Raw genomic sequence first — 57,244 nt, 5'->3', positions numbered from 1 at the left:
CCTCGTCGGGAAGCTGCCAGTCGAGCGCCCGGTTCAGGTCACGGATCGGAACGCCGCCATCGACGACCACGGAACCGTCGGCCTCCTGACGGACACCCTGCATCTCGATGTCGTGTTCGTCGGAAATATCGCCGACGATCTCCTCCAGAATATCCTCAAGCGTGACGATACCCTGCACCTCGCCATACTCATCGACGACGACGGCGAAATGCTGCTTGCGGCGCAGGAAGGCGTTCAGCTGATCTTCGAGATTGGTGCTGTCAGGCACGAACCACGGCTTCTGCGCGATCCTGACGACATCGAGATTCTCGGGCTCGACATTCGGCTCGGCCAGCGCCCGCAGCAGGTCCTTTGCATGCACGACGCCGATGATGTTGTCGGTCGTGCCGCGCCACAGCGGCATGCGCGTATAGGGACTTTCGAGGATGGTGCGGACGATCGCTTCCGGCGCGTCGTCGGCATTGATGGCCCGCATGGCCATGCGATGCACCATGATATCAGACAATTCGAGCTGGCTGAGATCGAGCACGCCGCCGAGGCGGTCGCGATCTGCCTTGACGACCGAGCCTTCCCGGTGAAGCAGATCGACTGCACCGCGCAGCTCTTCATGCGCCGTCAGCATCGATGTTTCGCGCGACAGCGTTATGCCGAAGACACCGAGGATCTTGCGCACGATCGCGTTGATGAAAGACGAGATCGGCCCGACGATGGCAACGAAAAGCTTGACAGCAAAGGCAACCGTGAGGGCAAAACGGTCTGGTGTCGAGATCGCCCAGCTCTTCGGCAGAACTTCGGCGAAGATGACCAGGATGACGGTCATAGCCAGCGTTGCAAGCGCCACACCGGAATTACCGAACAATCCAAGAAACAGGCTGGTCGCCAGTGCCGACGACAGGATGTTGGCGAGATTGTTGCCGATCAGCAGCGCTCCGATCAGCCGGTCGCGCCGCTCGATCAGCTCACGCACCACGCCGGCGCGCTCGTCGCCATTGGCCTCGAGCGTGTGGATGCGGCTGCGCGAGACGGCGGTCAGCGCCGTTTCCGATCCGGAGAAGAAAGCGGACATGAGAACGAGGGCCACGATGGAGACAATTTCTGGCCAATAGACAGAAAGAAATGCCAGCGTGCCTTCGATGCTCATTGCGGGTGCTTTTCCTTGAGGAAGCTCAACACTTCGGATTGCGGCACGTCATCGGCGATGAAGGATTGCCCGATCCCGCGCGTCAGGATGAAGGTGAACTGGCCGTTCTTGACCTTCTTGTCCTGCGCCATCGCCTCCATCAGCCGTTCGGCCGGCGGCAGCTCGCCCGGGATATCCGACATGCGCGTCGGCAGGCCAACCGCTTTCAGATGCGTCTCGACGCGCTTGGCATCATCGGGGCTCGCAAGGTTCATGCGCGCCGAAAACTCATGCGCCAGCACCATGCCGATCGAAACGCCTTCGCCATGCACCAGGCGGGCACTGTCATAGGCCGTGGCCGCTTCCAGCGCGTGACCGAAAGTGTGGCCGAGGTTGAGCAAGGCGCGCGGGCCGTTTTCCCGCTCGTCGGCCACAACCACATCGGATTTCGCCTGGCAGCTCGTGGCGATCGCCTGAATGCGGGCATCGCCGCCGGCAAATACCGCCTGCCAGTTCGTCTCCAGCCAACCAAAGAAGTCAGGCTTGTCGATCAGGCCGTATTTGGCGACTTCGGCATAGCCGGCCCGGAATTCGCGCTCCGTCAGCGTGTTCAGCACATCGGTATCGGCAAGCACCAGGTCCGGCTGATGGAAGACGCCGATGAGATTCTTGCCATGGCGGCTGTTGATGCCGGTCTTGCCGCCGACGGATGAATCGACTTGCGACAGCAGAGAGGTCGGCACCTGCACGAAGCGCACGCCGCGGCGCACGATACCGGCAGCAAAGCCTGCGAGGTCACCGATCACACCGCCGCCGAGCGCCACGACATAATCGTTCCGCTCCACGCGCGCTTCCAGCACCTTGTCACAGACGGTCATCAGATGCTCGAAGCTTTTGGTCTTCTCGCCGGCCGGCAACACCAGCGTGCAGCATGCAATGCCGGATGCTTCCAGGCTCGCGACCAGTGCATCGAGATAGATGGGCGCCACATTCGCGTCGGTGACAATAGCCGCCTTGCGGCCCTTGAGGCGGGCGGTGATTTCGGCACCGGCGCGCGCAATCAGCCCCGGCCCGATCAGAATATCGTAGGCGCGGTCGCCAAGCGGCACATGCACCTTCTTTTCGGCGGCAACGGAAGCGATCGCATTCATGGCACTGCACTTTCACTTTGGTGTTCGACCACGGCCTTCAGCACTTCGTCGGCCATCAGTTCCTTGCGCACATCGCGCGACAAAACGGTCACGTCGGCCTGCGCATAGATCGGGTATCGGGCGTTCATCAGATTTTCGAGTGTCTGCATCGGGTTTTCGGTTTTCAGAAGCGGCCGCGTATCGCGCTTGTTGACGCGTTCCCAGAGCACATCCAGATCGGCCTTAAGCCACAGCGACAGGCCGCCCTTCTTGATATGCTTGCGGGTGCGGTCGTTGATGAAGGCACCGCCGCCGGTCGAGACCACGCGAGGCCCGTTCTTCAAAAGCCGCTTCATCACCCGCGTTTCCAGCGCCCTGAATTCTTCTTCACCATAGGATGCGAAGAGTTCGGTGATGGTCATGCGCGAAACGCGCTCGATCTCGACGTCGCTATCGATGAACGGAATTCCAAGCTGCTGGGCAACAAGCCGCCCGACGGAGGATTTTCCTGCACCCATGAGGCCGACGAGGATAAGATTGCGGGACCCGAGCGCGGCGCGAGCTCTGTCTTTCAGACTGTCTGCAACTGTCAGAACTGGGTCACTCATCGGTCCATTCACACTTTGTTTGCAAACGGTATCGACAAATGAAGGTGTAGCGTCAAGTCGCGGGCAAGGCAAACATGTTCCAAATGCGGCTTCTTACACGCAATCGCGCTTCTTCCTAAAAAGAGGCCAAGCTCATGGAGTTCAAGAAATGCCAACCCTCTTCCGTTTCCTCGCTGTCTTGGCGGTTATCGCCGGGGCGATCTACGGAGGCATGGTGGCCCTGGTGACCTTCGTCGAGCCGCAACCGCGCGACGTGACGATCCGCATTCCGTCGGAGCGGATCAATCCGCCGGCAACCGGCACCATCGCCCCGGCGAAGAAGTAGGCCGATGCGGGATCTCGGCCGCGTTCACGTGGAATCCTTTCTGGAGATGATGAGCGCCGAACGCGGCGCGGCCGAGAACACGCTGCAATCCTACGAGCGCGATCTCGACGATCTCCACTCCTTTCTGAACGGACGCAGCGTCCGCCTGACGGAAGCGGCCTCCGCCGACCTGACCGCCTACCTTGCCTCGCTTGCGGGCCAGGGCTTCAAGCCCTCTTCGCAGGCCCGAAGGCTGGCCTCGATGCGGCAATTCTACAAGTTTCTCTATGCAGAGGGCCTGAGGACGGACGACCCTACGGGTGTGCTCGACTCCCCGAAGAAGGGCCGGCCGCTGCCGAAAACTATGGGCGTCGAAGAGGTGACGCGGCTGCTGAAGCAGGCCGAGCGCGAGGCCGGCGATCCCGCCGCCGGTCAATTGAACCGCCGGCGCATGCTGGCGCTTCTTGAATTGTTATATGCCACCGGCATGCGCGTCAGCGAGCTTGTATCGCTGCCGGCCCGGGTCCTGGATCAGGAGGGACGTTTCCTGATCATCCGCGGCAAGGGAAACAAGGAACGTCTCGTTCCGCTTTCGCATTCGGCGATCGCTGCGCTGAAGGCTTACGGCAGCGCGATGGCTGTGGAAAACGCCAGCGCCAACGAGCCCACCGAGAGCCCCTGGCTATTCCCGGCAGCGTCGAAAGAGGGCCATCTGCCACGGCAGGTCTTCGCCCGCGACCTGAAGAACCTTGCGATCCGCGCCGGGCTGACCCCATCTATGATCTCGCCGCATGTCATGCGCCACGCCTTCGCCAGCCACCTGCTGGCCAACGGCGCGGACCTGCGTGTTGTCCAGGAACTTCTCGGACATTCGGACATTTCGACGACGCAGATCTACACCCACGTCTTGGAAGAACGCCTGCAACAACTGGTGCAAACGCATCACCCTCTTGCAAAACAGGCGAAAAAGCACGAATAGGACCGGCGACAAGGGGCAACGCCAGCAATTGCCCCGGGCACAAGGAACGGAAACGCACCTCATGCACAATTATCTCGACTTCGAAAAGCCGATCTCCGACCTCGAAGCTAAGATCATCGAACTGAAGAAGCTCGCGTCCGAGGACGAGAGCATCGACACGTCGGATGAAGTCGGCAGGCTCGAAGTTCGCGTTCGCGAAGCGATGGTCGATATCTATTCCAAGCTCAATGCCTGGCAGAAGACGCAGGTCGCGCGCCATCCGCAGCGTCCGCATTTCGTCGATTACGCCAAGGTCTTGTTCCAGGAATTCACGCCGCTCGCTGGCGACCGCAAGTTTTCCGAGGATGCCGCCATCCAGGCGGGCCTCGCCCGCTTCCGCGGCCAGCCTGTCGCCGTCATCGGCCAGGAAAAGGGCAACGACACCAAGAGCCGCCTGAAGCATAATTTCGGCAGCGCCCGCCCCGAAGGTTACCGCAAGGCGATCCGCGTGCTTGAAATGGCCGACCGTTTCGGCCTGCCTGTGATCACGCTGGTCGATACGGCAGGCGCCTATCCGGGCGTCGGCGCCGAAGAGCGCGGCCAGGCGGAAGCCATCGCCCGCTCCACCGAAATGTGCCTCGGCGTCAAGGTTCCGATCATCTCCGTTGTTATCGGCGAAGGCGGTTCGGGCGGCGCGATCGCCATTGCCACCGGCAACAAGGTCTTCATGCTCGAACATTCGATCTACAGCGTGATCTCGCCGGAAGGTGCGGCCTCGATCCTCTGGCGCGATTCCACCCGCGCCAAGGAAGCGGCGACCAACATGAAGATCACCGCCGAAGACCTGAAGTCGCTTGGCATCATCGACGGCATCATCCCGGAACCGCTAGGCGGCGCCCATCGCGATCCGGACCATGTCATTGCCGCCGCAGGCGACGTGATTGCCAATTCGCTTGCCGAGCTTTCGCCGCGTTCCGGCGAGCAGCTGCGTAACGACCGGCGTCAGAAGTTCCTGTCGATGGGCCGTAACCTCTAAGGCAGCCACAGAAAAATTGGCCCGATTAGGGCCAAATCTTGGCCACAATAATGTTATCTACCAGTTTTCGCGCTTGCGGGGGCGCCGCGGGCCGGTCATATCCTCGTAAGGATTTGTAAAGTATAAGCCGCCTATGATTCTCGGTATTGCCCGGATTCTGCGGTGTGGAGCGGGCTGAATCTGGTAGTTGGGCTAACTGAATGCGCATTCGTCATTTCGCCTACGTTTCCTTGATGGCACTCGCCTTGGCGGGCTGCAACGACACACTGGAATCGGCAAGCAAGATCGACCTCTCCACCGTCAAGAACAAGGTGGAGCAACCGCTGCCGCCGCGCATCTTGGCGCAGATGAGCGCCAAGAGCATGGATCGCAATTCGCCGATCCTGATCCGCATCTTCAAGGAAGAAGGCGCGCTCGAGATCTGGAAGGCGAAGACCGACAACCGTTTCGACAAGATCGCCGACTACAAGATCTGCGCCTGGTCCGGCCGTCTCGGCCCGAAGGTGAAGACCGGCGACCGGCAGGCTCCGGAAGGTTTCTACAACCTGACCCGCGCCAATCTGAACCCGAATTCGAAATATTATCTCGCGATCAATACCGGCTTTCCGAACAAGTATGACGCCGTCAATGGCCGCAGCGGTTCGGACTTGATGATCCATGGCGCCTGCTCGTCCTCGGGCTGCTACTCGATGACCGACGAACAGGTTCTCGAGATTTACGCCTTCGCACGCGACGCCTTCAAGGGCGGCCAGACCTCGGTTCAGCTGCAGGCCTTCCCGTTCCGCATGAGCGCGGAAAACATGTACAAGCACCGGCTCGACCCGAGCTACGACTTCTGGAAGATGCTGAAGGTCGGCTACGACAATTTCGAAGTCACCAAGCGCCCGCCGGAGGTCAATGTCTGCGAGAAGAAATACGTCTTCAACCAGCAGACGGCTGATGGCGGCGGCTTCAATCCGGCAGGCAAGTGCCCGGCCATGTCGACGCCTCCGGCGCTCGCATCGGCGCTGTCGTCCTACGACAAGACCTATGCCATGGATTATGCCAAGGCCGAGAAGAAGTTCGACGGCCTCGCCTGGTATGACCCGACCGAAGCCGAACGTAAGGCCGTCGTCGCCAAGACCCGCAAGGGCCGCGATCTCGCCTACGCGCCGACTGGCACTTCGCTGGAAGCCGGCCGCATGGTCAAGGTTGCCGAGCTCGAAGGCATGATGTCGAAGCCGGCAGTGCCTGTCACGGTTCCGGCAACGGCGATTGCCGCGGCCACCCCGGCGCCTGCTGCTGTAGCCGCACCGGCGACTGCGGCACCCGCTCAGCCCGCAGCCACGGCTGTTGCCGAGGCATCGCCTGCAAACGTTCCGGTTCCGCAGCAGAACCCGCTGGCCTTTGCGCCCGAGCCGCCACAGGAAACCGCCGACGCTTCCAAGAAGCCGTTCTGGAAATTCTGGTCCAAGAATTGAGCGGTTCCGACGCCGTTGCCTATGACCTTCGCGGTCTGAAGTGTCCTCTGCCAGTGCTGAAAACGCGCCGCAAGATGTCCTCTATGGCGAGCGGCGCGCTCATCAGCGTCGAAACCACGGACCCCCTGGCAGGCATCGATATCCCGCATTTCTGCAATGAAGACGGCCATGAGCTGCTGGAAACGGTGAAGACCGAGAGCGGCCACCGCTTCCTGATCCGCCGGAAATAGGTCTCAGATCTTCATGCCGGGAATGGCAAGCGGGTTGGATTCCAGCGCGGCGCGATCCGGCGTGTCGATACGCGGCTTGCCGAGGAAGGCATCGAACAGCGTCTTCACGAAGTCCTCGGACAGATCCTTGGTGATCAGCACCATGCGCGTGCGCCGGTCGTTTTCATCGGGCCAGGCCGGCAGGCGCACCGGCGGATGGAAGATATTCTGGACGCCATGCAGCACCAGCGGCTTGTCCGGCCGGTCCGAAACCGCAACGATCGCCTTCATCCTGAGCAGCTTCTCGCCATGCGCCGAGCGCAGGAGATCGATGAACATCTCGAGCGCCATCGGATCGATTGGCTTGTCTTCGATGATCGAGAAAGACCGGATCGAGGCATCGTGACGGTTCACATCATGCGGATCCTGGCCATCGTGGTGATGGTCATGATGGTGGTGGTGGTGGTGATGGTGGTGATGATCGTGGTGGTGGTGATCATGCGCGTTTTCATCGCGCAGCCACCGGCCGACATCGGCAATCTTCGTCTCCGGATCGTAGAGGCCATTGACGAGCACGCCGGCGTTGCCGGTCTCTTCGTCATCGGCATCCATCAGAGCCGCCCGCGGATTGAGATCGCGCAGCCGCGCTTCAAGCGCGCCAAGACCTTCGCCACCAGCCATTGGCCGCTTCGAGACGATCAGCCGGTCGGCCACAGCCACCTGCTTGCGGGCTTCCTCGTGATTGTCGAGCGTCTGCAATCCGTTGACAGCATCAACGACGGTCACGACGCCATCGAGCTGGAAATTCGTGGCGATAACGGGGTTGCCCATGATCGCCTGCATCACAGGCGCCGGATCGGCGAGCCCTGTCGTCTCGATGACGATGCGCTTCACTGCCTTCACCTTGCCGGTCTGGATCGCATCCATCAGATTGGCGAGCGTATCGACCAGCTCGCCGCGCACCGTGCAGCACAGGCAGCCGTCCGAAAGCTCGATGATCGCATCGCCGGAACTCTCGACAAGCAGATGGTCGATGCCGACATCGCCGAATTCATTGATGATGACGGCCGCATCCTTCATCGCGGGATCCTTGAGGATCCGGTTCAGGAGTGTCGATTTTCCCGCACCGAGAAAACCGGTCAGGATGGTGACCGGGATCCGGTCTGCATGCAGGCTCATGGGATCTTGCCTTTAGAACGACGTAGGACGCGGCAGCGGCACCGGGATATTGGCGGCATCACCCATTGCGTCCGCCTTGGTACCCTTGTCAGGCTGGGTATCCTGCCCGGGGATCAGGCCGGCGAAGACGAAATTCGGCTCGTGGTCCATCTCGTGAATATAAGGCGACTGCACCTTCATGCGGCCGACCTCATCGCGCGTTTCGCTGCGCACCTTGGCGCCCTTGGCGCTGCAGATTTCAGCGCTGATATCGCTGACGGCATCCTGCCCCGGCCCGTAGGGCTTCAGCGAGGCAAGCGTTGCACTTGATCCGGCGGGCGTTGCAAAGCCCTTCTCCAGCAGATTGGCGGTCGCATCGGCGCGCGCCGCAAGGCTGTCCGTACCGAGCACGACCGAAACCACAGTGCGTCCGTTGCGGGTGGCAGAGCCGATCTGGTTGAAACCAGAAGCGCAGATGAAGCCGGTCTTCATGCCATCCGCACCGGCAAAACGGCCGATCAGCAGATTGATGCTCGGCGTATTGGTCTTGCCGTTGGTAAAGCCTTCAAGCGCGAAATAGCCCGAATATTGCGGGAAATCGCGGCGCAGCGCGACGGTCAGGACCGCAAGATCGCGCGCCGTCGTGTACTGGCCCTTGCCCGGAAGTCCGTTCGGATTGACGAAATGCGAATCCGTCATGCCGAGCTTCAGGGCTTCCGCATTCATGCGCAGCACGAAGGCATCCTGCGTACCCGCCACCGCTTCGGCAACGGCAACGGCGATATCGTTGGCCGACTTGACCATCAGGATCTTCAGCGCACTGTCGAGCGTCAGCTTCTGGCCCGGCTTGTAATACATCTTGGCGGCAGGCTGTGCTGCGGCCTGCTTGCTCATCACGATCGGCGTATCGAGGCTGATCTGGCCGGAGCGGATCGCATCGAATGTCGTATAGACGGTCATCAGCTTGGTCAGCGAGGCCGGATACCATTTGCGGAAGGCCTCTTCGTGCTCGAGCACGCGGCCGCTCTGAACATCGACGAGAATATGCGGATTGGCTTGCGCAAGCGGAACCGAAGAAAGCAGTGCGGCAGTGGCACTGACGGCGAAAGAGACCGGCCGCAGGGCGGCAAACAAACGATTCTGGCGCGTCGACACGTCTAGTCCTTAAGATGTCCGGAAAATCTCGAAACCTTCACTATTTAACGTATATGGCCATGACATGGCAAAGGCCATTGAATAAGTTCTTTTCGCGGCAGCCGCTATCTCTGCCGCGGAATAGCCCGTTACCGGTACAGGAATTTGAGCATGCCGATTTTGAACAGAGCCGCTGAATTGCAGGACGAAGTGACCGAATGGCGCCGTCACATCCACGCCCGTCCGGAGCTTCTTTTCGCGGTGGAGAACACGGCAGCCTTTGTCTCCGAAAAGCTGAAGGAGTTCGGCGTCGACGAAATCGTCACCGGCATCGGCCGCACCGGCGTTGTCGGCCTGATCAAGGGAAATGGCGGCGGCAGCCGCACCATCGGCCTGCGCGCCGATATGGACGCCCTGCCGCTGACCGAAATTTCAGGCAAGCCCTGGGCCTCGACCACGCCGGGCAAGATGCATGCCTGCGGTCATGACGGCCACACCGCCATGCTGCTCGGCGCCGCCAAATATCTGGCCGAGACGCGTAATTTCAACGGCAACGTCGCCGTCATCTTCCAGCCCGCTGAAGAAGGCGGCGGCGGCGGCAACCTGATGGTCAAGGACGGCATGATGGAGCGGTTCTCCATCGAGGAAGTCTATGGCATGCACAATCTGCCGGGCTTGCCCGTCGGCCAGTTCGCCATCCGCAAGGGACCGATCATGGCGGCGACCGACGAGTTCACCGTCACCATCAAGGGCCGCGGCGGCCACGCGGCCCAACCGAACCGCACGATCGACCCGATCGCCATTGGCGCCCAGATCGTCGCCAACCTGCAAATGATCGCCGCACGCACCGTCGATCCGCTGCGTTCCGTCGTCGTCTCCGTCACCAAGTTCAACGCCGGCTTTGCCCATAACGTCATTCCCAACGACGCCCAGATCGCCGGTACGATCCGTACGCTAGACCCCGAAGTCCGCGACATCGCCGAAAGCCGCTTCAAGCAGGTCATCAACGGCCTTGCCGCAGCTCACGGCGCCGAAGCCGACATCGCCTTCCAGCGCAACTATCCCGTCACCGTCAACCACGCGGCCGAGACCGGCCACGCCATCGCGACGGCGACCGATATTGCCGGTGCGGCCAACGTCAACCCGGAAATCGACCCGATGATGGGAGGCGAGGATTTCTCCTACATGCTGAACGCCCGCCCGGGCGCCTTCATCTTCATCGGCAACGGTGACACCGCAGGCCTCCACAACCCGGCCTACGATTTCAACGACGAGGTCATCACCCACGGCATCTCCTACTGGGTGCGCCTTGCCGAACAGCGCCTCGGCGCCTGATCTATACTGAAAACCGGACTGAAAAAGGCTTGGCTTCGCGCCAAGCCTTTTGTATGCATGAGCCCCAAGTGGTTCCGTAGCTCAGCAGGATAGAGCATCAGATTCCTAATCTGAGGGTCACGCGTTCGAATCGCGTCGGAATCACCAATCACTTCAAAATCATAGCTGATCCGGCGGCGCGGAACGTTCCGACGGCGTTCCTGGTCATCACTTGGTCAGACGCTTGTTGCGCGTCCACCACTGAGGAACCCGTTGTTCGAAACGTAAATTGAGCATGCCCCTTCCACCAAAGCGGAAGGGGCGCGAATTGCCTGAAATTAGCCCGGCGTCAGCGTCATCGACGCGCTACCCGCCGCAACGTTCAGGCCGAGCTGGCCGGTGACGCTGAGCGCCTGCAGGTGGATCGATCCCGACGTGCCGCCAATCAGCACATTGGCGCCGACGCCGGCACCAACGGTGGCTTCAGCGGACGCGCCGACATAGAGGCCGCCGAGCGAGCCACGGTGATAGCCGGCTGTCGGGGCGAAGACGGCCCAGACGAGGCGGCTGCGGGTGGTGAAGCCGAGGTCGATGCCGAGCTTGCGGATATCGCCGGTATAATGATCGGTCACTTCATTGCCGATCGTCGAGCTGAACACGCAATCGGCTTCCTTCGCGGAGCCGAGCACATAGCCGAGGCCCCCGCCGATATCGCAGGTCAGCATGCCGATCTTGACGCCGCCGCGCGTATCCGGTTCCTCGTAGGTCCGGACCATATCGGCAGCGCTCGCCGCTGTGACGCAAGCCTGCGTAAGCGAAGCTGCTGCAATTACCATCGCAATGGTCTTTTTCATCATGGTCTCCTTCTCAAATGGCACCGGCAGCTTCTGATCGAAACCGCACCGGCAAGCAAACCCAGCCACAAATAACGTATGGGATCGCAGAACGATCCAAGCGGCCTTCATTGTTTCCATGCGCAATGAAGAACGTCCTTAACGTTCTGATCGCAAAGGGGACAATTCGAAGGCAGGACCGTTGCTTAATGGCCGCACTCGATGCCGTAATTGCTTTTCCGCACACCCCACGCAGAAATTGAGTAAGGCCGGCGAATAGCCGCTCCAGGGCGAAAACCTAAATATTTCGTAAGGTTGGAACCAGGCGTGCGATTGGCGAGTTGATCGTCCGGTTAATCGAAAGGCCAAAACCATGAAATCTCTTATTCTTGCATCCATGCTTGCAGCAGCCGCCATTGTTTCGACCACCGCACCGTCACAGGCGGCAAACGTAACCGTTACCACCACCGAGCGCGCGCCGACACACCGCTGGCACAAGCCGATGCACCACGTGGCGACGCATTGCTACGTGAAGACGGCCCGCTTCCACGAACACGGCCACTGGGTCGTCAAGAAGACCCGTGTCTGCCGCTAAGACTTATTTCTCAAGATTGGAGAACCGGCCGTCAGAGGCCGGTTTTTCTTTGCGCTTTGCCGGGCTGGAACTTTGCCGCTGGGGCGGCGTTAAGCTGGCAGAACAGGAGTTCCCGTCATGCGTCAAAAACTCACGCTACTTGCGATCGGCTATATCGCCATCAGTGCCGTCATCGTTGCCTTGGCCTACCAGCCGCACGGCACCACGACCACCCAGAAGACCGACCGCCTGGCCGGAGCGACCAGCAGTTCGCATTTCCTGGCAGAGCGCTTCGCCGGCTGATTAGCTGAGCGCCGGCTTGTAGGCAACGACGTGGAAATATTCCTCGTCCGGCAACGTCTCGCCGCGCAATAACTGCCCATCGACTGAAAACAGCATCGGATCGCTGTCAAAGCCGCTCTCGCCAAGTTGCGACCGAAGCTGCTCCGGCGTCGTTGCATAGACCATGATACCGAAATCGTGGGCGCGGTGCAGCAGAATGGCATGTTCGCCATCGCGCTGTTCCAGCGGCGCAAAGCGGCGCTCGCGCACCAGCCCGACGGCATGCTTCACAAGACGAAAGCCGAGCTTGAGCGGATCGTTAGACCAGACGATCGACGAGCGCGCCCGCTTTTCACCGAACCCATGCCAATTGCGGTTGAAGGTCGAGAACACGAAGGTGCCGCCAGCCTTCAGCACCCGGGACACTTCGCCAAGAATTGCCTTGCGCCCATCCGCATCGACGGAATCGATGCCGTTATAGCTGAAGACCACGATGTCGAAGCTGCTCTTCGCAAAGCGCGAGAGATCGCGCGCGTCCATGTGCTCCAGCTGGGCTGAAGGGTAGTTGCGCTGCGCTAGCGCCACCATCTCGGGCGTATAGTCGATACCGACATAATCAGCGGCCACGGGCTGAAACAATCCAGTGGTGCGGCCGCCGCCTATACCGATGTCGAGGATGCGCGCGCCCGCGCCACGGTTTCGAGCGATCTCGAAAACCACGCGTTCACCCTCATTGATGAAGCCAGTGCTTGACCGGTAGTCACGCCGGGAGAGCGGGTTGCTCCATGTTCTGCGGTTGATCTCTTCCATGCGATGCATAGGCACCTCCGGTAAAACCAGGAAATTTGGCTTTAACCTATGCCGCTGCCCGTGGAGCGTCCAATTACAGAACGTTAATCTTTTGTTAATGGTTAACGCAGGGCGTCAACCGAGCAGGATCTGGTTGCGGACACCGTGGACACCTTTGACCGAGCTGACCACCGCAGTCGCCCGCTCGATCTCTTCGACTGTGCCGACAGTGCCCGTCAGCACGATCTCTTCATTCTCGGCCGTTACCTGAACATCGGACGCATCGATGCTCCCGGCCACGGCGAGCGCCTCGGCTGCCGCAATCTCCAGCGTCGCATGATTGACGAACTCGGCTTCGATCTCCGGCTGCTTGCCGTGAAAAGTGGCTTCCTTGAAAACCATGACCCTTCCTCCTTTTGCAATGGCAGAGAAACGCCGGAGGCAGCGGTTGGTTCAGATCCTACCAGGTGATCCGGTAGTTGATGTTCACATTTGCCGAGCGGCTTGAGGACAGTGGATCGTTGACGGCAGCGTTCAGATTGAGATTCGGCAGGATATTCTGGCTGACGCCGACGGAGCTCGAAAAATCCTGACCGAGGCCGGTAACGCTGCCGTTGGCGGTCAGCGCTGTTCCCGTCCAGGGATAAATCAGCTTCATCGCCTGGCTGGCGGTGACCGAAGTCTGGCGCGCGGCCACCGGATCAAAGCCGACATTGACGAAGCGGCTGGTCTGGAGATCAAGCGAGTCGGAGAGAATGAAGCTTTTCGAGCGGCTGAGCATCAGCGCGCCACTGCCGCGCAGCGTATCGACGCGAATACCTGCAGATTGCTGCGCCGGTCCGGCCGGGGTCGCCCTCACCTTGCTGATCTTGCCCCAGAGTGTCGCCTGCCCCGATCCCTTGAGGATCGCATCGCCATCGGTTGCCGATAACCCGAAATCGGCACCGGCGCTGGTTTCCCACTCGAACGGCAGACGAAACCCCATCGTTGCCTTGTAGGCCTGATCGGACACCTGCACCGGGTTCCAGATCAACAGATTGTCGGCCCGCGCCGGCAACGTTTGGGCAAGCCAGGCGGCGCATAGAATTGTCAGTTTCAGCATCGTCATCAAAGTCGGCCTTTTCGAGCGCCGAAGCGCAGGAACCATGCGGAAGCATCGCGAAACGCGTCCGTTCATTCCTCCCGATTTTTGAAGTGGCAGGGCACCGCAGTGCCGTTTGCCGGGTGCGCCCAAGCGCTGGAATGCGGCTCTGGCCGTTCAGGCCGCCGCATCCGTCATCCTCCATGGATGTTACAAGAGTCACATCCCAACGCCGCTCTGTAAACCCCCGTTGCGAGAGAAAACTGCTGCGTTGCACACTTGCCGCACCACCCAAAGCCCTGTAGAGCCGAAGGCAAATGACGGCTCTGGATAAGACACGCGCATGAAGACCGGCCTCACCGCGCCGCGGCGCCTCAGCATCTTTGGTTCGACAGGCTCGATCGGCGTCAACACGCTCGACGTGGTCAAGCAGCTTGGCGGCCGCGATGCTTTCGAGGTGGTCGCAATCACCGGCAACGCCAATGTCGCGCTGCTCGCCGAGCAGGCGATTGCCTGCGGCGCCGAACTCGCCGTCACTGCCGACGAAACAAGCTACGGCGCCCTCAAGGACGCGCTTGCAGGCAGTGGTATCGAGGTCGCTGCAGGCCGCGATGCGCTGATCGAAGCGGGCACACGCAATGCCGGCCTGGTGATGGCGGCAATCGTCGGCACCGCGGGATTGGCGCCGACGCTGGAGGCCGCCAAGCGCGGCGCGGACATCGCCCTTGCCAACAAGGAATGCCTGGTGTCCGCAGGCGAGCTTTTCGTCAAGGCCGTTGCCGAAGGCGGCGGAAGACTGATCCCCGTCGATAGCGAACACAGCGCCATCTTCCAGTCGCTGGAGGATGATCAGCATCATGCCGTCGAGCGCATCGTTCTGACCGCTTCGGGCGGTCCGTTCCGCACCTGGACGCGCGAGCAGATGGCCGGCGTCACCGCCGATATCGCCCGCGCCCATCCGAACTGGTCGATGGGTCTGAAGATTTCGATCGGCAGCGCTTCGATGTTCAACAAGGCGCTGGAGATGATCGAGGCCAAGCACCTCTTCAACGTTCGTCCAGATCAGGTTGAGGTCATCGTCCATCCGCAGTCGGTCATCCATTCGATGGTCGGTTATATCGACGGATCGGTGCTGGCGCAGCTCGGCTGCCCGGATATGCGCACCGCGATCGGCTATGCGCTGACCTATCCGAACCGCTCGAAGCTCGATGTCGAGCGGCTGGACTTCGCCAAGCTGGCGCGTCTGGATTTCGAGGCCCCGGATGAAGTGCGCTTCCCGGCACTGAGGCTGGCCCGCACAGCACTGGAACGCGGCGGCCTGCAAGGCGCCGTCATGAATGCTGCGGAAGAGATTGCCTTCCACGCCTTCTGCGATGGCCGGATCGGCTTCCTTGAGATGGCCGATATTGCCGAGCGCGTGATGGATATGATGACCGGCCACGAGGCCGCCACGACGATGGAAGACGTCTTCGCAGCTGATGACGAGGCAAGACGGCGCGCCGGCGAAATCATTGTTCAAAAGGAAATGGCCGCTTAAGCGGCCATTTTTATTACGTTATTTCTGTTTTTCTTAGGCGACGTGCCTTGCCAGCGCACAACGCGACCACAGCGAATGCAGCGCGCCGACCAGATGCTCGATATCGGCATCGGAATGCTGCGGCGTCGGCGTGATGCGCAGGCGCTCGGTCTTCTTCGGCACCGTCGGATAGTTGATCGGTTGAACATAGACGCCGAAATTGTCGAGCAGCAGATCCGAGATCCACTTGCACTTCGCGGCATCGCCAACCATCACCGGCACGATATGGCTCGGGTTCGGCATATGCGGAATGCCCTGCTGGTCGAGCAGCTGGCGCAGCTTGCGCACCCGGTCCTGATGGCGGGCACGCTCGAAGGGGCTGGCCTTCAGATGCTGGATCGAGGCGACCGCACCGGCGGCGAGCGCCGGCGGCAGTGAAGTCGTGAAGATAAAGCCCGAGGCAAACGAGCGGATGAAGTCGCAAAGCGCCGTCGAGGCCGCGATGTAGCCGCCCATGACGCCGAAGGCCTTGGCAAGCGTACCCTCGATCACGGTGATCCGGTCCATCAGGCCTTCGCGCTCGGCAATGCCGCCGCCGCGCGGGCCGTACATGCCGACGGCATGGACTTCGTCGAGATAGGTCATCGCGCCATACTTGTCGGCGAGGTCGCAGATTTCCTTGATCGGCGCGATATCGCCATCCATCGAATAGACGCTTTCGAAAGCGATCAGCTTCGGCGCCTTTGGATCGGCGGCCGCCAGCTTGGCTTCGAGGTCATGGATGTCGTTGTGCTTCCAGATCACCTTCTCGCACTTGGCGTAGCGGATGCCCTCGATCATCGAGGCGTGATTCAGCGCATCGGAGAAAATGATCATGCCGGGGATTTTGCCGCCGAGCGTGCCAAGCGCCGCCCAGTTCGAGACATAGCCCGACGTAAAGGTCAGCGCTGCTTCCTTGCCGTGCAGATCGGCAAGTTCGCGCTCGAGCAGAACGTGGTGGTGGTTGGTGCCAGAGATATTCCGGGTGCCTCCCGCACCCGCGCCACAGTGGTCGATGGCGGCTTTCATCGCCTCGATCACCTTGGGATTCTGGCCCATGCCGAGATAGTCGTTGGAGCACCAGACCGTAACGTCTTTCGGGCCGTCGGCCGTGTGGCGCGTCGCACGCGGAAACTGTCCGCTGTGGCGCTCAAGGTCGGCAAAAACGCGATAGCGGCCTTCAGAATGAAGACCATCAAGCTCGCTTTTGAAAAACGCTTCGAAATCCATGCATATGCTCCAGTATCACGCGACCGTTTTGCTAAGCACACCGCCGCGCGTCAACCCATGGCGCCTCCTTTACCATCAACTGCGGCAAAAGGCGCATATTTTTGAATCATTCCAGACGAAAAAGCTTCAACCCAGCCGATAAAGCGGCTGGGTTGACATTTCCGGAAAGCCGCTCGTTGCGACTAACCTACAGCAGCAACGGCTCGCTTCGTCATGACTTTTATCAAATTGGCGCGATATTCGGCGCTGGCATGCAGATCGGACAGCAGGCCGTTGGCATCGACCTGAACGCCCATCGCGGCATCCGGCGACCAGTTGGCGCTGAGAGCCGCTTCCAGGCCACCATGCCGGAAGGCACCATTGCTGCCCGCCCCGGCGATGCCGACCCTGACAGTGCCGCCTGACCTGGTTACCAGGACGCTGGTGATCGCGTAGCGCGAAGCCGGATTGCGGAACTTGGCATAGCCGGCTTTCTCGGGCGCGTCGAAGCTGACACCGGTGACGATCTCACCGTCCTCAAGCGCCGTTTCGAACAGCCCGGTAAAGAACTGATCCGCTGGCAGCTGGCGCTTGCTTGTCACGATCGTCGCGTTGAGCGCCAGCATTGCCGCCGGATAGTCGGCAGCCGGGTCATTGTTGGCGATCGATCCGCCGATCGTGCCCATATGCCGGACATGCGGATCGCCGATCAGCCCCGCCAGTTCGCAAAAGGCCGGAAGCACGCTGCGAATCGCCGCGGATGAGGCGACTTCGGCATGCGTGGTCGCGCCGCCGATGGTGACTTTGCGCGCATCGACCTTGATGCCCTTCATGGCGTCGATATGCCGGAGATCGACAAGGTCGCTCGGCGCGGCCAGCCGCTGTTTCATCGTCGCAATCAGCGTCATGCCGCCGGAAACGAACTTGCCCTCGGGTTTGCCGGAGATCAGCTTGACCGCCTCATCGACCGAAGAGGCGCGGTGATAGTTCAACTCGTACATGGCCGTTCCTCCTCAATTGGTCGCACGTGACGCCATCCACACCTTCTGCGGTGTGGCAGGCATGGTCAGCATGTTGTTGCCGATGGCATCGGTGATCGCATTCATCAGCGCGGGTGGAGACCCGATCGCCCCCGCCTCGCCGCAGCCCTTGATGCCGAGTGGATTGCTTGGGCAGGGCGTGTTCTGATGCGACAGCTTGAAGGACGGCAGATCATCGGCGCGCGGCATGGCATAGTCCATGTAGCTCGCCGTCAACAGCTGCCCGTTCTCGTCGTAGTGCACACCTTCGAGCAGCGCCTGGCCGATACCCTGCGCAATGCCGCCATGCACCTGTCCCTCGACGATCATCGGGTTGATGATATTGCCGAAATCATCGGCGGCGACGAACTGGATAATCTTGGTGTGACCCGTTTCCGGATCGACCTCGACTTCGCAGATGTAGCATCCTGCCGGAAAGGTGAAGTTCGACGGATCGTAGAAAGCCGTCTCCTTCAGGCCCGGCTCCATCCCCGCCGGCAGATTGTGGGCGGTGTAGGAAGCAAGCGCCACCTGGAACCACGGCAGCACCTTGTCGGTACCGGCCACCTTCAGCTCGCCGTTTTCGATGACGATGTCGCTCTCGTCAGCCTCCATCAGATGCGCGGCAATCTTCTTTGCCTTGGCCTCGACCTTGTCGAGCGCCTTGACGACAGCCGACATGCCGACGGCGCCGGAGCGCGAACCGTAGGTGCCCATGCCCATCTGCACCTTGTCGGTATCGCCGTGGACGATGGAAACGCTGTCGATCGGAACACCGAGACGATCCGCCACCAGCTGAGCAAAGGTCGTCTCGTGTCCCTGGCCATGGCTGTGCGAGCCGGTCAGCACTTCGATCGTGCCAACGGCGTTGACGCGCACCTCTGCCGATTCCCACAGCCCGACACCAGCGCCGAGAGAGCCGACCGCCTGAGACGGCGCGATCCCGCAGGCTTCGATATAGCAGCTCATGCCGATGCCGCGCTTCATGCCGCGGTTTGCGGCCTCCGCACGACGGCCTTCGAAGCCATTCCAGTCGGCAGCCTGCATCGCCGCGTCGAGCGAGGCATCGTAGTCGCCCGCATCATACATCATGATCACGGGCGTCTGATGCGGGAAGGAGCGGATGAAATTCTTCCGCCGGAGCTCGGCCGGAGAAATGCCGAGCTCGCGCGCTGCGGTCTCCATCGTCCGTTCCAGCAGATAGGTCGCCTCCGGCCGCCCGGCTCCGCGATAGGCATCGACGGGCGCCGTATTGGTGTAGACGGTGCGGACATTGGCGTGGATCGCGGGGATCGCATACTGCCCTGACAGCAGCGTCGCATAGAGATAAGTCGGCACCGCCGAAGAGAAGAGCGACATGTACGCGCCGAGATTGGCGATCGTATCGACCTTGAGCCCGATGATGCGATGATCCTTATCGAAGGCCATCTTCACCTTCGACACATGATCGCGTCCATGCGCATCGGTCAGGAAGGCTTCGGTGCGGTCAGAATTCCACTTCACCGGAACGCCGGTTTTCTTCGAGGCCCAGAGACAGACGATCTCTTCGGGATAGATATAGATCTTCGATCCGAAACCACCGCCGACATCGGGTGCGATAACCCTGAGCTTGTTCTCCGGCGCCACGTTATAGAAGGCGCTCATCACCAGACGGGCGACATGCGGGTTCTGGCTCGTCGTGTAGCAGGTGTAGTGATCCTCGGCAGAATCATAGATCCCGAGCGCTGCCCGCGGTTCCATCGGATTGGGCGACAGACGGTTGTTGGTGAGTTCGATCTCGGTGACATGCGCTGCCGCCGCAATTGCCTGATCGGTCGCGCCTTCATCGCCGATCACCCAATCGAAGATCAGATTGTCCGATGATTCAGGATGGATCTGCGGCGCGCCCGACTTCAAGGCCTCGACGGCTTCAGTGACGACAGGAAGTTCCTCGTAGTCGATGCTGACGGCTTCGGCCGCATCCCGCGCTTCGCCGAGCGAATCGGCAACGACGATCGCCACGGCATCGCCGACATAGCGGACCGTATCGACCGCCAGCGGCCGCCACGCACCCATCTTCATCGGAGAACCATCGCGCGAATGGATCATCCAGCCGCAGATCAGATTGCCGATACCATCGGCAAGCAGCTGCTTACCATCGAGCACGTCGGTAACGCCGGGCATCGCTTTCGCGGCCGAGACGTCGATATTGGTGATTTTTGCATGAGCATGCGGGCTGCGGATGAAGTAGCCATATTTCATGCCCGGAACGACCATGTCGTCCGTGTAGCGGCCCTTACCTGTCAGAAACCGCTTGTCTTCCTTGCGTGCGACGCGTGCACCAATTCCTTCAACACCCATGATGTCCTCCAATGGGGTTTCGGGCCTGGCATTCCGCCAAAGAGAATTGTGTTCGGCAGCTGCCAGACGAATTCAGGGGATGCTATTCGGCAGCCTGCTTGGCGCCGCCATGCATTTCGGCATTGGCGGAGAGCACGGCCTTGACGATGTTGTGATAGCCGGTGCAACGACAGATATTGCCTTCAAGCTCGTGGCGAACGGTTTCCTCGTCGAGATGGCCGCCGTGGCGGTTGATCATATCGGCCGAGGCCATCACCATGCCGGGCGTACAGAAGCCGCATTGAAGGCCGTGATGTTCCTTGAAAGCCGCCTGAACGGGATGCAGCTCGCCATTTGCCGCAAGCCCCTCGATGGTCATCACCGAAGAGCCGGAGGCCTGGACGGCCAGGATCGTGCAGCTCTTCACCGACTTGCCGTCCATGTGGACGACGCAGGCACCGCACTGGGTCGTATCGCAGCCGACATGGGTGCCTGTCAGCCCCAGCTTTTCGCGAATGAAATGGACGAGAAGCGTTCTTTCTTCACAGTCGCCGCTCACCGCGCGGCCATTCACCGTCAGTTTGACTTTCGCCATGATGTCCTCCTCGTGCCTCCTCCAGGCACAAGCGGCATCATTTGACCTTTTCCCTTTAGGATCAACCGCTACTTTAGGGAGTTGTATCAATTTTGCTTCACTGCCGAAGTCCGATAGAACAGGGCTCTCCTGAAACGTTATGAAATGAAGCGTGACCGCAAACTTTGCGGAGATTGCTGGACACGCTTTGTTTACGACATAGTTTGCAGCCTAAGTGACAAAAACAAAAACACGTGAGGGACGGCTGCTGCCCGGGGGCAGCGAACCTTTTGGAGATGGAAATGAAGAAGATTATCGCATTCGTACTCGTCGGCCTCTCGATCGCGAGTTGCACGCCGACACAGCAGGGTGCCGGCATCGGCGCCGCTTCCGGCGCTGTGATCGGTGGTGTTGCTACAGGCAATGTCCGCGGTGCCGCAGTTGGCGCAGCGATCGGCGGCGTTGCCGGCGCACTGATCGGCCGTGTCGCCGAGCAGCCCGGGCAGTGCTATTATCGTGATCGAAACGGCAATCGCTACATCGACGACTGCCCGCGCGGCGGCTACTAAGCGTTAAATTCACCGACTAAAAAATCCCGGCCAGCGCCGGGATTTTTCATTTTCTGTACTAAATTAGCCCGCCAGCAACTTAAATTGGTACACGTTTCGCATTTTTGCCGCTAAGGTGCCCGCGGCTGGGCAACGCGAAGCTTCATTTTCCATGTAACTAAAAGCGGCGGATGCAGATCAGAGGGACGACACCGAAAGCGGGTTTCGCGTATCGGCGGACAGGCACCATGATGGTGATCGCGGCAACGGCCGCGTTTTCGCCTGCATTGGTCGATGAGGCATACGCCTTCAAGCTGTTTGGCATAACGATATTCGGCAAGGACGACAGCGAAGCGGAACAGGTTCCTGATCCGGTGCGCTACGACGTCGATCTGACGTCGGGCACGGCAGATCCTGATCTCACGGAGGCCCTGCAAAACAGCTCGCGCCTGGTCGGCGACAAGGACAAGCCGGTCTCCGGCGATCTCGGCGTCGTCGTCAAGGCGCGCGACGACCGCGAGCGGCTGATCGCCACCCTGTATGAAAAGGCCCGATATGGCGGCGTGGTGACCATCACCGTCGATGGCAAGAATATCGACAACCTGCCACCCAATCCTGTTTTCGACCGGTCGAAGCCGGTCACCGTCAACGTCAATGTCGATCCGGGGCCGGTGTTCCACGTACGCGACGTCCAGTTCGGCGGCGATGCAGCGATGCGCAATCCCGCAGACTACGATCTGGCGCCCGGCGAAGAGGCGGGCTCCCTCGTCATCATCAAGGCCGGCGACAAGATCGTCGAGCAGTTGAAGAGCGAAGGACGGCCGCTTGCCAAGCTGACGAAGCGCGAGGTCGTTGCCGATCATCGCACAAGCACCGTCGATATCGTCATCACCACCGAAGGCGGCCCCGTTGCCCCGGTCGGCACCGTTGGCGTCACCGGTGAAAAGACCGTCAAACCCGATTTCATCCAGCGCTATTCGCGGCTCAACCGCGGCGAGGCCTATTCGCCAGAGGCTTTGAAGAAGGCCGGAGACCGTCTGCGTGCCCTTGGCGTCTTCTCGAGCGTCACCATTCACGAAGCCAATGAGCTCGCTGCTGATGGTACGCTACCGATGACCATCGAGGTGTCGGAAGGCAAGCAGCGCTACTTCGGCTTCGGCGCCAACTACTCGACGATCGACGGCTTCGGCCTGCAAGGCTACTGGGGCCATCGCAATCTTTTCGGTGAGGCGGAATCGCTTCGTATCGAAGGTACAGTCGGCCGGCTCGGCGAGAACGACATCAGCAATCTCGACTATTCGACCGGCATTTCCTTCACCAAGCCTGGCGCCTTCTTCCCAGCGGGAACGCTCAAGGCATCGATCCTTGCCAAGACCGAGAATCCGGATGCCTACAACGCCTCTCTGATCACCGGCTCGCTCGGTTACTCCTACGAGCTCAGCGATCACGATACCGTCTCGGCCGCAGCCGAGATCAGTTACGAAAAAGACGACGACGCCTTCGGCAACAACGAGTATCTGACCTTCGCTCTGCCACTGACATACGAGCGCGACGCCCGCGACAACAAGTTCAATCCGACGGAAGGCTACCGCGCGACACTCGCGGCAACGCCGAGCTATGAAGCCTTCAACGGCACCATCTTCTCCTCCTTCGAGGGCTCGATTTCGGGCTATCAGGCGATCGGCCAGGAGGACAATGTAGTGTTCGCCGGTAAGGTGGCCGCGGGTTTCCTGGTCGGCGGCGAGCTGCAGGACATTCCCGCCACCCGCCGCTTCTTTGCCGGCGGTGGTGGCTCGGTGCGCGGCTACGGCTATCAGGAGATCTCGCCCTACGACGCCGACAGCGAGGCGACCGGCGGCAAGTCCTATGTGACCGCCTCGCTGGAGGCACGCGTCAGGATCACCGATACGATCGGCATCGTGCCTTTCATCGATGTCGGCACGGTTTCGGCAGACACCTTCCCCGATTTCGGCGATTTCCGCGCCGGCGCCGGTGTCGGTATCCGCTATGCCACGCCTTTCGGTCCGCTGCGGCTTGATTTTGCCGTACCGCTGAACAAGTACGAAAATGGCACGGCCTATGGAATCTACGCCGGCATAGGCCAATCATTCTAACGGCGGGAGACGGCAGCGGATGAACCCGTTGCACCGCCATGCGAACGGGATAGTGTCCGCCTTCATGCAAGCACTGACGAAACTCATGAACTGGATCGTAAGGCTGCTGGGCTATGGCCTTGGCCTTGTGCTTGTCGTTGCCGCGATTGCGATCGTCATTTTCGGGTTCACTTCCTTCGGCTCACGCATCGTTACCGAAAAAGTCGCGGAGATCATCTCCAACCGGGACATGAACGTCTCGATCCGCGAGCCTGGCAGCCTGCTGACAGGCGGCCTCGATGCTGCACAGATCACGATATCTGACACCCGTGGTGTATTCGCCGAAGCGAGAGGAATCTCTATCAACTGGAATCCCTTGGCGCTGCTGACCGGCACGTTCCACGCCAAGCAGATCGGCATCCAGTCGATCACCGTCGTCCGCAAGCCGGTGCGCACATTGCCGTCGCCGCCGGATACCGGCGAAGAAGCCGGCTTCAAGCTGCCTATCAAGATCGACATCGAAAACATTGCGCTCCCGCAGATCAATCTCAGCGAGCAGCTTGTCGGCCGCGCCTTCACGCTGGTCGCGGGCGGCAATCTCCAGGCCGATCAGAACGGTGGCCACGCGGTTCTCAACGTCAATCGCCAGTCGGTGCCGGACGCCAAGCTGAACGCCGACGTTGCCTTCATGCCCGAGGAAAACCACCTTCGCCTCAAGGCTCAGCTTGCCGAACCGAAGGGCGGCGTGATGGCGACGTTGCTGTCGCTGCCGGGCGATCCATCCGTCAATCTGTCGATCGATGGCGACGGTCCGATTTCGAACTGGAAGGCCAAGCTGCTGGCGGCCCTCGATGGACAGCCCCGCGCTTCGATCGAAGGCCAGCATGTACTGACGCCGGAGGGTCTTCACCAGATCAACCTGAAAGGCGGCGGGGATCTGAGCTCGCTCCTGCCCCCACCCTTCCGCCCGCTCTTTGCAGGGCAGACCAATATCGATCTGGCCGCCACTTTCGACAACAAGGGCAAGATCGACATCCAGACCGGCAACATCGCCACCGGAAGCGTCGTCATCGCCGCCTCCGGCACGCTCGATCCGGCGGGTAACAACAGCCTGAATGCCAATGTTCTCGGCACATCCGGCCCTGTCGATTTCCGCTGGCCGCTCGAAAAGGGTGAAGCGCGCCTGCTCGTCAGCGGCCTCAATGTCGCTCTGACCGGCGACGCCAAGGCTGCCCGGCTGAATGCCAGCGCATCCCTGGACGCGATCACCGTTCCTCAGGCCACGGCAAGCAACGTCAAGCTGACGGCCAAGAGCGATGCCTTCAACATCGCCAAAAAAAGCGGCGGCGTGCAGGTCCGTCTTGTGGCCGGCGATACGGCCTTCATCAATCCCGACATCAACCGGGCGGTTCAGGGACCGGTCACGCTGGCAGCCCCGCTTCAGATCGCGCCAGATAGCATTGGCTTCAACGGCACGACATTCGAAAGCGCCAATGCCAGCGGCAGCGTTAACGGCACCTACAGACTCGAGAGCCAGGCGCTCACAGGCAATGCCAAGCTGACGATCGAACCGGCGGCCCTCCCGGTGGCGATCGCGCCGCGTTTCGACACGCCGATTTCGATCGAGACACAGGTTGCAGGCACGATTCCTTCGAAGATCAATCTGTCGAACCTCGTGGTGAAATCGGGCAGCCTGGAAACCGCTGGCAACGTCACCCTCGACGGCGACACGCTGGCGGCCGATCTCAGCGGACGGCTGCCTGATATCGGCAAGCTCGTTCAGGATACCGGCGGCGAATTGGCCTACACGGCCAATATCAGTGGCCCACTGACCGCGCTCGCCATCAAGGCGAACTTGAAATCTGCGGCGCTTCAGACCGCTGGCCGTACGCTCTCGGGTCTAGACGTCGCTCTCTCCGGAACCGCCGATCCCGATGCGCCGCAGGCGACGGTCAGCGCCAAAGGTGCGATCGACGGCCAGCCGCTGGCGATCAATGCCAATGTCCAGTCGAAAGACGGGACGACCAGCATTCCGTCGATCTCCATCGATGCCGGCAGCAACAAGCTGAACGGCAATATCGAGCTGACGCCATCCTTCCTGCCGAGCGGCAAGCTGAATTTCGATTTTCCGGATGTCGGCCTGCTGGCAGCTTTGGCAGGACAACGTGCCGAGGGCGATCTGAAGGGGGCCTTCGACATCGCCAATGACGGTGGCAAAATCTCCATCAAGGCGAAGGCCAGCGGCAGCGGCGTCAGGCGCGACGGCCTGTCGCTGGTGAAGCCGGATATCGATATCACCGTCAGCGATCTGAAAGCTTTTGCAGCGAACGGCATCATCAAGGCCGACGAGATTTCTTCGGGCGCCAACACCATCAGCGGCCTGGCGGTCAATTTCACGCAGCAGCAGAACCGCACCAATTTCGATCTAACCTCTGTCTACGATGCCAATCCGCTGGTCGCCGCCGGCGCAGTCGAAACCAACGACGGCAGCATGAAGATCGAGCTCGACCGGCTATCGGCAAAGCCGCGGAATATTGCCGTCGAGCTTTCTGCGCCGACCGCCGTAACGATCGCCGGTGGAGCAGCAAAGCTGGATGGCCTGACGATCCGCACCGGTGAGGGTTCGGTCAGCGTTTCGGGCTCGGCCGGAGAAACACTCGATATCGATGCGACGATCAAGGACCTCCCCGCCAGCCTCGCCAACACCTTCGTCCCGAAGCTCGAGGCGGCAGGCAGCATTTCCGGCACGGTCACGGTAACCGGCACCCCGGCGGCCCCGATCGCGAACTTCAAGCTGAATTGGAAGGACGCATCGACAAGCCAGACCAAGGCCGCAGGTCTCTCCGGCTTCGCGATCACCGCAGGCGGCAAGCTCGCTGACAACAGGCTGGATTTCGAAACCACCGCAGATGGCGGCAAGGGACTATCCCTGAAGGCCTCGGGCAACTACATGGTCGCCGGTGCCAATGCCCAGGCCCTGTCGGTCGATGCCGAAGTCGCCAACGTGCCTGCGGGGCTCGCCAACGCCTTCGTTCCCGATCTTGGCGCCGCCGGCGTCATATCCGGCACCGCCAAAGCCTCCGGCACGCTCCCCAACCCCACCGCGCAGTTCGACCTGTCGTGGAAGGACGCGGCAACCAGTCAGACGGTCAAGGCCGGCCTTGCCAAACTGGCCATCGGCGCAACTGGCACCTTCGCCGAAAACAAGCTCGCCTTCGACGTCGACGCCACCGGCGCAAAGAACCTGGCGCTGAAAGCCAAGGGCAACTTCGTCGTTTCAGGGCTCGAAGCGAATACGTTGACGGCCGATGCCGATATCAGCAACGCCCCGGCCTCGCTGGCAAATGCCTTCGTTCCAGGCCTTGGCGCCGAAGGACTGATTTCAGGGACCGGCAAGGCTTCCGGCAGGCTGCCACGCCCTAGCGCCGAATTCGACCTGACCTGGACCGATGCCGCGACCGGCCAAACCAGGAAGGCGGGGCTTGCGAGTTTCGACGTTTCCGCCAAGGGCAAGTTTGCCGACAGCAAGCTCGATTTCGATACCGCAGCAAGCGGCAAGAACAGCCTATCGCTGAAGGCAGCGGGCAGCTTCACCGTTGCCGGTCCCGATGCAAACAGCCTCTCCGTCGATGCCACGATCGGCAATGTACCGGCCGGGCTGGCAAATCCCTTCGTTCCCGGCCTTGGCGCCGAGGGTCTGATATCGGGAACGGCCAAGGCCTCCGGCAAATTGCCGAGACCGAATGCCGACTTCGACCTCACATGGACGGATGCCGCGACGGATCAGACGAAGAAAGCCAAGCTCGCCAGCTTCGACGTCACCGCCAAGGGCAAGTTCGCTGACGACCGCATCAATTTCGACGCGGCGGCAAGCGGCAAGAACAGCCTGTCGCTGAAGGCAACCGGCAACTTTGCCATCTCCGGCCCCGATGCCAACGCGCTTTCGGTCGATGCCGACATCACCAACGTGCCAGCCGGCCTTGCCAACCCCTTCGTGCCGGGCCTTGGCGCCGAGGGACTGATTTCCGGAACCGCCAGAGCTTACGGAAAGCTCCCCAATCCGGCGGCCGATTTCAAATTTGCCTGGAAGAACGCCGCGACAAGTCACACCAAGGCCGCCAATGTTACCGGTCTCGGCGTCACGGCCGATGGCCGACTTTCTGGTAATACGCTGAATTTCAACGTCAACGCCAACGGCAGCGGTTCGCTGTCGGTCAAGGCGAAGGGCAGCTTCGAGGTTGCCGGCCCTCAGGCGAATTCGCTGCGCGCCGACGCTGACATCAATAATCTGCCGGCCGGCATCGCCAACGCCTTCGTTCCCAATCTTGATGCCGAAGGGGCAATTTCGGGCAGCGCCAATGCCGCGGGCAAGCTTCCGATCCCCGATGTCGATTTCAAGCTCAACTGGAAGAATGCGCAGACCAGTCAGACAAAGAGCGCTGGCCTTGCGCCACTCGGCATCACCGCCAATGGAAAGCTTGCCAGCAACACGCTGACGCTCGATACCGGCCTTTCCGGCGACGGCGGCCTGTCGATGAAGGGTGGCGGCAGTGTTGGCATTGCCGGGCAGAAGGCACTGAACCTTCAGTTCCGCGGCAACCTGCCCTTCGCCATTCTCGGCGCGCAGCTCGCCCAGCAAGGCTTCGTTGCCGAAGGCGCGGCGGATATCGATCTTCGCATTACCGGAAATGCCGGTGGTCCCGTTATCAACGGCAGCGTCAACACCGGCGGCGCCAAGCTGATCGACGTTCGCCGCAACCTGGCCCTCAATAACCTGACTGCAAGCGTCACCATGAACGGCCAGCAGGCGACGATCTCGCGCTTCAGCGCCAATCTGGCGAGCGGCGGCGCGATCTCGGCCACCGGAACGATCGGCATTCAGCCGAATGGCGGTTATCCCGTCAATATCGACGTCAAGCTGGACAAGGCCGTCTATGTCGATGGCACGCTCGTCGTCGCAACAGTCGATGGCACCGTCGGTCTGCGTGGTCCGCTGCTGTCCAACCCGACCTTGAGCGGACGCCTCGATCTGGAGAAGGCCTCCGTCACGGTGCCGGAAAAGCTGCCGACCTCGCTGCGCGAAATCGACATCAGGCACATCCACGCGCCCGCCGCGGTGCTCAAGCAACTGCGCGACGAAAGCCCGCCGAAGCCTGGCGAAAAGTCTTCGACGATCACGCTCGATCTTCAGCTCAATGCGCCGTCGCAGATCTTCGTTCGTGGCCGCGGCATCGATTCCGAGCTTGGCGGCAGTCTGACCATCAAGGGGACGGCTGCAGCTCCGATCGTCTCCGGCGGCTTCACCATGCGGCGTGGGCGCCTGACGATTCTGAACCGCCGCATGAACTTCACCGACAAGAGCCGCATCACTTTCGCAGGTAACCTGACCCCTGCTTTGGATATGGAGGCAAGCTCGACCTCGGGCACGACGACGCTGACGGTCGATGTCGGTGGTCTGGCGACCGACCCGGCCATCACCTTCTCGTCGTCACCGGCCCTGCCGCAGGATGAAGTCCTGGCGCAGTTGATCTTCGGACAGTCGATGTCAAAGCTTTCGCCGGTGCAGATCGCTCAGCTTGCCGATGCAGTCAGCCAGCTCGCCGGTGGCCGGTCGACCTCGCTTTTCGAGGGCCTGCGCAACCAGCTTGGCGTGGATGATCTCGACATCAGTACCGATGAAAAGGGCCAGACCAGCGTCAGCGTCGGCCGCTATCTCAACGAGCGCACCTATTTTGAACTGCAGCAAGGCGGTGCGGCCGGTGCCAAGGCGATCATCAATCTCGATGTCGGCCGCGGTGTGAAGCTTCGCGGTGCTGCGGGCGGAAATGGCTCGGGTGAAGCGGGCGTCGTTTACGAGCACGAGTATTGACGCTCGCGCCCTAGAAGATCGTCTTACTGGTTTTCAGCAGGATGTTGGTTTCCGTCACGTTGATGCCGTCGACCAGACGGATGCGCCGCAGCGTCTCGTCGAAGGACACGAGATCCCGGTCTTCGAGTTCGGCGATGAAATCCCATTTGCCATTGGTGCTGTGCAAGGCACGCACCTGAGGCAACCCACGCAGCTGGTCGGCCACCTTGTCGGCCAGTTTGCCGAGAACCTCGATGAGAATGATGGCCCGGACGCCCGCCGAGCGCACTTCATGCCCCGTCCGGATGGTGAAGGCCGCGATCGTGCCATTGGCAACAAGCCGGTCGATCCGCGCGGCAACGGTCGCCCGTGAGGCGCCCGTCATCGCTGCCAGTGACGATACCGGCGTTCTTGCATTGTGTCTGAGAGCGCTGAGCAGTTCCTGATCGAGGTCGTCCATGACTTTCACTTTGATCGAATGGTGTGAGCAATTTGTACAATGTGGATTTTATTTTGGCAATTTTCCATCTTTTTGTCGCCGCGGCAATAGCCGAATATGCAGCTCGAAACTCGAATCCGGAGCTTGGAATGGACGTTCAATCGCGCGCAGTCACCCTCATTGGCGTTCCGTTGGAAGAAGGCTCCGGCCGCAGGGGCGCCGCAATGGGCCCGGCAGCACTTCGCATCGCAGGGATCGACCAGACGCTCATCGAGCTCGGTCATGACGTCAAGGACGACGGCGACCTGCAGATCGTGCCGGCTCGCGACCTGCCCAATCATCCGAAAGCCCACAATCTGCGCATCATCGGCGCGTTCACCCGGGCGCTGGAAGCGAGTACATATGAAGCAGCAGCTGCCGGACGTCTTCCGCTGATCCTCGGCGGCGATCACGCCCTGTCGATGGGTAGCGTCTCCGGCATGGCACGCTATGCCGCCGAACAGGGCCGCCCGCTGTTTGTCATCTGGCTTGACGCCCACTCGGATTTCAACTCGCCGGAAACCTCGCCCTCCGGCAATATTCACGGCATGCCGGTCGCGTTCTTCACCGGTCAGGCTGACCTCGCCGAAGTTCTTCCAAAGGCCCGGCCCCTGGTCGATCCGCGCAACGTCTTTCAAGTCGGCATCCGTTCGGTCGATGCGCCGGAACGCGAGCTGATCAAGAAGCACGGCGTCAACGTCTTCGATATGCGCTCGATCGACGAACAGGGTATCGCGCCGATCATGCGGCAGATCCTCGCTGCGGTGGAAGAAGCCAACGGCCTCCTGCATGTCAGCCTTGATGTCGATTTCCTCGATCCCGATATTGCACCGGGCGTCGGAACGACTGTGCCGGGCGGAGCGACATTCCGCGAAGCGCACCTCGTCATGGAGATGCTCTGCGACAGCGGCCTCGTATCGTCGCTCGATCTCGTCGAACTCAATCCGTTTCTGGACGATCGCGGCAAGAGCGCCCGCGTTCTTGTCGAACTGACCGCCAGCCTTTTCGGCCGCCGTATCTTCGATCGTCCGACCCGCGCCGCCTAATCCGAGGGAACCAGCCATGAACGCATCTGAAAACCTGATCGCCACCGAACAGCGGCTTGGCGCCCACAACTACAAGCCGCTCGATGTCGTGCTGACCCGCGGCGAAGGCGTCTACGTCTGGGATACCGACGGCAACCGTTACCTCGATTGCCTCTCGGCCTACTCCGCCGTGAACCAGGGCCATTGCCATCCGAAGATACTGGCCGCGATGGTCGAACAGGCCGGCAAGCTGACACTCACCTCCCGCGCCTTCCGCAACGACCAGCTGGCCCATCTCTATGAAGAGCTCGCGGCACTGACCGGATCGCACAAGATCCTGCCGATGAATTCCGGTGCCGAAGCCGTCGAGACGGCGATCAAGGCCGTGCGCAAATGGGGCTACGAGGTGAAGGGCGTGCCGGAAGGCAAGGCAGAGATCATCGTCTGCTCCGACAATTTCCACGGCCGGACGCTCAGCATCATCAGCTTCTCGACCGACCCGGATGCACGCACGGGCTTCGGACCTTACACGCCGGGCTTCCGCACCATCCCTTTCGGCGATGCCGATGCCTTTGCCGCCGCGATCAACGAAAACACCGTCGGCGCGCTGATCGAGCCGATCCAGGGCGAGGCCGGCGTCATCATTCCTCCGGCCGGTTATTTCAAGCGCGTCCGCGAGCTCTGCACCACGCACAACGTCACGCTGATCCTCGACGAGATCCAGACCGGTCTCGGCCGCACCGGAAAGCTGCTTGCGGAAGAGCACGAAGGCATCGAAGCCGACGTGACGCTGATCGGCAAGGCGCTCTCCGGCGGTTTCTATCCGGTGTCAGCCGTTCTTTCGAACACCGAGGTCCTTGGCGTCCTCAAGCCCGGTCAGCACGGCTCCACCTTCGGCGGCAATCCGCTCGCCTGCGCCGTGGCTCGCACCGCGCTCAAGGTGCTCACTGAGGAAGGCATGATCGAGAATGCCGAGAAGATGGGTAACTATTTCCTCGAAGGTCTGCGCTCCATCCGCTCGAACATCGTTAAGGACGTACGTGGCCGCGGCCTGATGCTGGCGATCGAACTCGAGCCCGAAGCAGGTGGCGCGCGCCAGTATTGCTACGGTCTCAAGGAGCGCGGTCTGCTCGCCAAGGATACGCACGAGCACACGATCCGCCTCGCTCCGCCGCTGGTCATCACCAAGGACCAGGTCGAATGGGCAGTCTCCGAAATCGAGAAGACAATTACCTGAGGTGAGCGGCCTCTTCGGAGGCCGCAACCAACACGAAGTATGTTTGCGTGAACTCACGCATTAAACACTAATATACATCAGTATATTCAGTCAGTTACTCATTTTTAATCTAACTAATCATATTATTTCAGCAGAAACACCCGGGCGTATTGTGGGGGCAGCGTCCGGGTTTTCAGCTTTATTTGAGATCTGACCTGCCGCATCGAATGCGCCGCAGGCGCGGCGATCTGTGTGCCTGTTTCTGGCAATCGCCCTCGCCCCGCACCGCTTTGGAGTGCTGCAGTCCTTAGAGGGACGACAATGCCGCTATTTTCAGTTATTTCAGGTTCCGACGCCAAGGCCATGTTCTCGGCGCTCAACAAATCGCAGGCCGTGATCGAATTCGACCTGCAGGGCAATATTCTGACGGCCAACGAAAACTTTTGCCGGACGCTCGGCTACGAACTTTCGGAGATCGCCGGCAAACACCACCGCATATTCTGCGATCCTGACTATGTCGCGTCCGCGGCCTATAAGGATTTCTGGGCCAAGCTCGGCAAGGGCCAGTTCGATTCCGGCGAATACCGCCGCATCGGCAAGGGCGGCCGGGACGTCTGGATTCAGGCGACCTACAATCCCCTGCTCTCCAACGGCAAGCCTTACAAGATCGTCAAGTTCGCAACTGACGTGACCGCGGCCAAGCTCGATTCGGCAAATGCCATCGGCAAGATCGAAGCGATCTCCCGGGCGCAAGCCGTCATCGAGTTTACCCCGTCCGGCGAGATCTTGACCGCAAACGGCAACTTCCTTTCCGTCCTCGGCTACAGCCTGGAGGAAATCCGCGGAAAGCATCACAGCATGTTTTGCGAAACGGCCTATACGGCCTCGCCTGCCTACCGCGAATTCTGGACCAAGCTTGCCGCCGGCCAGTTCGTTGCCGAAGAGTTCAAGCGGGTCGGCAAGGGCGGTAAAGTCGTCTGGATCCAGGCGTCCTACAACCCGATCTTCGACATGAACGGCCGCGTCTTCAAGGTTGTCAAGTTTGCGACCGATATCACCAGCCGCGTGCAGGCCGTCGATGAGCTCGGCGAAGGACTGACGCGCCTTGCCGCCGGCGACCTGACCGGCGCCATTGAGACCCCATTCCTTCCGGCTCTCGACAAGGTCCGCGTCGATTTCAACAGCGCTGTCGAACGTCTGAGCGGCGCCATGCGCACCGTTGCTGAAAACACCGATGCCATCGCGCATGGCTCCCGCGAAATGACGACCGCTGCCGGCGAATTGTCCAGACGGACGGAGCGGCAGGCCGCAACCGTTGAGGAGACAGCCGCAGCCCTCGAGCAGATCACCCAGACAGTGGCCGACAGCGCCAAGCGCGCCGGTGAGGCTGGCGACCTGGTGGCCAAGACGAAGCTTGGCGCCGGCCATTCCGGCAGCATCGTCCGCAAGGCGATCGGCGCCATGGATCAGATCGCCAATTCGTCGCGCGAGATCAGCAACATCATCAGCGTCATCGACGAAATAGCGTTCCAGACCAATCTTTTGGCCTTGAATGCCGGTGTCGAGGCTGCCCGGGCCGGCGAAGCTGGCAAGGGGTTTGCGGTCGTCGCGCAGGAAGTCCGCGAACTCGCCCAACGCTCGGCAAACGCGGCAAAGGAAATCAAGACGCTGATCACCGCCTCGTCCGAACATGTCAAGAGCGGCGTAACGCTGGTCGGTGAAACCGGCAGCGCTCTGGAAGAGATCGTCTCGCAGGTCACCGAGATCGACGGCAATGTCGTGGCGATCGTTACAGCTGCACGCGAGCAGTCCACCGGGCTGACGGAGATCAACAAGGCTGTCAACGCGATGGATCAGGTCACGCAGGACAATGCCTCTATGGTCGAGGAGACCACGGCTGCCAGCGGCAAACTCTCGAAGGAAGCCGAAAACCTCCGGGTGCTGCTGTCGCAATTTAGATTTGCGCAACACTCTTTCGCTAAGCTCAACACCAAAGCCACAGAAGCGCCTGCCGCACGCGCAACGCCACGTGGTCAACGCGTAACGAATGTTCGCGCCAATGGCGGCGCAGCCGCTCTGGCTTACGAGAATTGGGAAGATTTCTAATGAGCACCATTAATTCCAATAGTTTCAGTGGCGACACGCTCGAGATCATTGCCTTCCGGCTGCACGATCAGGAATTCTGCGTGAAGACGACGACCATCCGCGAAATCCGTGGCTGGGCGCCCTCCACCCCGATCCCGCATGCACCGTCGGATGTCATCGGCGTGATGAACCTGCGCGGCTCGGTAATCCCGATCATCGACCTCGCCTACAAGCTTGGCATGAAGAGCACGGTCGCCAATGAACGCAGCGCCATTGTTGTCGCGGAAGTCCACAGCATGGTCATCGGCATGCTCGTCGACCGCGTCTCGGACATCCTGACGATCTCTTCCGGCCAGGTTCAGCCCGTTCCTGAGGTCACCGCCTCGTTCGATCGCGCCTATTGCGAAGGTATCATCGCCTCCGAAAACGGCATGATCTGCTTCCTGAACCTCGCGAAAATGTTCAAGGAAAGCGAAGCCGAAGAACTCGTTGCCGCCTAACGGAAGGCAGCGCCACACGAAATCAAAGCCGCCGTCGAGGCGGCTTTTTTGCGCCCAGTAGAAATCACCCATAAGAACTTGGCGTAAAAACAAATCTTATTAGCAATCCCTTTTATACCCTAAATTAACCTTCACACCATCATCATGGGTTGCGAACTGACAGTATTACGATTTCTGATAGTTGCGATTTTCGCGTATAGCGCGATTAATCCGGCCTCAAATCCAAAAGCTGTAAGTTCATCAACTTTGCCTGGCGAGAGCGTCGGCACATGATTGGGGAACGGGGATGCTGGGTTTATCTTCCGATGCAAAATACATTCTTGATGCCATTTCGAAATCTCAAGCCGTTATCGAATTTGATCTGAAAGGCAATGTCCTGAAGGCCAACGAGAACTTCTGCCGAGCGCTCGGCTACAGTCTCGATGAGATCATCGGCAAACATCACAGCATGTTCTGCGATCCGGCCTTGGTCGCAACCGCGGAATACCGCGATTTCTGGACCCGGCTTGGCCGCGGCGAACATGATGCTGGCGCTTACAAGCGGCTGGCAAAGGGCGGCCGTGAGATCTGGATCCAGGCGACCTATAATCCCGTGCTCAAGGGCGGAAAGCCCTTCAAGGTCGTCAAGTTTGCCACCGACATCACCGCGGCCAAGCGCCAGGCGATCGACGACGCCGGCAAGCTCGATGCGATCTCCCGGTCTCAGGCCGTCATCGAATTCAAGCCGAACGGCGAGATCCTGACGGCCAACGAGAATTTCTGTAAAGGCCTGGGCTACAGCCTCTCCGAAATCGCTGGAAAGCATCACAGCATGTTCTGCGATCCCGCCTATGCCCGCACCGAAGACTATGCCAATTTCTGGCGGCGGCTGGCAGGCGGGGAGTTCATCGCCAACGAGTTCGTTCGTTATGGCAAGGGCGGCAAGGAGATATGGATCCAGGCCGCCTACAACCCGATCATCGGCGCCGATGGCCGCGTCTATAAGGTCGTCAAGTTCGCCACCGACGTGACCGAGCGAATGAGCGCGATCAGCCAGCTCGGCAGCGCTTTGAAACATCTCGCGGAGGGCGACCTGACGCAGACGGTCAATACCGCCTTCGTCCCATCGATGGAGCAATTGCGCCACGATTTCAACACTGCGCTGGAAAAGCTGCGGGATACGATGGTGACGATCGGCGAGAACACGGCCGCGATCGCCGCCGGGTCTCACGAGATCGGTGCCGCAGCCGATTCCTTCTCGAAACGCACGGAGCAGCAGGCCGCGTCCATTGAAGAGACGGCCGCCGCACTGGAGCAGATCACCACCACCGTCAACGACTCCAGCCACCGCGCTGGCGAGGCCGGTCAGCTCGTGGCCAAGACGAAGCATGGCGCCGAGCAATCCGGTATCGTCGTGCGCAATGCAGTCTCGGCGATGGGGCAGATCGAGCAGTCGTCCCGCGAGATCACCAACATCATCGGCGTCATCGACGATATCGCCTTCCAGACCAATCTGCTGGCGCTGAATGCCGGTGTCGAGGCCGCACGCGCCGGTGAGGCGGGCAAGGGCTTTGCCGTCGTCGCCCAGGAAGTGCGCGAACTCGCCCAGCGCTCGGCAAGTGCCGCCAAGGAAATCAAGGCGCTGATCAACCAGTCCAGCGAGTTCGTCAAGAATGGCGTCGATCTCGTCGGCCAGACTGGACGGGCGCTCGAAGAGATCGTCAGCCAGGTGGCCGACATCAATACCAATGTCGCGGCCATCGTCGAAGGATCACGCGAACAAGCGACAGGCATCAAGGAAATCAATCAGGCTGTCAATTCGATGGACCAGGCGACGCAACAGAATGCCGCCATGGTCGAGGAAAGCACCGCAGCAAGCCACAAGCTGACCTCCGAGGCAGAGGTGCTCAGAGCCCTGCTCAGCCAGTTCCGCCTCGGCAACGAGATGCAGCATCGTCCAGCTGCGAGACATACCTCTCCGGCTCTGCAGCTTGTCTCCCGTGTTGCCAGAGCGCACGGTTCAGCCGCACCGGCCGCCGACAACTGGGAAGAATTCTGATCTCCACTCAGGCACACCTGCACTCCGGCCCTGCTTGCAGGGCCGGTTTTTCATTGCATATCTGCAAGCAAGGCGTGCTGCCAAAACCAGCCGCCACCCCTAATTTTTGATTGAATTAGAATATCATCATAGACAAGTATCGATTTGACGCCTCGTCCTTCGCAGCTATTCTGCGAGAATAGCCACATATGCTTTCAGGCAAGGAAATTCTCCGAAATCACAATGAAAACAATCACTATAGAATTCGGCACTTTCCAGAAATTACGCAATAGAAAATATTATAGACGCAGTCTTGCCGATTTCGTTTACAGCTTCTTAGCTCTACAAGTAGTCAAAACCAACCTTAGCGCGAAACTCCTACACAATATTAGAATCTACGTATATTCTGATACTGTATCGATCGGAGACCTGACAACCACTTTTGGTTGCTGCTATCCGATACGGAAAGCGCGCGCTTCCGATTTTGATTTCCAAGCCTGGGCATGGGGTCCTGGCGGAATCGCTTTTGGAGGTTGGAAATGCAGTATCACAAATCGGCTATCACTGTACTCGCCATCAGCTGTGCAGCGTTGATCATGCCGTCCCAAGCTAGCGCCGAAGGCCTTCTCGGCGGCCTCGGAAACGCCCTCAGCGGCGGCTCCAAGAGCAGTACGAGCAGCGGGAGCACAAGCAGCGGCAGCAAAAGCAGTGGCGGCGGCCTTAGCATAGGCGGCAGTAACGGCATCAGCATCGGCAACAATGGCGGGCGCGGCCTCAGCGCGTCCATCGGCGGCTCCAGCGGCGTCAATGCCAGCGTCGGCGGCACATCGAAGGGTGGACTTGGCGTCAACGCATCCGTTGGCGGATCCGGCGGCATCAATAGCAAGACGAGCATCGGCGGCGGAACAAAAGGGCTCGGAGTCGGCACGACAGCAAGCGTCGGCGGCAGCAAAGGTCTGAATGCTGACGTCAAAGCCAATGTCGGCGGTAGTGGCCTCGTCAGCGCCAGGGCGAAAGCTGGATTGGGCGGCAACACGCTGGTCGATCTCGCCCTCGGTGTGCCGGGCATCGATCCGGATGATCCGACCGGCCCTAATGGTCCTAATGGGCCCAATGGCCCGAACGGGCCGAGAGATCCCAATGGCTCGAATGGGCCACGTGGTCTGAATGGGCCAGCCTACTCTTACAATGACATGTCGGCAGCCGAGCGCGCCAAGGTAAAGCTTCGCTGCCGGGACATTCTCGGCTCGGGCGGCTACGAGGCAAGCCTCGTCAAGCTCTGCCGCATGGTCATCGCGATGCGCTGACCTCCTCCCCCGGGACCGTGTCCGGCGCGAAAGGCCGGATGCGGCCTGGTGGTGAAAGCGCCCAACTCCAGAATTCGCGCCTCTCCCCGGAGGCGCCTTTTTCATGAGAAAGGCACGCGTTGAGACGCGTGCCTTTCCTTAGATCCACCAAGGTCCCGATCAGCCGAACAAGGCAAACGTCGCCTTCAACGTTACCCAGACGCCCCACAGCAGCGGAATGCCGACGACGGCCCAGGCCAGAGCTGCCTTGCCATCGAAGCCGCCTTTGCCAATGCCGAACGAGCCGCTCGGCCCTGCACTTGCAGCGGCCGACTTGGCCTGCAGCGATGCCACTTCTGCGTCCGACATGAACCACTTGTCTGCAAGCGGCCGGACGAAGAGGTTGGCGATCAGGCCGAGTGCCAGCATACCAGCCAGGATATACATCGTTCCGGTATAGAGAGCCGGTCCAGGCGCCACGCCCGCCGAGATCTGCGCCTCGCGGATGTAGTTGACGACCACAGGGCCGACGATACCGGCAGTCGCCCATGCCGTCAGCAGACGGCCATGGATGGCACCGACGAACTGCGTACCGAAGATGTCGGCGAGATAGGCCGGAATGGTCGCGAAGCCGCCGCCATACATCGACAGGATGATGCCGAAGGCGAGAACGAAGAGTGCCTTGTTGCCCATGTCGGCGAGCGTCGGCGCCACAGCGTAGAGAACAATGCCAAGCAGGAAAAACGTATAATAGGTGTTCTTGCGGCCGATCTTGTCCGACAGAGAGGCCCAGAAGAAGCGTCCGCCGATATTGAAGAGCGAAAGCAGACCGGCAAAGCCCGCCGCGATCGTTGCGATCGATGCTTTCTGGCCCGCATCGAGTTGCGCGAAGCCGACGTCAGGCAGACCGATCAGCGAACCGGCAAAGATTTCCTGCAGCATCGGCGATGCCATGCCGATAACGCCGATACCGGCGGAAACGTTGAGGCAAAGCACCGCCCAGATCAGCCAGAACTGCTTGGTCTTGTGCGCATCGCGCAGGTGCACGTGCTTGGTGGTGATCATGCTGCTCTTGGCAGCAGGGGCCGTCCAGCCCTCAGGACGCCAGCCGGCCGGCGGAATGCGGTAGCCGAAGGCGCCACCCATCATGAAGACGAAGTAGATGACGGCCATGACCACGAAAGTCTGCCAGACACCGACCGACGCGTCGGTCTTGAAATAATTCATCAGCAGGTTTGCGAGCGGAGCACCAATCATCGCGCCACCGCCGAAGCCCATGATCGCCATGCCGGTCGCCATGCCGCGACGGTCCGGGAACCACTTGATCAGTGTCGAAACCGGCGAGATATAGCCGAGACCGAGGCCGATACCGCCGATCACACCGGCACCGAACCACATCAGCCAGAGCTGATGGGTCATGACGCCGACGGCAGCGACGAGAATACCGCCGCACCAGCAGCAGGCGGAAACGAAACCGGCCTTGCGCGGACCGACCCGCTCAAGCCAGCCGCCCCAGATGGCCGCAGAGCAGCCGAGGAGCACGAAGAACAGCGTATAGATCCAGCCGAGATCGGCAACGCGCCAGTCGCAGGTCGTGGTGAAAAGAGCCGAAGCCAGCGTCAGATCCGGGCAGGCCGTCGAGGCGCTGATCCCCAGCGATTTCGACAGCGGCAGCCAGAACACGCTGAAGCCGTATGCCATGCCGATGCACAGATGAATGGCGAGTGCGGCCGGTGGCACGAGCCAGCGGTTGAACCCCGGTTGCGCAATAATTCGCTCACGATCAAGCAGGCCAGCGCCCGCCAGTACCCCTGCTCCTGATGTATCCGCTGCGGTCATGAATGAGTTCCTCCTGGATCTGACCTTGCTGACATGAATCGCGCTCGAACAGGCAAAAACAACCTGCGTCCCCCCTCGCGCGAAACGATGTTTAGTGCCGGATAGGCTCCGCCGGCTCGGGCTTGCGGATCAGGGAAGAGGCCTCGATCACCAAGGAATCGAAGCCATTGTTTTCCTGTTCCAGAATTTCAAAAAACTGCCGCCGCATGCGCGGCTCCCAAAATTTATTGATATGTGTTGCAACGCCCTCGACAGCTTCGCTGGCGGGCTGGGTCTTGAAAAAAGTGGCGATCTGATTGGCCATGTAGACGAGCTTGGCACGCGTATCATGCGACATCGGCGATGCTTTCTGGCGAAATGCGGTGAGGATGGGTGAAAATCTCGAAATCATCGCCACGAACCAGGGCAACGAGCGTCATGCCGGCGTCCTCGGCAGTGCGGATGGCGAGTGCCGTCGGCGCCGAAATCGCAATCAGGATCGATGCGCCAAGAATTGCCGTCTTCTGCACCATCTCGACGGATATACGGCTGGTGACGACGACGGCACCGCCGATGCCGGTATTGCCTGAACGGATGACCGCACCGCAAAGCTTATCCAGCGCATTGTGCCGCCCGACATCCTCACGAACGGCCGAGAGCCCCTGCCCAGGAGTATAGAAGCCTGCGCCATGGACGGCACGGGTTTCGCGATGCAGCGGCTGCGCCTCGTTGAGCAGGTTTGCAGCGCTCACAATATCGCGATGCGTCAGTGCCAAGGGAGAACCGGAAACATCCGGCACTTTGCGAACGGCCTGCTCGATCGATTCGATACCACAAAGGCCGCACCCGACGGGTCCAGCCATGCTGCGGCGCCGGGCGCGCAGAGCGTCTTCGACATCATCCGCGAGCATGATCTGCACATCGATGCCCATCTCGCTATCGACGGTCTCGATCGAGGAAATCTGCGCCATCGAACTGATGATCCCCTCCGTCAGGCTGAAGCCCACGGCGAAATCCTCAAGATCATCGGGCGTCGCCATCATGACGGCATGCGAACTGCCGCCATAGGAAAAAGCGATCGGCACCTCCTCCGGCACGATGCGCTCGCCCGGCATCACCACACCGCCCTTGCGGGCGATGCGGCTGACGGGGATGCGTGTGTGCCATTCGGACATTACTCCGCGGCCTCCATCTTGCCGGAGATACGGCGGCTCTGACGGGCCTGCTCGTCATATTCGAGCTGCCACTCGGTCGGCCCGTTGGAGGGCGAAACCTGCACCGCCGTCACCTTGTATTCCGGGCAGTTGGTCGCCCAATCGGAGAAGTCGGTGGTGATGACGTTGGCCTGCGTCGTCGGATGATGGAAGGTCGTGTAGACAACGCCGGGCGCAACGCGCTCGGTGATCAGCGACCGGAGCGTCGTGTCGCCAGAGCGGCTCTGCAGCTTGATCCAGTCGCCATCGCGAATACCACGCTGTTCGGCATCATGCGGATGGATTTCCAGCCGGTCTTCCGCGTGCCAGGCAACGTTCTCGGTGCGGCGCGTCTGCGCTCCCACATTATACTGGCTGAGAATACGGCCGGTGGTGAGCAGCAGCGGGAAGCGCGGGCCGGTGCGTTCGTCGGTCGCGACATATTCCGTGCGGATGAACTTGCCCTTGCCCCGAACGAAGCCATCGACATGCATGATCGGCGATCCCTCGGGATGCTTCTCGTTGCACGGCCACTGAACAGAACCCATCTTTTCCAGATAGTCGTAGGACACCAGCGCGAAGCTCGGCGTACTCGCCGCGATCTCGTCCATGATCTCGGACGGATGCTTGTAGTTCCAGTTCAGACCCATCGCTTGGGCGAGCTTCTGCGTCACTTCCCAGTCGGCATAGCCGTTCTTCGGGGTCATCACCTTGCGTACGCGGTTGATGCGTCGCTCTGCGTTGGTGAAGGTTCCATCCTTCTCCAGGAAGGTCGAGCCCGGCAGGAAGACATGCGCGTAGTTGGCGGTCTCGTTGAGGAAGAGATCCTGGACGACGACGCATTCCATCGCCGCAAGACCGGCAGCGACATGCTTGGTGTCGGGATCGGATTGCAGGATGTCCTCACCCTGGATGTAGAGCCCCTTGAAAGTGCCATCCACAGCCGCATCCAGCATGTTCGGAATGCGCAGGCCCGGCTCGTTGTTGAGCTTTACGCCCCACAGCTTTTCGAAGACATCGCGCGTCGCATCGTCGGAGATATGGCGATAGCCCGGCAGCTCGTGCGGGAACGATCCCATGTCGCACGAACCCTGCACGTTGTTCTGGCCGCGCAGCGGGTTCACGCCGACCCCTTCGCGGCCAATATTGCCTGTTACCATCGCAAGGTTGGCGATCGCCATGACGGTCGTCGAACCCTGGCTGTGTTCGGTAACGCCGAGGCCGTAATAGATCGCGCCATTGCCGCCGAGCGCATAAAGCCGGGCTGCACCACGCAGATCGGCAGCCGGAACGCCGGTGAATTTCTCGGTTTCCTCAGGACTATGCTGCGGCTCCGAAACGAAGGCCGCCCAATCCTCGAATTCCGACCAGTCGCAGCGCTCGCGGATGAATCGCTCGTTGAACAGACCTTCGGTGACGATGACATGCGCCAGCGCCGTCATGACGGCAACGTTGGTGCCCGGTCTCAGCGGCAGATGATAGGCCGCCTCGACATGCGGCGTGCGCACCAGATCGATGCGGCGCGGATCGATGACGATCAGCTTGGCACCCTGACGCAGCCGCTTCTTGAGCCGCGAGCCGAAGACCGGATGACCATCGGTCGGGTTCGCACCAATGACGACCACGACGTCGGAATGCTCGACGCTGTCGAAATTCTGCGTACCGGCCGAGGTGCCGAAAGCCTGGCCGAGACCATAGCCGGTCGGCGAATGGCAGACGCGGGCGCAGGTATCGACATTGTTATTGCCGAAGCCGGCACGGATCAGTTTCTGAACAAGGAAGGTCTCTTCGTTGGTGCAACGCGACGACGTGATGCCGCCGACCGCTTCGCGGCCATACTGATACTGGATGCGCTTGAACTCGGAAGCGACATGCGCATAGGCCTCGTCCCAGGTGACTTCCCGCCAAGGATCCGAGACCTTCTCGCGGATCATGGGATTAAGGATGCGATCCTTGTGAGTCGAATAGCCATAGGCGAAGCGGCCCTTGACGCAGGAATGCCCGCGGTTTGCCTGACCGTCTTTCCACGGCACCATGCGCACCAGCTCCTCGCCGCGCATTTCCGCCTTGAACGAGCAGCCGACGCCGCAATAGGCGCAGGTGGTGACCGCCGAATGCTCCGGCTGGCCAATCTCGATCACCGACTTCTCGGTCAGCGTCGCCGTCGGGCAGGCCTGCACGCAGGCGCCGCAGGACACGCATTCGGAATCAAGGAAATGTTCATGCATGCCGGGCGAGACGCGAGAGCCGAAACCGCGGCCTTCGATCGTCAGCGCGAAGGTGCCCTGCACCTCTTCGCAGGCCCGCACACAGCGCGAGCAGACGATGCATTTCGACGGGTCATAGGTGAAATACGGGTTCGACTCGTCCTTCGGCATCCATTTCAGATTAATCTCGCCACTACTGCGCGCCTTGACGTGATTGTCGCCTTCATAGCCGTAACGAACGTCGCGCAGGCCGACGGCACCCGCCATGTCCTGCAATTCGCAATCGCCATTTGCAGCGCAGGTGAGACAGTCGAGCGGGTGGTCGGAGATATAGAGCTCCATTACCCCGCGGCGGATATCCTTGAGCCGCCCCGTCTGCGTATGAACGACGAGACCCGACGCAACCGGCGTCGTGCAGGAAGCCGGCGTGCCGCTGCGTCCTTCGATCTCGACGAGACAGAGACGGCAAGAACCGAAGGCATCGACCATATCGGTGGCGCAGAGCTTCGGAACCTGAATCCCTGCCTCCATTGAGGCGCGCATGATAGACGTACCCTCGGGAACGGTAATCTCGCGGCCATCGATGGTCAGCGTGACCATGGCTTCGGATTTCGAAGCCGGCGTTCCGTAGTCAATTTCATGAACGAGAGACATGGGTCTTTACTCCGCCGCTTCGATAAGGGGTGTTGGAGCGAAATCCTCCGGGAAATGCGTCATCGCGCTCATTACCGGATAGGGGGTGAAGCCGCCCAGCGCACAGAGCGAGCCGAATTTCATCGTGTTGCAGAGATCGGTGAGCAGCGCCCGGTTCTTCTCCGGTTCGATCCCCTGGGCAATCTTGTCTGCCGTCTCGACGCCGCGCGTCGAGCCGATACGACAGGGCGTGCACTTGCCGCAGCTTTCGACCGCGCAGAACTCCATCGCGAACCGCGCCTGCTTCAGCATGTCGGCGCTGTCGTCAAAGACGACGATACCCGCATGGCCGATCAGACCATCTCTGGCGGCGAAAGCTTCGTAGTCGAACGGCGTATCGAACAGCGCCCGCGGGAAATAAGCCCCAAGGGGACCGCCGACCTGAACCGCCTTGACCGGGCGTCCGCTCGCGGTGCCGCCACCGATCTTGTCGATGATGTCGCCGAGCGATAGGCCGAAGGCCGTCTCGTAGAGACCGCCATGCTTGACGTTTCCGGCGATCTGCAGCGGGATCGTGCCGCGCGAGCGGCCCATGCCGAAATCACGGTAGAAGGCTGCACCCTTGTCGAGAATGACAGGTACCGATGCCAACGAAATGACGTTGTTAATGACGGTCGGAGACGCAAACAGGCCCTTGTGAGCAGGCAGCGGCGGTTTGGCGCGTACGACACCGCGCTTGCCTTCCAGGCTGTTCAGCAGCGCCGTTTCCTCGCCGCACACATAGGCACCGGCGCCCATGCGCACTTCGATATCGAAGGCCTTGCCAGAGCCCATGACCGACGGACCGAGCACCCCAGCCTTGCGGGCGATCTCGACCGCCTCGGTCATCGCCGCGATCGCATGCGGATATTCCGAGCGGGTGTAGACAAAGCCCTTGGTGGCGCCTGTCGCAAGCCCGGCAATTGCCATCCCCTCGATCAGCACGAAGGGATCGCCTTCCATGATCATCCGGTCGGCAAAGGTACCGCTATCGCCTTCGTCAGCATTGCAGACGATATATTTGCGAGGACCCGAAGCGTCGAGAACCGTCTTCCACTTGATACCGGTCGGAAAGCCAGCGCCACCACGGCCACGCAACCCTGAATCGGTGACTTCCTTGACGATATCAGCAGGCGCTATGGCGACAGCCCGCTTAAGCCCGGCAAGACCGCCGTGCGCTTCATAATCTTCGAGTGACAGAGGATCGGTGATGCCGCAGCGGGCGAAGGTCAGGCGGGTCTGTTCCTTGAGGAATGGGAGGCTTTCGACCTCCCCAAGACAGAGCGCGTGATCGCCGCCGGACAGCAGCCCGGCCTCGAACAAGCCCTCGATATCCTTGGCCTTCACAGGACCATAGCCGATACGCTTGCCTTCGATCTCGACTTCGACGAGCGGCTCCAGCCACAGCATGCCGCGCGAACCGTTGCGCACCAGCTTCACATCGAGGCCGAGAGCAGCAATCTGCGCGGCCACTTCCTTCGCAACCTTGTCGGCGCCAAGCGAAAGCGCCGCCGCATCGCGGGGAACGAAAATCTTGACGGTCATCGCCGCACCTCCGCAACGAATTCGGCAACCGTCTCGTCATCGACGCGGCCGTAAAGCTCACCGTCGAGCATCGCCGCCGGCGCGCAGGCGCAGAGCCCGAGACAATAGACGGGCTCCAGCGTGACGCTGCCGTCGAGCGACGTCTGATGGAAATCGATACCCAAAAGCGCCTTGACCCGATCAGCCATGGCATCTCCGCCCATCGACTGACAGGCCTCGGCCCGACAGAGTTTCAGAACATGACGCCCGGCCGGATGATCGCGGTAGTCGTGGTAGAAGGTCATCACGCCATGCACTTCGGCGCGCGACAGGTTCAATTCGTCAGCGATCACAGGAAGCGCTTCCTGCGGCACATAACCGAACTCATCCTGGACTTCATGCAAGATGGGAAGAAGCGGGCCTTCGAGAGACCGAAGGCTCGAGACGATCGCGCGCGTGCGCGCGGCAATATCGCCAGTGGCGACATGGGCATTCATTTTGGCAGGCCTCCCAGGGCTTCCCGTTTCAGCCGCCACACCAGCCTCCCCCAGCTTGGTATGACATTGTGACAGGAAGTGTCTCAGGGAACATGCAGACGATCAATAAAGCTGTTCCGTCGATTGATAGGTTTTTCCTATCAAAGATCTTCGCTCTCTGCGAGAATCCTTGCCTCATGCAACAACGCAGAAACGAGTGGCGTGAATGGCTCGCGATGTGTCGCGACCAGACCCACAAGATGATCGGCCTCCGGCTCGACAATCGGAATCATCCGGATTTCAGCTGGAAAACCGAAAGATTCGGCCACATTCCGTGGCATTATGCTTGCCCAGCGGCCGGTCCGCACATGAGAAAACAGTACGATCATCGACCCTGATTCCAAAGTCGGATGCGCCGTCGCACCGGCCTCGGCCAGATGCCGGTTGATGATCCGGCGGTTCTGCATGTCCGCAGTCAATAGACAAAGCCGAAGATGCCCCACCTCGCGCCACGTCACAGTTTCGCGATCGGAGAGCGGACTGCCCGCAGCTGTGATCAGGTTGTAGCGCTCGGCGTAGAGCGGAACCGTCGTCACCCGCCCGAGCGGTTCGTTCTCCAGATAGGTGATCCCGGCATCGATCTCGAGATTTTCGAGCATGCTCAGAACCTGCAGCGAGTTGCGCGACACGATCGAAAAGGTAACGTCGGGGTGTCGCTCCTGAAACGGCGTAGTGATCCGCGGCAGCATCGCAAGCGCGGTCGGAATGGAAGCGATGCGGAGATGACCGGAAAGACCCTTGCGGGCGGTGCGCATCTCCTCGCGCATCGTGCGGGTATCGCCGACGATCCGGCGCGCCCACTCAAGCACACGCTGTCCCTCGGGTGTCAGCCCCTGGAAGCGCGACCCGCGCTGCACCAGCATGACGCCCAGCTGGTCCTCCAGCTGGCGGATCGCCGCCGAGAGCGTCGGCTGCGAAACGCCGCATTCCTCGGCCGCGCGGCCGAAATGCTTTTCATTGGCAAGGGCTATGAAGAATTCCAGTTTATCGATCATCCGGTCTCCCGCCGAACTTCCTGTTCAGGCATCTTTGGCCGGAGAACACACGCTTAGCAAGAGCGGCTATCGGGCCGCTGCGGCTCCAGGAAACAGCGCGAAAAGCGAATCCAGGAAGGAGGCGACACTCTCGTTTCCGAGGCTGTAATAGACGAGACGTCCCTCACGACGGGTATTGACCAGACCTTCCATCCGCAGCCGCGCCAGCTGCTGCGAGACCATCGCCTGCTGCACACCGAGCAGCTCTTCGATCTCGCTGACGGTCTTTTCCTCTTCGGCAAGAATGCAGAGAATGAGGAGCCGCGTCTGGTGCGCCATTGCCTTGAGGAGGCTGCTTGCTTCATGAGCTTTCTCAGCAAGCTTCTTCAATTCCTGACCAGCTGTTCCCGGCGCAGTTGTAGGCAAAGGCATTCGGATTCTCTGATGGACGCGTTAGGACGGGCCCAAGCGATAGCATATTCGCACAGTTATACTGCGCAATTTTACTAAAATACCAAAAATAGTCCAAGTAAATCAGCAGATAAGCTGGCCACCGTTGATTTCCAGGACTTGGCCGGTGATGTAGCCGGAGAGCGAAGGCGCAGCCAAAAACAGATAGGCAGGGGCGCAGTCCACAGCGGTTCCGAGCCGCTGCAGCGGAATGGTTTTGCGGGTCTGCTCCAGCTTTTCGCGCGACGAATAGCGCTCGTGGAAATCCGTCTCGATCGTCCCCGGCGACACGCAATTGACACGGATCGCATCGGGCGCGAGCTCGCGCGCCAACGCCTTGGAATAGGTGGAAACGAAGGCTTTCGAAGCCGAATAGATCGCCGAACCCGGACTCCCGCCGGTCAGGGCCGAAATCGACACGGTGTTGACGATCGCCGCGCCGTTGGCGGCCCGCAACGCCGGGAGAAGCGTACGCGTCACCTCGACGACGGATGTCTGATTGAGCCGGGTGATCGCCTCATATTCGCTGTCGGTCAGCTCGCCTGCCGGAAACCGGCCGACCATCGTGCCCGCATTGTTGACCAGCACGTGGACGCTGCCGAACGCCTGAAGAACCTGATCCGCAAATTTTGCGGTACCGCCGGAAGCGGTAAAATCGCCAGCGATCAGCACCGCACGGCCGCCCGCTTCCGCAGCCGTCAGGAAGTCTGGCAGCTGCCGTTCGGTGTCCCGGCCGGTATGAACGGCAACGCGCGCACCGCAATCAAGAAATTGCCGGACGACTTCGAGGCCGATGCCGCGGCCCGCGCCGGTGACAACAACATTGCGGTTTTCGAAAAGCTTTGGATCAAACACGCGATGGCCCTCCCGGCGTCGGCTTTCACTCGCCGATTGCGCAATTTTCGCTTTAACATATGATCGCAAAAAACGAAAGAAAGGGAGGCGCAGCATGTTTCTGTCCGGACGGCAGACCGAGATCCTCGATATCGCCAAGTCCGAGGGCCGCGTGCTGGTAGAAGATCTGGCGAACCGTTTCTCGGTGACCCCGCAGACCATCCGCAAGGATCTCAACGATCTCTGCGACAGTCGTGTGCTGACCCGCATCCATGGCGGCGCAATCTTTCCGGGTGGCACGGAGAACGTCAAATACGAGGCACGGCGCTCGATCGCCGCCAACGAGAAGACGGCGATCGGCCGGGCAACCGCAGCCCTCATCCCCAACAATGCCTCTCTGTTCATCAATATCGGCACGACGACCGAAGCCGTTGGCGAAGCACTGATCGAGCATCATGAGCTGATGGTCATCACCAATAACATCAACGTCGCCAGCCGCTTGCGGCTCTTCCCCTCGATCGAGGTGGTGATCGCTGGCGGTGTCGTGCGCCATTCCGATGGCGGCATCGTCGGCGAGGCGGCCGTCGATTTCATCCGCCAATTCAAGGTCGACTACGCCGTGATCGGCGCCTCAGCGATCGATCCGGATGGCGCGCTGCTCGATTTCGACTACCGCGAAGTCAAGGTTGCTCAGGCAATCATGGCCAACGCCCGGCACGTGGTCCTGGTCGCCGATTCCACCAAGTTCGAGCGCACCGCGCCTGTCCGTATCGGCCATCTCTCGCAGGTCCACACCTTCGTCACCGATGAATGCGCCCTGGATTCGCTGCGGCGGATCTGTTCCGAGGGCGGTATCAGCCTGGTTGAGACCAACAGGACGGACGGCGGGAAAGATTAAATCTGCATCGTCGCAAAAGGTTCGTTTGACATTCATTTTCTTTCGTTTTAGCGCTTAACGGATTTCATTTTTAAGCACTAAATCATTGGAGAGCGTGCGTGAGCGGGCAGATTTTCGACCTATTCGTGATCGGCGGCGGTATCAACGGCTGCGGGATCGCCCGGGATGCGGCTGGACGCGGCTATTCGGTGGCGCTGGCCGAGATGAACGACTTCGCCTCCGGCACGTCGTCGGGTGCCACCAAGCTGATCCATGGCGGTCTGCGCTATCTCGAACATTACGAATTCCGCCTGGTGCGTGAATCGCTGATGGAGCGTGAAGTGCTCTGGGCGATGGCGCCGCACATCATCTGGCCGATGCGCTTCGTGCTGCCTTATCACAAGGGCGGCATCCGGCCTGCCTGGCTGATCCGGCTGGGGCTGTTTCTCTATGATCATCTCGGTGGCCGCAAGCTTCTGCCGCCGACGGCAACGCTCGACATGCGGACCGATCCGGCCGGCAAGCCGCTGAAGGCGCTGTTTGCCAAAGCCTTCGAATATTCCGACGGCTGGGTCGACGATGCCCGCATGGTGGTGCTCAATGCCAGGGATGCCAGCGACCGCGGCGCGCTGATCATGCCGCGCACGAAAGTCGTCTCCGCACGGCGCGAGAATGGCCTCTGGACCATCGAGACGGTCGATACGCTGACAGGGCGCAGTTCAACGCATCAGGCCCGCATGCTGGTCAATGCCGCCGGTCCCTGGGTCGATCATGTGATCCGCGCTGCCTTCGGCGAGAACGAGGCACGCCATGTCCGCCTCGTCCAGGGCAGCCACATCATCGTCTGGAAGAAGTTCGAGGGGCCGAAGGCTTATTTCTTCCAGAACCCCGACAACCGCATCATCTTCGCCATTCCCTATGAGAGCGACTTCACGCTGATCGGCACCACCGACCGCGATTACACCGGCGACCCCAAGGATGTCAGGATCTCCGGCGAAGAGACCAGCTATCTCTGCAATGCGGCCTCCGAGTATTTCAAGGAGCCGGTGAAGCCCGAGGATATCGTCTGGACCTATTCGGCGGTCCGGCCGCTGTTCGACGATGGTGCCTCGAAGGCGCAGGAGGCGACGCGCGATTATGTGCTGAAGCTCGAGGGGAAAGACGGGACCGAGGCGAATGCCGCGCCGCTGCTCAATGTCTTCGGCGGCAAGCTGACGACCTACCGGCGTCTGTCGGAACATGCGCTGGAAAAGATCGGCGAGGCGATCGGCATCAAGGGTAGCCCGTGGACGGCGAAGAGCCATCTGCCCGGCGGGGATTTTCCGGTAGAGGGCTATGAGGCCGAGGTTGGCAAGCTGAAGGCAGCCTATCGGTTCCTCGCCGACAGCCATGCGCGCCGGCTCATCCGCCGCTATGGCACCAGGGCCAACGTCCTGCTCGGCAAGGCCGCGTCCGCAGCTGACCTCGGCAGGCATTTCGGATCGGATCTTTATGAGGCCGAGGTGCGCTATCTCATGCAGAACGAATGGGCCTTCACCGCCGAGGATGTTCTCTGGCGGCGCAGCAAGAGGGGGCTCTATCTCAGTAAGGAAGAGGCGGCAGCGCTGGAGAGCTTCCTGCAGGCCGAGCGGCTCGCCGCCTAAGTATCTGCAAGGGCAGCGCCGGTCCTTATTGAGCCGGCGCAACGCTTCCCGCTGGCTTCCACGTTTTACGGCAGTTGATAGCCGGCCGCCTTGAACATCCTGTACCATTCCTCGCGGCTCAGCTCGATGTCAGCTCCGATCGCGCTGTCACGCAGGCGTTGCGGATTCGTCGTTCCCAGCACCGTTTGAATTTTGGCGGGATGACGCGCGATCCACGCGACAGCAATGGCAGCAGGCGTCGCGCCGTAAGTTTCCGCGAGTTGGTCCAGAACCTTGTTGAGTTCCGGATAATTCTCGCGGTCGCCCAGGAAGATGCCTTCAAAGAAACCATGCTGGAACGGCGACCACGCCTGCAATGTGATGTTATTGATCCGGCTGTAGTTGACGAGCTCGCCATCCCGGTCGATCGACTGCTCAGATCCGCCCATATTGGCGGCAACGCCGAATGCGATAGACGGCGCGTGGGCAACGCTCAGCTGGATCTGATTTGCTATGATCGGCTGGGTAACAGCTGTCTTCAGCAAATCGATCTGGCCTGGCGTATGGTTCGAAACACCGAAATGGCGAACCTTTCCCGATGCATGGAGGTTGTCGAATGCCTCGGCGACCTCTTCCGGCTCCACGAGCGCATCGGGCCGATGCAATAGAAGAACGTCCAGATAGTCGCTCCGCAGGGCCTTGAGGGACCGGTCGACGCTTGCGAGGATATGTTCCTTGGAGAAATCGAAATATCCCGGCCGGATCCCGCATTTGCTTTGAATGACGATCTTGTCCCGTTCGTCGGCTGTGAGGCGAAGAGCGTCACCAAACCGTGCTTCGCAGCGATGGGGCGCGCCGCCATAGATGTCCGCGTGATCGAAAATATTGACGCCGATCTCCCGGGCCGCCGAGTAGAGGGCTTTAATTCCGCTGTCATCCAGCGTGTTGATCCGCATCAGGCCGAGCACGACACTCGATACCGACACGCCCGAGGTCGAAAGCTGAATATTTTTCATGGGAACTCCCTGCAGCAATTGCGAATAGTTGAGGGACCCTATTAGGCGTGGAAGCCAAAATCTAGAGCCGATAGTGGGCCGCCCGCGACCGCCAGATACTCAAGATCCGTGTTCATTGCCAGTGAGGTCGGCACTCATGTGCCCAAAACAAAAAAGCGGCCCTGAAGGCCGCTTTCGATCGTCTCTGGAAATTCCAGGTCAGTCCTGTTCGACAACGCCACGCAGATGCGTGAGTTCGAGAATGAACTGCTCAAGCTTGGACTTGTGCTCGTGATGCTCGGCATCATCGAGATCCTTCTGCGCCGCTTCGATACGGCGGGTCAGTTCGTCCTTGTTGATTTCCTCGACCGGAACGGCCGATTCGGCGAGCAGCGTGCAGCCCGTCGGCAGGATGTCGGCGAAGCCGCCGAACACGACGTAGTCCTGCTTGCTGCCGGAGGCCGAGCGAACGCTGACGATGCCGGGCTTGATGGTCGTCATCGTCGGCGCATGGTGGGCCATGACCGTCATCTCGCCCTCGGTTGCCGGAATGACAACTTCCGTCACCATCTCCGACAGGAGCAGACGCTCCGGAGATACGAGTTCAAAATTGAAATTGTCAGCCATCAGTGACTTACCTTCTCGGCCTTTGCATCTTGCAGTTTGGTCCCGCAGAACGGGCAGTGCTGTATCGCCTGATCGAGATAGCCGAGGCCTTCTTCGGCCTGAACCAATCCGACAACCATCATCAGCGCACCGTTATCCGCCCTGTAGACGGTGGGCGCTGCGGGTTCCGGAAGATCTGCCACGACCACCCGAAGGGAGTCGCAGCAGAAAATCTCGTCTTGCGCGTCGCTCATCAAGCGGCTGCGGAGAGCTTCTTGGCCTTTTCGATGGCTTCTTCCATCGAGCCGACCATGTAGAAGGCTGCTTCCGGCATGTCGTCGTAGTCGCCGTTGACCAGGCCCTTGAAGCCCTTGATCGTATCTTCGAGCGCGACGAGCTTGCCCGGCGAACCGGTGAAGACTTCGGCGACGAAGAACGGCTGGGACAGGAAGCGCTCGATCTTGCGGGCACGGGCAACGGCCAGACGGTCTTCTTCAGACAGTTCGTCCATACCCAGGATGGCGATGATGTCCTGCAGCGACTTGTAGCGCTGCAGCGTCGACTGAACCTTACGAGCCACTTCGTAGTGCTCTTCGCCGACAACCATCGGGTCGAGCATGCGCGACGTGGAGTCGAGCGGGTCAACGGCCGGATAGATGCCCTTTTCAGCGATCGAACGCGACAGAACGGTCGTCGCGTCGAGGTGGGCGAACGAAGTTGCCGGAGCCGGGTCGGTCAAGTCGTCGGCCGGAACGTAAATGGCCTGAACCGAGGTGATCGAACCGGTCGTCGTCGTCGTGATGCGTTCCTGCATCTGGCCCATGTCCGTTGCGAGCGTCGGCTGATAGCCAACGGCCGAAGGAATACGGCCGAGCAGAGCCGAAACTTCGGAACCTGCCTGCGTGAAGCGGAAGATGTTGTCGACGAAGAACAGAACGTCCTGGCCCTGGTCGCGGAAGTTTTCAGCAACCGTCAGACCCGTCAGAGCGACGCGAGCGCGGGCGCCCGGCGGTTCGTTCATCTGACCGTAAACGAGTGCAGCCTTTGAGCCTTCCCCGCCGCCGTGCTTGTTAACGCCGGACTCGATCATTTCGTGGTAAAGGTCGTTGCCTTCGCGGGTACGTTCACCCACGCCTGCGAACACCGAGTAACCACCGTGCGCCTTGGCGACGTTGTTGATCAGTTCCATGATGAGAACGGTCTTGCCGACGCCTGCGCCGCCGAAGAGGCCGATCTTGCCGCCCTTTGCGTAAGGCGCGAGAAGGTCGACGACCTTGATGCCGGTAACCAGGATCTGTGCTTCCGTCGACTGCTCGACGTAAGACGGTGCATCCTGGTGGATGGCGCGCTTGGAAGCGGTGACCAGCGGACCAGCTTCGTCAACCGGCTCGCCGATGACGTTCATGATACGGCCGAGGGTCTCAGGACCGACCGGAACCGAGATCGGCGCGCCGGTGTCGAAAACTTCCTGGCCGCGAACGAGACCTTCGGACGAGTCCATGGCGATCGTACGCACGACGTTTTCACCGAGGTGCTGCGCGACTTCAAGAACCAGGCGGTTGCCCATGTTCGTGGTTTCGAGCGCGTTCAAAATCGCCGGCAGTTCGCCTTCGAAAGCAACGTCGACGACGGCGCCGATAACCTGTGTGACCTTACCGACAGAGCCTGTGGCGGTCTTCTTAGCGGCGGTCTTCGCTGCCGCCTTCGGGGTAGCTGCCCTAGCCATTCTAATACCCTCTTTCTCTAACCTCAGAGCGCTTCCGCGCCCGAAATGATTTCAATGAGTTCCTTGGTGATCTGCGCCTGACGCTGACGGTTGTAGTTGAGCGTCAGCTTGTTGATCATCTCACCTGCGTTACGTGTCGCGTTGTCCATGGCGCTCATCTTCGCGCCCATCTCGCCAGCTGCGTTTTCAAGCAGTGCGCGGAAGATCTGGACAGAAATGTTGCGCGGAATCAGATCCTCGAGGATCGATGCCGGATCCGGCTCGTATTCATAGACAGCGCCGGCATGGGCAGCATCCTCGGTGACGCCTTCCGGCACCTTCGCGGGGATGATCTGCTGTGCCGTCGGGATCTGGCTGATGACCGACTTGAACTCGGAATAGAACAACGTGCAGACGTCGAACTCACCAGCTTCGAACATCTCGATGATGCGCTTGCCGATCTGGTCCGCGTTGTCGAATCCGACGCGCTTGACCTCGCGCAATTCCTTGCGCTCGATGATCAGCGAAGAGAATTCGCGGCGCAGGCTGTCGTAGCCCTTCTTGCCGACGGTGAAGATCTTGACGGTCTTGCCCTGAGCAATGAGCTTGCGGGCATGATCACGTGCAAAACGCGAGATCTGCGAGTTGAAACCGCCGCAAAGGCCGCGCTCTGCGGTGCAGACGACGAGCAGGTGAACCTGATCCTTGCCTGTACCGGTCATGAGCAACGGTGCACCGTCGGCGTCGGTAACCGCATGGGCGATGTTCGCGAGAACAGCCGCCATGCGCTCCGAGTAAGGCCGGGCGGCCTCGGCCGCCTCCTGCGCACGCCGAAGCTTAGCCGCGGCGACCATTTTCATCGCCTTGGTAATCTTCTGCGTCGCCTTGACGGAGGCGATCCGGTTTTTCAGATCCTTAAGTGAAGGCATCCGTTATCCGTCCTAACTGAGCCCGATCAGGCGAAAGACTTCGAGAACGAGTCGAGAGCAGCAACGAGCTTGCCCTTCGTATCGTCGCTGATGGCCTTTTCCGTGCGGATCGTATCGAGGATCGCCTTACCTTCCGAGCGGAGGTAGGAAAGCAGACCCTGTTCGAACTTGCCGATCTGGTTGACGGCAATCTTGTCGAGATAGCCATTCACGCCAGCGAAGATCACAGCAACCTGCTCTTCGGTCTTCAGCGGCGAGAACTGCGGCTGCTTCAGAAGTTCGGTCAGACGTGCGCCGCGGTTCAGCAGGCGCTGCGTCGAGGCATCGAGGTCCGAACCGAACTGAGCGAAGGCGGCCATTTCGCGATACTGGGCGAGTTCGCCCTTGATCGAGCCGGCAACCTGCTTCATCGCCTTGATCTGCGCGGCAGAACCGACGCGCGAAACCGACAGACCGACGTTAACAGCCGGGCGGATACCCTGATAGAACAGGTCGGTTTCGAGGAAGATCTGGCCGTCGGTGATCGAGATCACGTTGGTCGGGATGAACGCCGAAACGTCGTTACCCTGCGTTTCGATGACCGGCAGAGCGGTCAGCGAACCGGCGCCCTTTTCGTCGCTCATCTTTGCAGCGCGCTCGAGGAGACGCGAGTGAAGGTAGAAAACGTCGCCCGGGTAAGCTTCGCGGCCCGGCGGGCGGCGCAGCAGGAGCGACATCTGACGGTAGGAAACGGCCTGCTTGGAAAGGTCGTCGTAGCCGATGAGAGCGTGCTGGCCGTTGTCACGGAAGTATTCGCCCATGGCGCAACCGGCAAACGGTGCCAGGAACTGCATCGGAGCCGGATCGGAAGCCGTCGCAGCAACGATGATCGAGTACTTCAGAGCGCCGCGTTCTTCGAGAACCTTGACGAACTGGGCAACCGTCGAGCGCTTCTGGCCGACAGCGACGTACACGCAGAACAGCTTTTCGCCTTCCGGACCAGACTCGTGAATAGCCTTCTGGTTCAGGATCGCGTCGAGAATGATGGCGGTCTTGCCGGTCTGGCGGTCACCGATGACGAGCTCGCGCTGGCCACGGCCGACCGGGATGAGCGCGTCGATAGCCTTGAGGCCGGTCGACATCGGCTCATGAACCGACTTACGCGGAATGATGCCAGGAGCCTTGACGTCAACGCGCGAACGGCGCGTTGCGTTGATCGGGCCCTTGCCGTCGATCGGGTTGCCGAGAGCGTCGACAACGCGGCCGAGAAGTTCCGGACCAACCGGAACGTCAACGATGGCACCCGTACGCTTGACGGTGTCGCCTTCCTTGATGTCACGGTCCGAGCCGAAGATAACCACGCCGACGTTGTCGGATTCGAGGTTCAGGGCCATACCGCGGATGCCGCCGGGGAACTCGACCATTTCACCGGCCTGAACGTTGTCCAGACCGTAAACGCGAGCAATACCGTCGCCGACAGAGAGAACCTGGCCGACTTCCGAGACTTCAGCTTCTTTGCCGAAGTTTTTGATTTGATCTTTGAGAATTGCGGAAATTTCCGCGGCGCGGATATCCATCAGCCAACCTCTTTCAATGCAAGCTTGAGAGTAGAAAGTTTGGTACGAAGCGACGTATCAATCTGACGGGACCCGACCTTCACGATCAGACCACCAAGAATTGACGGATCAACCGTGACGGCAATCGCCACGTCTTTGCCGGTGGCGCTCTTCAGCGCCGCCTTCAATTCAGTTTCCTGCGCTGCGGTCAGCGCATGGGCCGAGGCAACCTCGGCAGAAATTTCGCCACGCTGACGGGCAGCGATGATGCGGAAGGCCTTGATCATGCCCGGGAGGGCGAACAGGCGGCGGTTACGCGCCACGACCTTCAGGAAGTTACCGACGAAACCGGAAATACCGGCCTTCTCGCTGATGGCGACGATAGCCTTCAGCTGATCGTCAGCCGAGAATACCGGGCTGGCGACGAAACGCTTCAGGTCGTCGCTCTCATCCAGCATCGCCTGGAAACGGTCGAGATCAGCGGTGACGCTCTCGACGGCACCTTCTTCAAGCGCCAGATCGAACAGCGAGGACGCATATCGCTCTGAAACACCAGAAGTAAGCTGGGACGTGTCTGCCACGGGCACAAATTTCCCTGATTTCAATTCAAGAATCCGGCCGTCGGCGGGCGCCTGACCTATGCTCTTGAATTCGTTTTGATTTCCCCCAGAAATCGCAAGAGAAGCCTCTTGCTTCTTCCGAAATTCGGGGTCCGTCTAACATAGGACGCAGGGACTCGCAACACGCGTAACGCCCGAATATGCCTTTCGAATGATTTTCTATCGGCAAAATCGTGAAATGGCGTGGAGGCAGGCGAGCAGGCGGTCCGCTGCCCGGTAATTCAGGTTGTGAGGAAGCCGAAAGAATAGGCCAGCGGAACAGCCGCGAGGATCGCCTGCACAACCAGAAGTAAATAGTTGATAATTGTGCTCCCCTTATCTGAAAGGAGCGAAATGATGCGTGCGAAAAACGCCATCGCGAAGGCGGCGCCGAGCGCCATATAGA

The 57,244-nt window shown here is 60.5% G+C and carries 51 protein-coding genes and 1 tRNA gene (2 of these 52 running past the window's edge); 21 read left to right on the top strand and 31 right to left on the bottom strand.

Features of this window, described 5'->3' with window-relative positions; all coding sequences use genetic code 11:
* The 3 genes in view from AC1DNK_RS12365 to AC1DNK_RS12355 are tightly spaced (each overlapping or abutting the next) and all read right to left on the bottom strand, a layout consistent with a single transcriptional unit that may run on beyond the window.
* Nucleotides 1–1,141, bottom strand: the 5' portion of a protein-coding gene (locus AC1DNK_RS12365; protein ID WP_310296183.1) for an HlyC/CorC family transporter. The gene continues 170 nt to the left of window position 1, outside the view; only the first 1,141 of its 1,311 coding nucleotides appear in the window; its start codon is at nucleotides 1,139–1,141; the stop codon falls past the left edge of the window.
* Nucleotides 1,138–2,271, bottom strand: coding sequence for a 3-dehydroquinate synthase (gene aroB / locus AC1DNK_RS12360; protein ID WP_477941328.1), 1,134 nt, complete (start codon nucleotides 2,269–2,271; stop codon nucleotides 1,138–1,140). Before aroB ends, AC1DNK_RS12365 begins: the two co-directional genes overlap by 4 nt.
* On the bottom strand, nucleotides 2,268–2,858 hold the full coding sequence (locus AC1DNK_RS12355) for a shikimate kinase (protein ID WP_112386151.1): 591 nt from the start codon (nucleotides 2,856–2,858) through the stop codon (nucleotides 2,268–2,270). The genes aroB and AC1DNK_RS12355 overlap by 4 nt, the downstream gene beginning before the upstream one ends.
* A gap of 148 nt (nucleotides 2,859–3,006) precedes the next feature.
* On the opposite strand from AC1DNK_RS12355, the gene AC1DNK_RS12350 reads away from it, so the two are divergent.
* From AC1DNK_RS12350 to AC1DNK_RS12330, 5 genes are all read left to right on the top strand, one after another.
* A complete protein-coding gene (locus AC1DNK_RS12350; RefSeq protein WP_310296189.1) occupies nucleotides 3,007–3,183 on the top strand; it encodes a hypothetical protein in 177 nt (58 codons plus the stop codon).
* 4 nt (nucleotides 3,184–3,187) lie between these two features.
* Complete coding sequence (gene xerD, locus AC1DNK_RS12345; protein ID WP_477941327.1) at nucleotides 3,188–4,141, top strand: site-specific tyrosine recombinase XerD; 954 nt, start codon at nucleotides 3,188–3,190, stop codon at nucleotides 4,139–4,141.
* Between the two features lie 61 nt (nucleotides 4,142–4,202).
* Nucleotides 4,203–5,156: an acetyl-CoA carboxylase carboxyltransferase subunit alpha gene (locus AC1DNK_RS12340; RefSeq protein WP_477941325.1), complete on the top strand. Its 954-nt coding sequence runs from the start codon at nucleotides 4,203–4,205 to the stop codon at nucleotides 5,154–5,156.
* A gap of 200 nt (nucleotides 5,157–5,356) precedes the next feature.
* On the top strand, nucleotides 5,357–6,616 hold the full coding sequence (locus AC1DNK_RS12335; protein WP_477941324.1) for a L,D-transpeptidase family protein: 1,260 nt from the start codon (nucleotides 5,357–5,359) through the stop codon (nucleotides 6,614–6,616).
* A complete protein-coding gene (locus AC1DNK_RS12330) occupies nucleotides 6,613–6,846 on the top strand; it encodes a sulfurtransferase TusA family protein (RefSeq protein ID WP_477941322.1) in 234 nt (77 codons plus the stop codon). The genes AC1DNK_RS12335 and AC1DNK_RS12330 overlap by 4 nt, the downstream gene beginning before the upstream one ends.
* A 3-nt stretch (nucleotides 6,847–6,849) precedes the next feature.
* On the opposite strand, the gene AC1DNK_RS12325 is transcribed toward AC1DNK_RS12330, so the two are convergent.
* On the bottom strand, nucleotides 6,850–8,004 hold the full coding sequence (locus AC1DNK_RS12325) for a CobW family GTP-binding protein (RefSeq protein ID WP_477941320.1): 1,155 nt from the start codon (nucleotides 8,002–8,004) through the stop codon (nucleotides 6,850–6,852).
* A 12-nt stretch (nucleotides 8,005–8,016) separates the two neighbouring features.
* Complete coding sequence (locus AC1DNK_RS12320; protein WP_112386157.1) at nucleotides 8,017–9,138, bottom strand: D-alanyl-D-alanine carboxypeptidase family protein; 1,122 nt, start codon at nucleotides 9,136–9,138, stop codon at nucleotides 8,017–8,019.
* 150 nt (nucleotides 9,139–9,288) lie between these two features.
* On the opposite strand from AC1DNK_RS12320, the gene AC1DNK_RS12315 reads away from it, so the two are divergent.
* Nucleotides 9,289–10,452 carry a M20 aminoacylase family protein gene (locus AC1DNK_RS12315; RefSeq protein ID WP_477941318.1) on the top strand — a complete coding sequence of 388 codons (1,164 nt, stop codon included), beginning with the start codon at nucleotides 9,289–9,291 and terminating at the stop codon, nucleotides 10,450–10,452.
* Between the two features lie 70 nt (nucleotides 10,453–10,522).
* A tRNA-Arg gene (locus tag AC1DNK_RS12310) sits at nucleotides 10,523–10,599 on the top strand.
* A 170-nt stretch (nucleotides 10,600–10,769) separates the two neighbouring features.
* Here AC1DNK_RS12310 and AC1DNK_RS12305 read toward each other — a convergent pair.
* Complete coding sequence (locus tag AC1DNK_RS12305; protein ID WP_112386170.1) at nucleotides 10,770–11,285, bottom strand: DUF992 domain-containing protein; 516 nt, start codon at nucleotides 11,283–11,285, stop codon at nucleotides 10,770–10,772.
* A 352-nt stretch (nucleotides 11,286–11,637) separates the two neighbouring features.
* On the opposite strand from AC1DNK_RS12305, the gene AC1DNK_RS12300 reads away from it, so the two are divergent.
* Both AC1DNK_RS12300 and AC1DNK_RS12295 read left to right on the top strand, forming a co-directional pair.
* The gene (locus AC1DNK_RS12300; RefSeq protein WP_477941317.1) at nucleotides 11,638–11,859 is read left to right on the top strand and encodes a hypothetical protein; all 222 of its coding nucleotides are present in this window, start codon (nucleotides 11,638–11,640) and stop codon (nucleotides 11,857–11,859) included.
* 117 nt (nucleotides 11,860–11,976) lie between these two features.
* Nucleotides 11,977–12,141, top strand: coding sequence for a hypothetical protein (locus AC1DNK_RS12295; protein WP_310296205.1), 165 nt, complete (start codon nucleotides 11,977–11,979; stop codon nucleotides 12,139–12,141).
* On the opposite strand, the gene AC1DNK_RS12290 is transcribed toward AC1DNK_RS12295, so the two are convergent.
* The 3 genes from AC1DNK_RS12290 to AC1DNK_RS12280 form a co-directional block, all read right to left on the bottom strand.
* Nucleotides 12,142–12,939, bottom strand: a complete 798-nt coding sequence (locus tag AC1DNK_RS12290; RefSeq protein WP_477941316.1) for a class I SAM-dependent methyltransferase — start codon at nucleotides 12,937–12,939, stop codon at nucleotides 12,142–12,144.
* A gap of 105 nt (nucleotides 12,940–13,044) precedes the next feature.
* The gene (locus AC1DNK_RS12285; protein ID WP_112386161.1) at nucleotides 13,045–13,311 is read right to left on the bottom strand and encodes a BON domain-containing protein; all 267 of its coding nucleotides are present in this window, start codon (nucleotides 13,309–13,311) and stop codon (nucleotides 13,045–13,047) included.
* Nucleotides 13,312–13,369: 58 nt separating this feature from the next.
* Nucleotides 13,370–14,017 carry a hypothetical protein gene (locus AC1DNK_RS12280; protein WP_477941315.1) on the bottom strand — a complete coding sequence of 216 codons (648 nt, stop codon included), beginning with the start codon at nucleotides 14,015–14,017 and terminating at the stop codon, nucleotides 13,370–13,372.
* A 316-nt stretch (nucleotides 14,018–14,333) separates the two neighbouring features.
* On the opposite strand from AC1DNK_RS12280, the gene dxr reads away from it, so the two are divergent.
* Entirely contained in the window at nucleotides 14,334–15,527 is a 1,194-nt protein-coding gene (dxr, locus tag AC1DNK_RS12275; RefSeq protein ID WP_477941312.1) for a 1-deoxy-D-xylulose-5-phosphate reductoisomerase, read from the top strand.
* Between the two features lie 33 nt (nucleotides 15,528–15,560).
* Here dxr and hemA read toward each other — a convergent pair whose 3' ends face one another.
* The 4 genes from hemA to AC1DNK_RS12255 all read right to left on the bottom strand — a co-directional run bounded on the left by hemA (nucleotide 15,561) and on the right by AC1DNK_RS12255 (nucleotide 20,687).
* Entirely contained in the window at nucleotides 15,561–16,775 is a 1,215-nt protein-coding gene (gene hemA, locus AC1DNK_RS12270) for a 5-aminolevulinate synthase (protein WP_112444569.1), read from the bottom strand.
* 182 nt (nucleotides 16,776–16,957) lie between these two features.
* Nucleotides 16,958–17,755: an FAD binding domain-containing protein gene (locus AC1DNK_RS12265; RefSeq protein WP_477941311.1), complete on the bottom strand. Its 798-nt coding sequence runs from the start codon at nucleotides 17,753–17,755 to the stop codon at nucleotides 16,958–16,960.
* A 12-nt stretch (nucleotides 17,756–17,767) separates the two neighbouring features.
* Nucleotides 17,768–20,113, bottom strand: coding sequence for a xanthine dehydrogenase family protein molybdopterin-binding subunit (locus AC1DNK_RS12260; protein WP_477941310.1), 2,346 nt, complete (start codon nucleotides 20,111–20,113; stop codon nucleotides 17,768–17,770).
* An 82-nt stretch (nucleotides 20,114–20,195) separates the two neighbouring features.
* A complete protein-coding gene (locus AC1DNK_RS12255; RefSeq protein ID WP_477941309.1) occupies nucleotides 20,196–20,687 on the bottom strand; it encodes a (2Fe-2S)-binding protein in 492 nt (163 codons plus the stop codon).
* A gap of 281 nt (nucleotides 20,688–20,968) precedes the next feature.
* Between AC1DNK_RS12255 and AC1DNK_RS12250 the strand changes: the two genes are divergently transcribed.
* From AC1DNK_RS12250 to AC1DNK_RS12240, 3 genes are all read left to right on the top strand, one after another.
* Nucleotides 20,969–21,235 (top strand): YMGG-like glycine zipper-containing protein, encoded by a 267-nt coding sequence (locus AC1DNK_RS12250; protein ID WP_112385738.1) that lies wholly within the window; start codon nucleotides 20,969–20,971, stop codon nucleotides 21,233–21,235.
* A 170-nt stretch (nucleotides 21,236–21,405) separates the two neighbouring features.
* A complete protein-coding gene (locus AC1DNK_RS12245) occupies nucleotides 21,406–23,328 on the top strand; it encodes an autotransporter assembly complex protein TamA (RefSeq protein WP_477941308.1) in 1,923 nt (640 codons plus the stop codon).
* A gap of 64 nt (nucleotides 23,329–23,392) precedes the next feature.
* Nucleotides 23,393–29,176, top strand: coding sequence for a translocation/assembly module TamB domain-containing protein (locus tag AC1DNK_RS12240; RefSeq protein ID WP_477941422.1), 5,784 nt, complete (start codon nucleotides 23,393–23,395; stop codon nucleotides 29,174–29,176).
* A gap of 10 nt (nucleotides 29,177–29,186) precedes the next feature.
* Here AC1DNK_RS12240 and AC1DNK_RS12235 read toward each other — a convergent pair whose 3' ends face one another.
* Nucleotides 29,187–29,615 carry an Lrp/AsnC family transcriptional regulator gene (locus AC1DNK_RS12235; RefSeq protein WP_112385740.1) on the bottom strand — a complete coding sequence of 143 codons (429 nt, stop codon included), beginning with the start codon at nucleotides 29,613–29,615 and terminating at the stop codon, nucleotides 29,187–29,189.
* Nucleotides 29,616–29,743: 128 nt separating this feature from the next.
* Between AC1DNK_RS12235 and rocF the strand changes: the two genes are divergently transcribed.
* From rocF to AC1DNK_RS12205, 6 genes are all read left to right on the top strand, one after another.
* Nucleotides 29,744–30,679 (top strand): arginase, encoded by a 936-nt coding sequence (gene rocF, locus AC1DNK_RS12230; RefSeq protein ID WP_310296231.1) that lies wholly within the window; start codon nucleotides 29,744–29,746, stop codon nucleotides 30,677–30,679.
* Nucleotides 30,680–30,695: 16 nt separating this feature from the next.
* The gene (gene rocD, locus AC1DNK_RS12225) at nucleotides 30,696–31,895 is read left to right on the top strand and encodes an ornithine--oxo-acid transaminase (RefSeq protein WP_112385742.1); all 1,200 of its coding nucleotides are present in this window, start codon (nucleotides 30,696–30,698) and stop codon (nucleotides 31,893–31,895) included.
* Between the two features lie 300 nt (nucleotides 31,896–32,195).
* Entirely contained in the window at nucleotides 32,196–33,980 is a 1,785-nt protein-coding gene (locus tag AC1DNK_RS12220) for a methyl-accepting chemotaxis protein (protein ID WP_112385743.1), read from the top strand.
* A complete protein-coding gene (locus AC1DNK_RS12215) occupies nucleotides 33,980–34,459 on the top strand; it encodes a chemotaxis protein CheW (protein WP_112385744.1) in 480 nt (159 codons plus the stop codon). The genes AC1DNK_RS12220 and AC1DNK_RS12215 overlap by 1 nt, the downstream gene beginning before the upstream one ends.
* A gap of 286 nt (nucleotides 34,460–34,745) precedes the next feature.
* Nucleotides 34,746–36,497, top strand: coding sequence for a methyl-accepting chemotaxis protein (locus AC1DNK_RS12210; protein WP_477941307.1), 1,752 nt, complete (start codon nucleotides 34,746–34,748; stop codon nucleotides 36,495–36,497).
* 518 nt (nucleotides 36,498–37,015) lie between these two features.
* Nucleotides 37,016–37,783 (top strand): hypothetical protein, encoded by a 768-nt coding sequence (locus AC1DNK_RS12205; RefSeq protein WP_477941305.1) that lies wholly within the window; start codon nucleotides 37,016–37,018, stop codon nucleotides 37,781–37,783.
* 159 nt (nucleotides 37,784–37,942) lie between these two features.
* Here the strand turns inward: AC1DNK_RS12205 and AC1DNK_RS12200 are convergent, their stop codons facing one another.
* The 9 genes from AC1DNK_RS12200 to AC1DNK_RS12160 form a co-directional block, all read right to left on the bottom strand.
* The gene (locus AC1DNK_RS12200) at nucleotides 37,943–39,601 is read right to left on the bottom strand and encodes an OFA family MFS transporter (RefSeq protein ID WP_477941304.1); all 1,659 of its coding nucleotides are present in this window, start codon (nucleotides 39,599–39,601) and stop codon (nucleotides 37,943–37,945) included.
* Between the two features lie 91 nt (nucleotides 39,602–39,692).
* Nucleotides 39,693–39,938 carry a formate dehydrogenase subunit delta gene (locus AC1DNK_RS12195; protein WP_477941302.1) on the bottom strand — a complete coding sequence of 82 codons (246 nt, stop codon included), beginning with the start codon at nucleotides 39,936–39,938 and terminating at the stop codon, nucleotides 39,693–39,695.
* The gene (fdhD, locus tag AC1DNK_RS12190) at nucleotides 39,928–40,695 is read right to left on the bottom strand and encodes a formate dehydrogenase accessory sulfurtransferase FdhD (RefSeq protein WP_477941420.1); all 768 of its coding nucleotides are present in this window, start codon (nucleotides 40,693–40,695) and stop codon (nucleotides 39,928–39,930) included. Before fdhD ends, AC1DNK_RS12195 begins: the two co-directional genes overlap by 11 nt.
* Before the next feature lie 59 nt (nucleotides 40,696–40,754).
* A complete protein-coding gene (fdhF, locus tag AC1DNK_RS12185; RefSeq protein WP_477941300.1) occupies nucleotides 40,755–43,634 on the bottom strand; it encodes a formate dehydrogenase subunit alpha in 2,880 nt (959 codons plus the stop codon).
* Between the two features lie 6 nt (nucleotides 43,635–43,640).
* Complete coding sequence (locus tag AC1DNK_RS12180; protein ID WP_477941299.1) at nucleotides 43,641–45,197, bottom strand: formate dehydrogenase beta subunit; 1,557 nt, start codon at nucleotides 45,195–45,197, stop codon at nucleotides 43,641–43,643.
* Nucleotides 45,194–45,673, bottom strand: a complete 480-nt coding sequence (locus AC1DNK_RS12175; protein ID WP_477941298.1) for a formate dehydrogenase subunit gamma — start codon at nucleotides 45,671–45,673, stop codon at nucleotides 45,194–45,196. Before AC1DNK_RS12175 ends, AC1DNK_RS12180 begins: the two co-directional genes overlap by 4 nt.
* Before the next feature lie 140 nt (nucleotides 45,674–45,813).
* Nucleotides 45,814–46,707, bottom strand: a complete 894-nt coding sequence (locus AC1DNK_RS12170; protein ID WP_477941297.1) for a LysR family transcriptional regulator — start codon at nucleotides 46,705–46,707, stop codon at nucleotides 45,814–45,816.
* A gap of 66 nt (nucleotides 46,708–46,773) precedes the next feature.
* Nucleotides 46,774–47,118, bottom strand: coding sequence for an ArsR/SmtB family transcription factor (locus AC1DNK_RS12165; RefSeq protein ID WP_112385754.1), 345 nt, complete (start codon nucleotides 47,116–47,118; stop codon nucleotides 46,774–46,776).
* Between the two features lie 102 nt (nucleotides 47,119–47,220).
* Complete coding sequence (locus AC1DNK_RS12160; RefSeq protein WP_477941295.1) at nucleotides 47,221–47,991, bottom strand: SDR family NAD(P)-dependent oxidoreductase; 771 nt, start codon at nucleotides 47,989–47,991, stop codon at nucleotides 47,221–47,223.
* Between the two features lie 94 nt (nucleotides 47,992–48,085).
* On the opposite strand from AC1DNK_RS12160, the gene AC1DNK_RS12155 reads away from it, so the two are divergent.
* Nucleotides 48,086–48,868: a DeoR/GlpR family DNA-binding transcription regulator gene (locus AC1DNK_RS12155; RefSeq protein WP_477941293.1), complete on the top strand. Its 783-nt coding sequence runs from the start codon at nucleotides 48,086–48,088 to the stop codon at nucleotides 48,866–48,868.
* Nucleotides 48,869–48,966: 98 nt separating this feature from the next.
* A complete protein-coding gene (gene glpD, locus AC1DNK_RS12150) occupies nucleotides 48,967–50,490 on the top strand; it encodes a glycerol-3-phosphate dehydrogenase (protein WP_477941291.1) in 1,524 nt (507 codons plus the stop codon).
* Between the two features lie 65 nt (nucleotides 50,491–50,555).
* Here the strand turns inward: glpD and AC1DNK_RS12145 are convergent, their stop codons facing one another.
* The 8 genes from AC1DNK_RS12145 to AC1DNK_RS12110 form a co-directional block, all read right to left on the bottom strand.
* On the bottom strand, nucleotides 50,556–51,485 hold the full coding sequence (locus tag AC1DNK_RS12145) for an aldo/keto reductase (RefSeq protein ID WP_477941290.1): 930 nt from the start codon (nucleotides 51,483–51,485) through the stop codon (nucleotides 50,556–50,558).
* A 198-nt stretch (nucleotides 51,486–51,683) separates the two neighbouring features.
* Nucleotides 51,684–52,091, bottom strand: a complete 408-nt coding sequence (locus AC1DNK_RS12140) for a F0F1 ATP synthase subunit epsilon (RefSeq protein ID WP_112385759.1) — start codon at nucleotides 52,089–52,091, stop codon at nucleotides 51,684–51,686.
* A complete protein-coding gene (locus tag AC1DNK_RS12135) occupies nucleotides 52,091–52,324 on the bottom strand; it encodes a hypothetical protein (RefSeq protein ID WP_112385760.1) in 234 nt (77 codons plus the stop codon). Before AC1DNK_RS12135 ends, AC1DNK_RS12140 begins: the two co-directional genes overlap by 1 nt.
* A complete protein-coding gene (atpD, locus tag AC1DNK_RS12130; protein ID WP_112385761.1) occupies nucleotides 52,324–53,796 on the bottom strand; it encodes a F0F1 ATP synthase subunit beta in 1,473 nt (490 codons plus the stop codon). The genes AC1DNK_RS12135 and atpD overlap by 1 nt, the downstream gene beginning before the upstream one ends.
* 23 nt (nucleotides 53,797–53,819) lie before the next feature.
* Nucleotides 53,820–54,704, bottom strand: coding sequence for a F0F1 ATP synthase subunit gamma (locus AC1DNK_RS12125; RefSeq protein ID WP_477941288.1), 885 nt, complete (start codon nucleotides 54,702–54,704; stop codon nucleotides 53,820–53,822).
* A gap of 26 nt (nucleotides 54,705–54,730) precedes the next feature.
* Nucleotides 54,731–56,260, bottom strand: coding sequence for a F0F1 ATP synthase subunit alpha (atpA, locus tag AC1DNK_RS12120; RefSeq protein WP_112385763.1), 1,530 nt, complete (start codon nucleotides 56,258–56,260; stop codon nucleotides 54,731–54,733).
* The gene (locus AC1DNK_RS12115; RefSeq protein ID WP_477941285.1) at nucleotides 56,260–56,826 is read right to left on the bottom strand and encodes a F0F1 ATP synthase subunit delta; all 567 of its coding nucleotides are present in this window, start codon (nucleotides 56,824–56,826) and stop codon (nucleotides 56,260–56,262) included. The genes atpA and AC1DNK_RS12115 overlap by 1 nt, the downstream gene beginning before the upstream one ends.
* A 254-nt stretch (nucleotides 56,827–57,080) precedes the next feature.
* On the bottom strand, nucleotides 57,081–57,244 hold the final stretch of the coding sequence (locus tag AC1DNK_RS12110) for an AGROH133_08824 family phage infection protein (RefSeq protein ID WP_112385765.1). The gene runs 226 nt beyond the window's last position; only the last 164 of its 390 coding nucleotides appear in the window; the start codon falls outside the window, past its right edge; its stop codon occupies nucleotides 57,081–57,083.

The sequence above is a fragment of the Rhizobium sp. 01N424 genome, assembly GCF_056399485.1.
Note: the sequence above shows the minus strand (reverse complement) of the source record. Positions and strands in the feature narration are given on the sequence as shown.

Coding starts and splice junctions, on each gene's coding strand:
- atpD (WP_112385761.1), bottom strand. CDS start 53,796: ATGGCTAGGGCAGCTACCCCGAAGGCGGCAGCGAAGACCGCCGCTAAG.
- AC1DNK_RS12250 (WP_112385738.1), top strand. CDS start 20,969: ATGAAGAAGATTATCGCATTCGTACTCGTCGGCCTCTCGATCGCGAGT.
- AC1DNK_RS12170 (WP_477941297.1), bottom strand. CDS start 46,707: ATGATCGATAAACTGGAATTCTTCATAGCCCTTGCCAATGAAAAGCAT.
- fdhF (WP_477941300.1), bottom strand. CDS start 43,634: ATGTCTCTCGTTCATGAAATTGACTACGGAACGCCGGCTTCGAAATCC.
- AC1DNK_RS12335 (WP_477941324.1), top strand. CDS start 5,357: ATGCGCATTCGTCATTTCGCCTACGTTTCCTTGATGGCACTCGCCTTG.
- AC1DNK_RS12245 (WP_477941308.1), top strand. CDS start 21,406: ATGCAGATCAGAGGGACGACACCGAAAGCGGGTTTCGCGTATCGGCGG.
- AC1DNK_RS12300 (WP_477941317.1), top strand. CDS start 11,638: ATGAAATCTCTTATTCTTGCATCCATGCTTGCAGCAGCCGCCATTGTT.
- fdhD (WP_477941420.1), bottom strand. CDS start 40,695: ATGCCGGGCGAGCGCATCGTGCCGGAGGAGGTGCCGATCGCTTTTTCC.
- AC1DNK_RS12125 (WP_477941288.1), bottom strand. CDS start 54,704: ATGCCTTCACTTAAGGATCTGAAAAACCGGATCGCCTCCGTCAAGGCG.
- AC1DNK_RS12315 (WP_477941318.1), top strand. CDS start 9,289: ATGCCGATTTTGAACAGAGCCGCTGAATTGCAGGACGAAGTGACCGAA.
- AC1DNK_RS12265 (WP_477941311.1), bottom strand. CDS start 17,755: ATGTACGAGTTGAACTATCACCGCGCCTCTTCGGTCGATGAGGCGGTC.
- AC1DNK_RS12135 (WP_112385760.1), bottom strand. CDS start 52,324: ATGAGCGACGCGCAAGACGAGATTTTCTGCTGCGACTCCCTTCGGGTG.
- AC1DNK_RS12165 (WP_112385754.1), bottom strand. CDS start 47,118: ATGCCTTTGCCTACAACTGCGCCGGGAACAGCTGGTCAGGAATTGAAG.
- rocF (WP_310296231.1), top strand. CDS start 29,744: ATGGACGTTCAATCGCGCGCAGTCACCCTCATTGGCGTTCCGTTGGAA.
- xerD (WP_477941327.1), top strand. CDS start 3,188: ATGCGGGATCTCGGCCGCGTTCACGTGGAATCCTTTCTGGAGATGATG.
- AC1DNK_RS12200 (WP_477941304.1), bottom strand. CDS start 39,601: ATGACCGCAGCGGATACATCAGGAGCAGGGGTACTGGCGGGCGCTGGC.
- AC1DNK_RS12140 (WP_112385759.1), bottom strand. CDS start 52,091: ATGGCTGACAATTTCAATTTTGAACTCGTATCTCCGGAGCGTCTGCTC.
- AC1DNK_RS12340 (WP_477941325.1), top strand. CDS start 4,203: ATGCACAATTATCTCGACTTCGAAAAGCCGATCTCCGACCTCGAAGCT.
- AC1DNK_RS12210 (WP_477941307.1), top strand. CDS start 34,746: ATGCTGGGTTTATCTTCCGATGCAAAATACATTCTTGATGCCATTTCG.
- AC1DNK_RS12290 (WP_477941316.1), bottom strand. CDS start 12,939: ATGCATCGCATGGAAGAGATCAACCGCAGAACATGGAGCAACCCGCTC.
- hemA (WP_112444569.1), bottom strand. CDS start 16,775: ATGGATTTCGAAGCGTTTTTCAAAAGCGAGCTTGATGGTCTTCATTCT.
- rocD (WP_112385742.1), top strand. CDS start 30,696: ATGAACGCATCTGAAAACCTGATCGCCACCGAACAGCGGCTTGGCGCC.
- AC1DNK_RS12235 (WP_112385740.1), bottom strand. CDS start 29,615: ATGGACGACCTCGATCAGGAACTGCTCAGCGCTCTCAGACACAATGCA.
- AC1DNK_RS12215 (WP_112385744.1), top strand. CDS start 33,980: ATGAGCACCATTAATTCCAATAGTTTCAGTGGCGACACGCTCGAGATC.
- atpA (WP_112385763.1), bottom strand. CDS start 56,260: ATGGATATCCGCGCCGCGGAAATTTCCGCAATTCTCAAAGATCAAATC.
- AC1DNK_RS12280 (WP_477941315.1), bottom strand. CDS start 14,017: ATGACGATGCTGAAACTGACAATTCTATGCGCCGCCTGGCTTGCCCAA.
- AC1DNK_RS12285 (WP_112386161.1), bottom strand. CDS start 13,311: ATGGTTTTCAAGGAAGCCACTTTTCACGGCAAGCAGCCGGAGATCGAA.
- AC1DNK_RS12145 (WP_477941290.1), bottom strand. CDS start 51,485: ATGAAAAATATTCAGCTTTCGACCTCGGGCGTGTCGGTATCGAGTGTC.
- AC1DNK_RS12295 (WP_310296205.1), top strand. CDS start 11,977: ATGCGTCAAAAACTCACGCTACTTGCGATCGGCTATATCGCCATCAGT.
- AC1DNK_RS12155 (WP_477941293.1), top strand. CDS start 48,086: ATGTTTCTGTCCGGACGGCAGACCGAGATCCTCGATATCGCCAAGTCC.
- dxr (WP_477941312.1), top strand. CDS start 14,334: ATGAAGACCGGCCTCACCGCGCCGCGGCGCCTCAGCATCTTTGGTTCG.
- AC1DNK_RS12260 (WP_477941310.1), bottom strand. CDS start 20,113: ATGGGTGTTGAAGGAATTGGTGCACGCGTCGCACGCAAGGAAGACAAG.
- AC1DNK_RS12195 (WP_477941302.1), bottom strand. CDS start 39,938: ATGTCGCATGATACGCGTGCCAAGCTCGTCTACATGGCCAATCAGATC.
- AC1DNK_RS12175 (WP_477941298.1), bottom strand. CDS start 45,673: ATGAATGCCCATGTCGCCACTGGCGATATTGCCGCGCGCACGCGCGCG.
- AC1DNK_RS12255 (WP_477941309.1), bottom strand. CDS start 20,687: ATGGCGAAAGTCAAACTGACGGTGAATGGCCGCGCGGTGAGCGGCGAC.
- AC1DNK_RS12180 (WP_477941299.1), bottom strand. CDS start 45,197: ATGACCGTCAAGATTTTCGTTCCCCGCGATGCGGCGGCGCTTTCGCTT.
- aroB (WP_477941328.1), bottom strand. CDS start 2,271: ATGAATGCGATCGCTTCCGTTGCCGCCGAAAAGAAGGTGCATGTGCCG.
- AC1DNK_RS12325 (WP_477941320.1), bottom strand. CDS start 8,004: ATGAGCCTGCATGCAGACCGGATCCCGGTCACCATCCTGACCGGTTTT.
- AC1DNK_RS12350 (WP_310296189.1), top strand. CDS start 3,007: ATGCCAACCCTCTTCCGTTTCCTCGCTGTCTTGGCGGTTATCGCCGGG.
- AC1DNK_RS12220 (WP_112385743.1), top strand. CDS start 32,196: ATGCCGCTATTTTCAGTTATTTCAGGTTCCGACGCCAAGGCCATGTTC.
- AC1DNK_RS12305 (WP_112386170.1), bottom strand. CDS start 11,285: ATGAAAAAGACCATTGCGATGGTAATTGCAGCAGCTTCGCTTACGCAG.
- AC1DNK_RS12355 (WP_112386151.1), bottom strand. CDS start 2,858: ATGAGTGACCCAGTTCTGACAGTTGCAGACAGTCTGAAAGACAGAGCT.
- AC1DNK_RS12205 (WP_477941305.1), top strand. CDS start 37,016: ATGCAGTATCACAAATCGGCTATCACTGTACTCGCCATCAGCTGTGCA.
- AC1DNK_RS12240 (WP_477941422.1), top strand. CDS start 23,393: ATGCAAGCACTGACGAAACTCATGAACTGGATCGTAAGGCTGCTGGGC.